Raw genomic sequence first — 57,434 nt, 5'->3', positions numbered from 1 at the left:
CCGAAAGGCATGCTGGCAACACAGAACAAGGGTTGCGCTCGTTGCGGGACTTAACCCAACATCTCACGACACGAGCTGACGACAGCCATGCACCACCTGTACACCGACCACAAGGGGGACCGTGTCTCCACGGTTTTCCGGCGTATGTCAAGCCTTGGTAAGGTTCTTCGCGTTGCGTCGAATTAAGCCACATGCTCCGCTGCTTGTGCGGGCCCCCGTCAATTCCTTTGAGTTTTAGCCTTGCGGCCGTACTCCCCAGGCGGGGAACTTAATGCGTTAGCTGCGGCACGGACGACGTGGAATGTCGCCCACACCTAGTTCCCAACGTTTACGGCGTGGACTACCAGGGTATCTAATCCTGTTCGCTCCCCACGCTTTCGCTCCTCAGCGTCAGTATCGGCCCAGAGATCCGCCTTCGCCACCGGTGTTCCTCCTGATATCTGCGCATTTCACCGCTACACCAGGAATTCCGATCTCCCCTACCGAACTCTAGCCTGCCCGTATCGAATGCAGACCCGGGGTTAAGCCCCGGGCTTTCACATCCGACGCGACAAGCCGCCTACGAGCTCTTTACGCCCAATAATTCCGGACAACGCTTGCGCCCTACGTATTACCGCGGCTGCTGGCACGTAGTTAGCCGGCGCTTCTTCTGCAGGTACCGTCACTCTCGCTTCTTCCCTGCTGAAAGAGGTTTACAACCCGAAGGCCGTCATCCCTCACGCGGCGTCGCTGCATCAGGCTTTCGCCCATTGTGCAATATTCCCCACTGCTGCCTCCCGTAGGAGTCTGGGCCGTGTCTCAGTCCCAGTGTGGCCGGTCGCCCTCTCAGGCCGGCTACCCGTCGTCGCCTTGGTAGGCCATCACCCCACCAACAAGCTGATAGGCCGCGGGCTCATCCTTCACCGCCGGAGCTTTCCACACACAGGAGATGCCTCCGTGTGTCATATCCGGTATTAGACCCCGTTTCCAGGGCTTGTCCCAGAGTGAAGGGCAGATTGCCCACGTGTTACTCACCCGTTCGCCACTAATCCCCGGCCGAAACCGGTTCATCGTTCGACTTGCATGTGTTAAGCACGCCGCCAGCGTTCGTCCTGAGCCAGGATCAAACTCTCCGTGAATGTTTACCGGTAATCCGGTGACACTCGCGTTGAGCGGAACAACCAGGAGGAATAGTCCCAGTCGTTCACAGCGTCCTCGCTGTGTGCGCCTCCCAAAAACTTGGAAGGACTTTCAAAGGAACCTCATCTCCATGATGGAGACGGGGTATCAACATATCTGGCGTTGACTTTTGGCACGCTGTTGAGTTCTCAAGGAACGGACGCTTCCTTTGGATTCCCTTTCGGGTTTCCGCCGGGCGCTTCCCTTCGGTGTTTCACACTCTATCAGGGCTTTTCCGGCTTTCGGACCACCGCTTTTCTGCAGGCATGCAGAAGCGCATGATTCGAGAATCAGGATCATGACTCTGAGGAGTGCCGCCCACCCAACCGTCAGCCGTTGCGGGCTTCCTGGTTGTCCGGGGCAGATCTCAGACAGTACAGGGGCGGTGTGGGCGAGGCAAATCGATTCGGCGAGGACGCGGGGCGCCAACCGGTGTCTCTCGTGCGGAACCGTCAGTTCCTATGACTTACGCTTCTGAACGGTGCGCCGTCCAGGACAGGCAGTGACGGCGGCCTGATGAATCTTCACCCCCGGGAGGCTTCCCATGACCACCGTGACGTCCCCTCTTGAAGGACGCGCCATCGGACTCTCGGCAGTGCCGGACCCGGTGTTCTCCGGAGCGATGGTGGGTCCCGGTACCGCCATCGACCCCGTTCGTGAGCCGTCGGAGGCGGTTTCGCCCGTGGACGGCGTCGTTGTTTCGCTTCACCCCCATGCGTTCGTCGTTGTCGACGGCGAAGGACACGGTGTCCTGACGCACCTTGGTATCGACACCGTTCAGCTCAACGGCGAGGGTTTCGAGCTGCTGGTGAACAAGGGCGACACCGTGTCGCGGGGCCAGGCCGTCGTGCGCTGGGACCCGGCCGCGGTCGAGGCGGCCGGCAAGTCGCCGGTGTGCCCGGTCGTCGCGCTGGAGGCCACCGCCGACTCGCTCGGTGATGTCCGCGAGGACGGCGACGTCAAGGCGGGCGACTCGCTCTTCTCCTGGCAGTAGGCAGTAGCCGGGCGCCGTTCCCCACGGCAGGTACGACATCCACCGCGGCGGCTCGGCCCGCCGCAAGCAACCGGAGACGGGTGACATGGAGACAACGCTGCGAGGCGTCGGCGTGAGCCACGGTGTGGCCATAGGCGAGGTGCGGCACATGGGTACGGCGGTTCTGGAGCCGCCGGCCAAGCAGATTCCGGCCGAGGAGGCGGAGCGTGAGCAGGGGCGTGCACGGCAGGCCGTGGAGGCCGTGGCCGCCGATCTGATCGCGCGGGGCAATCTGGCGGGCGGCGAGGCGCAGCATGTGCTGGAAGCCCAGGCCATGATGGCTCAGGACCCCGAGCTGATGGCCGACGTCGAGCGGCGGATCGCGGTCGGCAGCACGGCCGAGCGTGCCGTGTACGACGCGTTCGCCGCCTATCGGGCGCTGCTCGCCGGTGCGGGTGAGTACCTCGCCGGGCGGGTGGCCGACCTGGACGACGTGCGGAACCGGATCGTGGCGCGGCTGCTCGGGGTGCCGATGCCGGGCGTGCCGGACAGCGATGAGCCGTATGTGCTGATCGCGCGGGATCTGGCGCCGGCCGACACGGCGTTGCTGGATCCGACGCTGGTGCTCGGGTTCGTGACCGAGGAGGGCGGGCCGACCAGCCACAGCGCGATTCTCGCGCGGGCGCTGGGGGTGCCGGCCGTGGTGGCGCTGCCGGGTGCCGGGGAGCTTGCCGAGGGCACCGTGATCGCCGTGGACGGCAGCACGGGTGAGGTCTTCGTGGACCCCAGTTCCGCCAAGCGTGTGGAGCTGGCGAAGGCGGCGGAGGAGCGGAAGGCGGCGCTGTCGGCGTCGTCCGGTCCCGGTGCCACGTCCGACGGGCACAAGGTGCCGCTGCTGGCGAACGTGGGCGGTCCGGCGGATGTGCCGGCGGCGGTGGAGGCCGGTGCGGAGGGGGTCGGTCTCTTCCGTACGGAGTTCCTCTTCCTGGACGACAGCAAGAACGCACCGTCCGAGGAGAAGCAGGTCGACGCCTACCGGAAGGTCCTGGAGGCTTTCCCCGAGGGGCGCGTGGTGGTGCGCGTGCTGGATGCCGGGGCCGACAAGCCGCTGGACTTCCTGACGCCGGCCGACGAGCCGAACCCGGCGCTGGGTGTGCGGGGGCTGCGGACGCTGCTCGACCACCCGGACGTGCTGCGTACCCAGCTCTCGGCGCTGGCCAAGGCGGCCGAGGGGCTGCCGGTCTACCTTGAGGTCATGGCGCCGATGGTGGCGGACCGGATCGATGCCAGGGCGTTCGCGGATGCCTGCCGGGAGGCGGGCCTGCGGGCGAAGTTCGGCGCGATGGTGGAGATTCCGTCGGCGGCTCTGCGGGCGCGGTCGATTCTTCAAGAGGTGGAGTTCCTTTCGCTGGGCACCAACGACCTGGCGCAGTACACCTTTGCGGCGGACCGTCAGGTGGGCGCCGTGTCGCGGCTGCAGGACCCCTGGCAGCCGGCGCTGCTGGACCTCGTGGCGGCTTCCGCCGAGGCGGCGAAGGCCGAGGGCAAGAGCTGTGGTGTGTGCGGTGAGGCGGCCTCCGATCCGCTGTTGGCGTGTGTGCTGACGGGTCTGGGGGTCACCAGCCTGTCGATGGGTGCGGCGTCGATTCCGTATGTGCGGGCGACGCTGGCCAAGCACACGCTGGCGCAGTGTGAGCGGGCGGCTGCCGCGGCCCGTGCCGCGGACACCGCCGAGGACGCCCGGGCCGCCGCGCAGGCGGTGCTCTCCGGGGAGTGATCCGGCGCGGCGCGTCGCCGGAGTGAGTGTGAGGGCCGTCCCGCCGTTGTGGCGGGGCGGCCTTCTGCGTGGAGTGGCCGGGGCGGTGGTCAGGGGTGGCAGTGGGGGTCGGGTGGGGGTGTGAGGGGCAGGCCCGCGGCGTAGTCGACGCGGTGCTCGGGTGGGATGGGGTGGCCGGTGTCGTCGGTGCAGTAGGCGTTGAAGATCTCGGCGGCGCCCAGGGCGTGCGGCCAGGCGTCCTTGAGGCGCCAGCCACGGACGGTGATGCGGGTGGTGCCGGCGGTGCCGTCGGCTTCGGTCGTGGTGCGGCAGACGATGGCGCCGGGGGTGCGCAGGGCGCAGCCGACGGCGAGGACCGTGCAGAAGAGGACGGTCTGGGCTTCGGTGAGCTGGGGTGGGCTGCCGTCGGGGGCGGCGGTGGCGTACAGCTCGGCCGAGAGGGACGGGGTGCCGGCCGGGATGGAGCAGACGAGGTGGTGGGTGCCTGCGCCGAGGGCTTCGAGGAGTTGCCGCAGGGTATGGGTGGCGCGGGCGAGGGCGGCCGGGGTGCGGTCCTCGCCGCAGTCCTCGCAGCGGCCGGCGCGGGCCAGGAGGGCGGTGGCGCGCTCCCAGGATGCCTGGCGGGCGGCTTCTTCGCGGAGTAACGGGAGGAGCTGGGCGAGCGGTTGGCCTTCGTAGGGCACGGTGGCGCCGGTGCAGGCGACGGCGGCCGCATAGCGGGTGCGGCTGTCGGGCTGGTCCGGGTCGAGGGAGTGCTCGGCGCAGTATTTCTCGTAGGCGGTGGGGTCGAAGAGGCTGAGGGTGGTGTGCACGCCCTGGGAGGCGAGGGTGTGCAGCAGGGCTTCCATCTGCTGGAGGTAGCTGTGGTGGTCGTCGAACGGGAAGGTGCGGTAGCGGCGCATGGCCGCGAAGTCCCGTTCGTCGGCCAGGACGGCGGCGGTGCTGGGGACTTCGCGGCGGAGTGTGCGGCCGGCGGCGGTCTGCCGTGCGGGACGGATGCTGGGTGTCATGGCTCCCCCTCGGTGAGGTGCGTCGGTCGACGTCACTTGTCACTGAGAGTAACCACGGGGTCTGACAATGGCGGTCCGGCGCCGGTTTCCCCTGGTCGGAGCGGTGAACCGGCGCCGGGTTGACTACTTTCCGTTGCTGCGGTCGGCGGCGATCCGCTCGTAGAAGCGGAGGAGTTCGAGGTTGTCGACGGAGCCGGGGTTGACGGCCTTTTCGAGGGGGGTGCCCTGGAGGAGGCGTTTGACGGGGACCTCGATGCGCTTGCCGGTCAGGGTGTGGGGGACGCCGGGGGCCTCGATGATGTCGTCGGGGACGTGGCGGGGCGAGAGCTGTTCGCGGATGGTGCGCTTGATGCGGTCGCGCAGGGCGTCGTCCAGGGTGGCGCCGGGTGCCAGGTGGACGAAGAGGGGCATCCAGTAGCCGCCGTCGGGGAGTTCGAGGCCGATGACGAGGGATTCACGGATCTCGGGGAGGCGCTCGACGGCCTCGTAGATGTCGGCGGAGCCCATCCGGACGCCCTGGCGGTTGAGGGTGGAGTCGGAGCGGCCGTGGATGACGACGCTGCCCCGGGGGGTGAGGGTGATCCAGTCGCCGTGCTGCCAGACGCCGGGGTACATGTCGAAGTAGCTGTCGTGGTAGCGGGTGCCGTCGGGGTCGTTCCAGAAGCGGGTGGGCATGGACGGCATGGGGTTGGTGACGACCAGTTCGCCGACCTCGTCGATGACGGGCTTGCCCTGGGGGTCCCATGCCTGCAGGTCGGTGCCGAGGCAGGCGGCCTGGAGTTCGCCGATGTGGACGGGGAGGGTGGGGACGGCGCCCGCGAAGCAGCTGCAGACGTCGGTGCCGCCGCTGACGGAGGCGACCCAGAGGTCGGCGCCGCTCTCCGCGAAGCTGTCGTGGAGCCAGCGGAACCCGTCGGGCGGGAGCGGGGAGCCGGTGGTCGCGACGCAGCTGACGGCGGAGAGGTCGAGGTCGCGGGCGGGGTGGATGCCGGCCTTGCGGCAGGCCATGACGTAGGCGGCGGAGGTGCCGAAGACCGTGGCGCGGGTGGCGGCGGCGACCCGCCACTGGGCGGTGATGTCGGGGTGTCCGGGGCTGCCGTCGTAGAGGACGATCGTGGCGCCGACGAGGAGGCCGCCGACGAGGAAGTTCCACATCATCCAGCCGGTGGAGGTGTACCAGAAGAAGCGGTCGTCGGGGCCGAGGTCGCAGTGCAGGCCGGTCTGCTTGAGGTGTTCGAGGAGGATGCCGCCCTGGGACTGGACGATCGCCTTGGGGAGCCCGGTGGTGCCGGAGGAGTACAGGACCCACAGCGGGTGGTCGAACGGGACCGGTTCGAAGACCGGCTCCGTGCTGTTCGTGGTCAGGTCGGACCAGTTCAGGGCGCCTTCGGGGGCGGCGGTGCCGAGCAGGGGGATGTGGACGACGGCACGGAGGGTGGGGAGTTCGGCGCGGAGTTCGGTGACGGTGGCGCGGCGGTCGTGTTCCTTGCCGCCGTAGCGGTAGCCGTCGACGGTGAACAGGACCACCGGTTCGACCTGCTGGAAGCGGTCCAGGACGCTGCGGGCGCCGAAGTCGGGGGCGCAGGAGGTCCAGACGCCGCCGACCGCGGCGGTGGCCAGGAGGGCGACGACGGCCTGCGGGATGTTGGGGACGTAGCCGCTGACGCGGTCGCCGGGGCGGACGCCGAGGCGGCGGAGTTCGGCGGCCAGCGAGGCGACCTGGGAGCGCAGTTCGGCCCAGGTGACGGTGGTGGGTGTGTGGGTCTCGTCCACGTGGAGCAGGGCGGGGCGCTCGGCGCGGTCCGGGTCCTCGGCGGCCCGCAGGGCGTGTTCCGCGTAGTTCAGGGTGGCGCCGGGGAACCAGCGGGCGCCGGGCATCGTGCGGTCGGCGAGGACGGTGTCGTACGGGGTGGTGAAGCGGACGTCGAACCACTCGGCGGTGGCCTGCCAGAAGGCGGGGAGCCGGTCGACGGACCAGCGGTGCAGGGCCGCGTAGTCGGCGGCGGGGTCGCCGGGTACGGGGGCGGGCGCGCCGTGGTGTTCGGCGGCCCAGGCGTGGAAGCGGGTGACCTGTGCGCCGGCGATCCGGTCCGGGCCTGGCTGCCAGAGGGGTTCCGGCTGGGAGGCGGAGTGCGGTGCGGTGGTCATGTTGCGGCTCCTGGGCGGTACGCGTGGTGGGCGTCGGTCGCGCGCGGTGCCGGGGGTCCCCCGTGCCCAGCGAGTGGGCGGCTGCGCGCGGCATGGCTTGCCTGGACGATGCCACGTGATCGACTGGTGCACCAGGGTGGACCCCACATTGGTGGACCACCGCATTCGGGGGTGGCGGACGTGTGAAGGCCGCCCACAGGGACCGCGGGCGATGTCGAGAGGCCGGATCCGGCCAGCGGCGGGCGGTGCGCGGGCCTGAAGGTGGCCGAGCGTGACCCCTCGCAGGTGAACGGCAGTTGAACGGTTCCCGCACAGGGGGCCGTCGGTGGCAGGCTGACCGGCATGGACGGGCGTGATCTGGTGCGGTCGGTACGGATGGTCAGGGCGGTCGGGCCGGCGCAGGGGCTCCGGTCCGTGCGGTCGGCGTGGCGCCGGCGCAGAGCGGACGCGCTGGCGCTGCCGCGGCGTGGTGCGGAGCGGGCGCGGGTGCCCGGTGAGGCGCGCGGGGCCGAGCCGCAGCCCGGTGGCGGGGTGATCCGTTTCGCGCGGTCGTCGCTGCGGGTGCGGGTCGCGTCGGGCGGTGCGGTGTTCTGCGGCTGGGACGGGGCCGGACCGGAGCCCTCGTACGCGCTGGCCGGGGCGTGCCCGGAGGTGGACGCGCGGGCGGTGCTGGAGCCGGATACCGAGGGCGGCTGGCGGGTGGTCTCGGAGCGGGTGCTGGTGGCGGTGTCCCGGTTCGGCGCGGTCGAGGTGCGGACGCCCGGTGGCGCGGTCCTGCGGCGGGAGCTGCCGCCGCGCTGGTGGGACTGTACGGAGACCGCGGGCGCGGCGCAGGGTGGCCGGGAGGGTGCGGCGTCGGAGGGGGGCGGCCGGCCCGAGGAGGTGGTGGAGTCGCGGTGGGTGCAGCGCTCGGAGGTGGCGGCCGATGCGCGGTTCTTCGGCCTGGGTGGCCGGGCGGGCGGGCCGCGGCTGCGGGACGGGGTGTACCGCCTGTGGAACACCGATCCGGGCGGCGCGTTCGGGCCGGGGGACGATCCGCTGTATCTGACCATGCCGGTGCAGCTGGTCGTGGCGGACGCGGGGACGCATCTGGTGTTCCACGACAATTCGTGGGACGGCCGGGTGACGCTCCACGAAGGTGTGGAGGGCGCGGGCTCGGGCCATGACCGGCCGGGCACCTGCGAGGTGCGGATGGACGGCGGGCCGCTGCGCTACTGGGTGCTGGCGGGGACGCCGGCCCGGGTGCTGCTGGGGTGGACGGGACTGACGGGTGCGCCGGCGCTGCCGCCCCGCTGGGCGCTGGGCCATCAGCACGCCCGGTGGGGGTTCGGGAGTGCGGACGAGGTGCGCCGCGTGGTGGCGGGCTACCGGGAGCGGGAGCTGCCGCTGTCGGCCGTCCATCTGGACATCGACCACTACGACGGGCACCGGGTCTTCACCGTCGACCGGGAGCGGTTTCCCGATCTGCCGGGCCTGGCACGGGAGTTGCGCGACGAGGGCGTGCGGCTGGTGTCGATCGTGGATCCGGCGGTGAAGGCGGAGCCGGGGAACGCGGTGTACGAGAGCGGGGCCGCGGCGGATGCGTTCGTACGGGACGCACGGGGGCGGGAGGTGCGCGGTGTGGTGTGGCCCGGTGAGTCGGTGTTCCCGGATTTCACCGACGCGCGGGTGCGCAAGTGGTGGGGCGCGCTGTACGCGGAGCGGCTGGCGCAGGGGTTCGCCGGGGTGTGGCACGACATGAACGAGCCGGTGTCGTTCGCGGCCTTCGGGGAGCCGACGCTGCCGCGTTCGGCGCGGCACGACCTGGAGGGCCGGGGCGGTGACCACCGGGAGGCGCACAACGTCTACGGGCTGGCGATGGCTCAGGCGGGCTTCGAGGGGCTGTGCGAACTGCGGCCCGGGGAGCGGCCGTTCCTGTTCTCGCGGTCGGGCTGGGCGGGGCTGCAGCGGTACGGCGGCACGTGGTCGGGGGATGTGGCGACGGGCTGGCCGGGGCTGCGGGCGTCGTTGTCGCTGGTGCTGGGGCTGGGGCTGTGCGGGGTGCCGTACAGCGGGCCGGATGTGGGCGGGTTCTCGGCGGTGCCCTCGGAGGAGCTGTATCTGCGGTGGTTCCAACTGGGGGCGTATCTCCCGCTGTTCCGTACCCACTCGGCGCTCTGGGCGGGGCGTCGGGAGCCGTGGGAGTACGGGAGCGAGGTCCTGGAGCACGCCCGTGCGGCGCTGCGGGAGCGGGAGCGGCTGCTGCCGTACTTCGTGACGCTGGGCCAGTTGGCCCGGCTGTCCGGGGCCCCGTACGTGCGCCCCCTGTGGTGGAGCGCGCCGCGGGACCGGGCGCTGCGGGACTGCGGGGACGCGTTTCTGCTGGGGGACGCGCTGCTGGTGGCACCGGTGCTGGAGGCGGGGGCGACCCGGCGGGCGGTGCGGCTGCCGCGCGGCCGGTGGTACGACACCGCGACCGGGCGGGTCTATGAGGGACCGGGGCGGGTGTGGGTGGATGCGCCGCTGTCCCGTATTCCGGTGCTGGCGCGGGCCGGGGCGGTGCTGCCGGTGGCGGGCGCGGACGGCGGGACGGAGCTGGAGGTGTGGGCCCCGGTGGCCGGGCGGACCGGTGGTGGGCTGGTGGTGCCGGATGCCGGGGACGGCTGGCGGCGGCCGGCGGTGGAGCGCTTCAGTACGCGCCTGGAGGCGGGGCGGGTGGTCGTCGAGCGGCGCGGTGGCGGGCCGGCGGGGTATCCGGTGCGGGTGCGGGGTCTTCCCTAGGGTCCGCGGTGCCTGGTAGACGGGGGCCATGCCGAGATTAGCTGCCGCGCTGCGCGGCCTGGCCGCCGCTGCCGCCGCCCTGACGACCTCCCCCATGCCCCTCATGGGCATGGGAGGTGCCCCCATCGCCGTACCGTCGAGCGCCGCGGCGGGCACCGCCGCCCGCCCGGCGCCGTCGTCGCCCGCGGCGCACAGGGCGCCCGACGACCCCAAGGCGCCAAGGGAGTTCGTGGCGCTGCGCGCGGTGGATCCCACGATCATCCAGGAGATCCGCTATGCCACCCCGCACGATTTCATGGGGGTGCCGGTGACCGGTTACCGCGATCCGATGTGCATTCTGACGCGGGACGCGGCGCGTGCGCTGCACCAGGCGCAACTCTCGTTCCTGCGGCGCGGGTACTCCCTCAAGGTGTACGACTGCTACCGGCCGCAGCGCGCCGTGAACCACTTCGTGGCCTGGGCGAAGGATCTCGCCGATCAGCGGATGAAGGCGGAGTTCTATCCGCGGGTGGACAAGTCGACGCTGTTCCGGGACGGCTATATCGCGGAGAAGTCCGGGCACAGCAGGGGCAGTACGGTCGATCTGACGCTGGTGCGGCTGCCGGCGGTGCCGACCCGGCCGTATGTGCCGGGCGAGCCGCTGGCGTCGTGCTACGGGCCCAAGGCGCTCCGGTTCCCGGACAATTCGCTGGACATGGGGACCGGCTTCGACTGCTTCGACACGCTGGCGCACACCCTCGATCCGCGGGTCAGGGGGCGGCAGTTGACGAACCGGCTGCTGCTGAAGAAGGGGCTGGAGCGGGCCGGGTTCGTGAATTACGCGGCCGAATGGTGGCACTACACCTTTACGCCGGAGACGTTTCCCGACACCTATTTCGACTTTCCGGTGTCGCGGGGCTCGCTGACAGCGGACTGCGGGGCCGCCGGGCGGAGCAGCGCCGGGTGCAGCAGCCGGGCGGACCCCGCGCGGTAGAGGCGGGCGCGGGGTCCGCCGCGGGCTCCGCCGCGCGCCGCGGTGGTGCCGGTGGGTTCGACGAATCCGGGGACGGAGAGCACCTTGCGGTGGAAGTTCCCGGCGTGCAGCGGACTGCCCCAGATGGATTCGTAGACACCGCGGAGTTCGACGATGGTGAATTCCTCGGCGAGGAACGCGGTGGCCAGCGGTGTGTACTCGATTTTCGCGCGGGCGCGGTCGAGGCCGTCGGCGACGATCCTCGGGTGGTCGAAGGCGAGCGGGAGCGGGGCGGGCCGGGGCACGGAATCACCCCCGTCGATCCCGTGCCCCGGGCCCTGTTCTTGGGGACGCGGCCGGGCCGCGTCCGGTTCGGTGCCGCGCTCCGGTGCGGCGGCGCCCCCCAGGTCGGCCGCGAGGCCGGCGACCGGGACCCAGGCCGCGGTCGCGGCGTCGCCGCCGCCCCGGGCCTCAGGGAGGTCGGGCGCGAAGGCGAGGTAGGCGACGGTGACCACGGGCATCCGCGGGTCGCGGCCGGGGTCGCCGTAGGAGCCGAGCTGTTCGAGGTGGACGCGCTCCAGCAGGGCGGCGTCCAGTCCGGTCTCCTCGGCGAGTTCGCGGGCGGCGGCCCCGTCGAGGGACTCCCGGCCGGCGCGTACGAAACCGCCGGGCAGCGCCCAGGCCCCCTGGAACGGCGGGCCGCCGCGCTCGACGAGCAGGACGTGCAGCGCGCCGCCGCGCAGCGTCAGCGCGACGATGTCGACGGTGACGGCGATGGCGGGGAAGGCGTGCGGGTCGTAGGCGGCGAGGAAGGCCGTCTCGTCGTGTGCGGCCGGGTCGCCCGCCGCGGCGCCGTCCACGGTGCGCCGATGGTGCGCGGTCATGCCCCGTCCCCCCTTCCGGTCGTCGTCGCTCGCCACCCGGAGCGTTGTTCTCACTCTGAGTCTTTCTCGAATCGAGAACAACATAGCAAGAGGGATCGACGGCGTCCAGCGGCTTCCGTGCGCAGTCCGCGCGGCGGCCGTAGACCCTGGTCGCGATGGAGCCGGCGCCGGAACCGGCGATGGACCGGCACGGCAGCCGCGCGGACCCGCCGGTGAGCACCAAGTGCTGGGGTTTCAGAGATAATTGACTGTCCATCACAGACACTTCGGGCGCGGTTCGGCGGTGGTGTCGCCGTCCGGTGAGCGGCCGTGCGCACGGGAACCGGAGGGGAGTTGCGGCCCGTTTCGTGTGGTCTTTGCACGGAGCATCCGTACGCTCCGGAAGGATGCATGAACAGTGCGTGAACGAAGGTTAGTTGGCTCCGGCGGGGCGGCATGCTGCTCCCGTGCCTCCCTGGACGGACCAGCTTCGCTTCGCTTTCCAGCCCGTGGTGAATCTCGCGACCGGCTCGGTCGCCGCGCTGGAAACACTCGCCCGCCCCGAGGACAGCGATGTCGACGTGCTGAGCTGTGCGCGCCGCTGCCCCGATCTGGACGCGGAACTGGCGGCGCTCGCCGTACGGTCCGCGGCGCAGCAGGAGACCCTGCTGCCGCTGCACGTCAACGTGTTCGCGGAGACGGTGGCGGAGCGGCCGGGTCTGACGTCGCTCGGAAAAGCGGTCCACGAGGCGGGGCGGAGGCCCTGGGAGATCACCCTCGACCTCGTCGGGCCCTTCACCCGGGTCCGGCACCGGCCGCTGCTGGACGCGGTGGCGGAGCTGCGTGACGAGGGCTACCGGATCTGCGCGGACGGCGTGGGGGACGGTGATCTGCCGCTGCGGCTGCTCGGCGCTCTCGCGCCGGACATCGTCAAGCTCGACGCGTCGCTGTGCGCGCGGCTGGACAGCGACCCCGGGCGGCAGGCCGCGGTGGCGGCGATGCGGCAGCTGTGCGAGCGGATGGGCGGGCTGCTGGCCATCGAGGGGGTGGAGACCGAGCGGCAGTACGCGGCGGTGCGGGAGGCCGGGGTGCAGCTGGCCCAGGGGCACCTGTTCGCGCCGCCGTCGCGCCGGGCCGCCGCCGATGTGTACCTGCCGGCCGCGCATCCGCCGCCGGCGAGCGGCCGCGGGGCGCCCTACCGCCCGCCGTCCGGGCCGCCGGTCGCCCAGTTCCTGCAGCCCGCCGCGCTGCTGCCGATGTCGGTGTCGGCGGGCGCGGTACGCAGCCATCTGACCGGCTTCCCGGAGGTGTCCGGGGTGCTGCTGGTGGACAGCGACGGGGTGCCGGTGCGGGCGATCGACCGGGACCGGTTCCTGCTCTCGCTGTCCGGGCGGTACGGGCATGCGCTGTACGCCGACCGGCCGGCGCTGCGGCTGGCGGACCGGCCGCGGACGGTGGGCGCGGACGCCACCGCCTGGCAGGTGCTGGACGTGATCGCCGACGGGGACCGGGACCGTACCGGGGACGATGTGGCGGTGGTGGACGAGCGCGGCCGCTGCATGGGCGTGGTGCATCTCGCGGACATCCTGCGGGGGCTGGCCGAGAGCCGGGTGGAGGAGGCGGCCCGGCTCAACCCGCTGACCAGGCTGCCCGGTTCGGACGCGGTCAACGCCGAGGTCGACCGGCGGATCGCCGAGGGCCGGGAGTTCGCGCTGAGTTGGCTGGACGTGGACGGGTTCAAGCAGGTCAACGACGGTGCCGGGTTCGCGGCGGGCGATGAGCTGATCCGCTCCGTGGGCCGTGCCCTCGCGGAGGTCGCGGAGGACGAACCGGCCGCCCGGGTGGGGCACATCGGCGGCGACGACTTCCTGGTGCTGGCCGATCCGGACGGCCTGGAGCCGTTCGCCGGGGCGCTGCTGGACGTGAGCTGGTCGGCGGGCGAGATGCCGGTGACGCTGTCGCTGGCGACGGTGGTGTGCCCGCCCGGCAGCGTCATCGGCCACGGTGCGGCGGCGGCCGCGCTGGCGCCGCTGAAGAAGGCCGCGAAGGCGCTGCCGGGGGCGAGTTGGGTGCTGGGGCGACCGGGTACGGAGCGTACGGAGGTCCGGCGCGGGGCGGCGGAGCGGGTGCCGGGACCGGCGGCGGCACCGGCCGGGTGCCCCGGGGCGGGCGCCCCGGACGGGGCCGGCGAGCCGGCCGGGCAGGAGGGCGCGCGGGCCCGCGGGTGACCCCGTACGGCTGCCGCGTGGTGCCCCAACCTCCGTGAATGCACGCGACCTTGACGCTCCATCACCCGCGGTGAACACTTCCGGGTGCCGGTCGCCGGATGCCACTTCGGCACCGCCGTACTCAGGCGTGGCACGCACCCTGCACGGAGGACCGGGGACCTCCCCGGACGAGGGCCGAGGAGCCGCCATGTATGCCAATGGGGACATCGTCGTCGGTGAGGTGATCGGTACCGCGCTGCTGGTCCTGTTCGGGGCCGGGGTGTGTGCCGCCGTCACCCTCCACCACTCGAAGGCGCGGGGCGCGGGCTGGGTGGTGATCGCGTTCGGCTGGGGCATGGGCGTTCTGGCCGGGGCGTACGCCTCGGCGCCGCTGTCCGGCGGGCACCTGAATCCGGCGGTGACGCTCGGCTCGGCGGTGGCCGGCGGCACGCCCTGGTCGAAGGTGCCGCTGTACGTCCTGGGGCAGTTGGCCGGGGCGTTGATCGGAGCCGTGCTGGCCTGGGCGCTGTACTACGCGCAGTTCGCCGCCAACGACGGGCGGACCGGCCACGCCCCGCAGCCGACGCTGGGGGTCTTCGCCACCGCCCCGGAGATCCGCCGGCCGGTCGCCAATCTGGTGACCGAGATCATCGCCACCACCGGGCTGGTGCTGCCGCTGCTGTTCTTCGGCCGGAACCAGGGGATCGGTATCGGCCAGGTTCCGGGGGCGCGGGTGGGGGTCTACGGTTCCGGGATCAACGTGCTGCTGGTCGCGCTGCTGGTGGTCGGCATCGGGCTGTCGCTCGGCGGGCCGACCGGCTACGCCGTCAACCCGGCCCGCGACCTCGGCCCGCGGATCGCGCACGCCCTGCTGCCGATCCCCAACAAGGGTTCCTCCGACTGGAGTTACGCGTGGATCCCGGTGGCCGGGCCGCTGATCGGCGCGGTGCTGTCGGGGCTGGTCTACACGGCGGTGTTCTGACCGCCGCCGGCACATCCCGTACGCAGTTCGGTCCAGGACGTCAGGAGACGTGACGGTATGACGGAGCACACCCCGAAGAGCGGGACGTACGTCGCCGCGATCGACCAGGGCACCACGTCGAGCCGCTGCATCATCTTCGACCACGCCGGGGCGATCGTCGCCGTCGACCGGCGTGAGCACCGCCAGATCTTTCCCCGGCCGGGCTGGGTGGAGCACGACGCCGCCGAGATCTGGTCGAAGGTGCAGGCGGTGGTGGCGGGCGCGCTGACCAAGGCGGGCCTGCGCGCCGACCAGCTCAGCGCGCTGGGCATCACCAACCAGCGCGAGACCACGGTGCTGTGGGACCGGGCCACCGGCCGACCGGTGCACCACGCCATCGTCTGGCAGGACACCCGTACCGGCCCGCTCTGCGCGGAACTGGGCGGTGCGGACGGCCAGGACCGCTTCCGGGAGGCCACCGGGCTGCCGCTGGCCAGCTACTTCTCCGGGCCGAAGGCGGCCTGGCTGCTGGACGAGATGCCGGGGCTGCGGGCCCGCGCCGAGCGGGGCGAGATCGCGTTCGGGACCATCGACTCCTGGCTGATCTGGAACCTGACCGGCGGCACCGACGGCGGGGTGCACGTCACGGACGTGACCAACGCCGGCCGCACGATGCTGATGAACCTCGCGACCCTCCAGTGGGACCCGGCGCTGCTGTCGGCGATGCGGGTGCCGGAGGCGATGCTCCCGGAGATCAGGCCGTCCGCCGAGGTCTACGGGACGGCCGTGGGGCAGTTGCAGGGGGTGCCGGTGGCGTCGGCGCTGGGCGACCAGCAGGCGGCGGTGTTCGGGCAGACCTGCTACGGCGTCGGCGAGGCCAAGAACACCTACGGCACCGGCTCGTTCCTGCTGCTGAACACCGGAGACCGCCCGGTGCCGTCCAAGAACGGGCTGCTGACGACCCTGGGCTACCAGCTCGGCGGCGAGGCGCCGGTCTACTGCCTGGAGGGCTCGATCGCCATCACGGGCGCGCTGGTGCAGTGGTTCCGCGACCAGCTCGGCATCATCGCCTCCGCGGACGAGATCGAGCCGCTGGCGGCGAGCGTCCCGGACAACGGCGGAGCCTATGTCGTACCGGCGTTCTCCGGGCTGTTCGCCCCGTACTGGCGGTCCGACGCGCGCGGTGTGATCACCGGTCTGACCGGCTTCGTCACCAAGGCCCATCTGGCGCGGGCCGTGCTGGAGGCGACGAGCTGGCAGACCCGTGAGGTGGTGGACGCGATGTTCCAGGACTCGGGGGTGCCGATCACCCGGCTCAAGGTCGACGGCGGGATGACCGCCAACAGCCTGCTGATGCAGCATCAGGCCGATGTGCTGGGGGTGCCGGTGATCCGGCCGGTGATCTCGGAGACGACCTGCCTGGGCGCCGCCTACGCGGCCGGGCTCGCCACCGGCGTCTGGCAGGACCTCGACGAGCTGCGGTCGCACTGGCAGCGCGACCGGGAGTGGACGCCGCGGCTGGCGGCCGAGGCCCGGGAACGCGAGTTCGGCAACTGGCGCAGGGCGGTGGAGCGGAGCTTCGGCTGGCTGGCGGAGGACGGCGCGGCGCAGGGCTAGGGCCGGGTCCGACCCTGCCCCGTCGCATCAGCCCCTGGAAGGGCCGCGCGCAGCGGCTCACAGACGTACGGCCCGCACCCCGGGCGGCGGGGTACGGGCCGTACTTCCGCGCCCTGTCAGGGAAGCGCGGGTCGGGGCGGCGCTGCGGGCGGAGCGCCGGTCAGGGGAGGGCGGGCTCGCGGTGCTGGGCGCCGCGCCGCATCGCGTGCTCGACGACGGCGACCAGTACGTCCCGGGCGGACTCCCGCTCCCTGGCGTCGCACAGCATCACCGGCACCCCCGTGTCGAGGTTCAGGGCGTCCCGGACGGTCTCGACGGGGTAGCGGTCGGCGCCGTCGAAGCAGTTGACCGCGACGGTGAAGGGCAGTCCGCGGCGCTCGAAGTAGTCGATGGCGGAGAAGCTGTCCGCCAGCCGGCGGGTGTCGACGAGGACGACCGCGCCGAGCGCGCCGCGGGCCAGCTCGTCCCACAGGAACCAGAAGCGGTCCTGTCCCGGGGTGCCGAAGAGGTAGAGGACCAGTTCGTCGTGGACGGTGATCCGCCCGAAGTCCATGGCGACGGTGGTGGTGGACTTGCCCTCCACGCCGTCCAGGTCGTCGACGGGGCGGCCGGCCTCGGTCAGCCGCTCTTCCGTACGCAGCGGTCTGATCTCGCTGACGGAGCCCACCAGGGTGGTCTTGCCGACTCCGAAGCCACCCGCCACCAGGATCTTCAGCGTCACCGGCTCGGCCGGGGCGGACCGGCGGCGGCGCTCAGAACGCCCGAAGACCATGGGATTCTTCTCCTGGATTGCCGTGGATGCGGGGGGGGAATGCGCGGGAGCGCACACCTGTCCCGGGTGCGGAGCAGCCGCCTGCGCGCCGCGGTCCGGCGGCTGCCAGTGAACGGTACAACGTGCTCCGCACGGCGCCCACTTGAGGGCGGGCCGCACGGCGGGGACGCGACGGGCCAAGGCCGCCAACCGGCCCAAAAGGGCTGGTCCGGCGGCGGACCGGCCCGCCCGTCAGCTCTCCGGGCCGAGCAGCGCGGGCCGTTCGAGCAGCCCCAGCAGGCTCACGAAGCTGGCCTCGATGAACCGGCACAGCTCGTCGCGGGCGCCCTCCTCCCCGACCGGCCAGGTGACGACCGCCTCCTCGGCGAAGGCCATCCAGGCGCGGGACGCCGGTTCGGCCCGCGGGGCGCTCGGCGCCCCGAGCCGCCGCCGGGCGTCGTTCACCCGGCGGGCCAGCGTCTCGTGGGTCTCGCCGAGGATGTCGGTCACCGCGGGATGGCTGCCGGACGCGCCCCGGACGAGGGCGAGATAGACCTGGCGGTGCTCCAGGACGTGGTCCACGAAGCCCGCGATGAAGGCCCGCATCCAGGCGACCGGCTCCAGCGCGTCGTCCGGCGTGGTCGCGGCGGTGAAGCGGTCGCAGGCGGTCCGGACCACCACGCGGTAGAAGTCGCGCTTGGAGTCGAAGTAGTGGAAGAGCAGCCCGCGGGAGATACCGGCCCGGCGAGCGACCTCGTCGGTGGACAGCTCGTCCAGGGAGCGTTCGGCGAGCAACTCCAGCCCGATGGCGACCAGTTGCGCCCGGCGCTGGTCGGGGGTGAGCCGGGTGACCCGCCGGTCGGCCATCTCAGCCCTGCCGGTGGGTACCGAGGTGGTCCAGGATCCTGGGGGTGACCAGGTCGGGCACCTCTTCCGGCAGCCAGTGGCTGGCGCCGTCCAGCACCTCGAAGCGGTACGGGCCGTCGACCCACTCCCCCGTCGCCTCGGCGGCGGTGCGCCCCAGGGCGATGTCCTCGCTGCCCCAGAGGAAGAGGGTGGGCACGGCGATCCGCCCGGCAGGCACCGAGATGACCGACTCGGGGGCGCGGTACCAGTTCAACGTCGCGGTCAGCGCGCCCGGTTCGGCGAGTCGGCGGACGTTGCCGTCGACCAGTTCGGCGGGGACCTTGCCGCCGTACACGGCACGCAGCCGGGCGGCGCCGTCGGCGAGCAGCGCGGCCTCCGCGATGCCCGTCTCGCGGCGGAAGAAGCGGACGTAGTCGAGCCGGTGGTGCTGGTCGGGGTCCCCGGCGGCGGCGCGGTTGAGCGCTTCGGGGTGCGGAGTGGCCAGGACGGTCAGGGACTTCAGCCGCTCGGGGTGGGCGCCGGCCAGCGCCCAGGCGACGATGCCGCCCCAGTCGTGCGAGACCAGGTGGAAGCGGTCCGCGCCCAGCGCGTCGGCGAACGCGAGGGCGTCGTCGACGAGTTCGGGGACGGCGTAGTCGGCGATCCGGGGCGGGCGGGCGTCCGGGGCGTAGCCGCGCTGGTCGACCGCGACCGCGCGGTGGCCGGCCGCGCCGAGGGCGGGCAGTACGGCGCTCCAGGAGTCGGCGAACTCGGGCCAGCCGTGCAGCAGCAGGACCACCTCGCCGTCGGCCGGTCCGCAGGCCAGGGCGTCATGGGTGTGCGGGCCGACGTCGATCTTCAGCCGCTCGAAGGCGTGCAGGTGACCGGTGGGAGTGAATGTCGCGTCCGTGACCATGGCGGCGAGCTCCTTTGTCGCGCTGTTGACAGCTGCTCAACAACAACCGTACTGCGGCATTGAGCAATGCTCAACAGGCTGTCCGCACGGCCCCGGAAAGCGCCGTGCCGCCCGCCCGGAGAGCCCGGGCGGGCGGCACGGTCGTGCGGATACGCAGCGTGTCACAGCGCGCGCAGGCCGTCGATCACCTCGCGCAGCACCTGCTCGTCCGGCAGCTCGGCCGGCGGTACGGGGCGGCTGACGCGGACCAGCCCGGCGTCCAGCAGATCGCCGATCAGGACCCGGACCACGCCCACCGGCAGATCCAGCTCGGCCGCCAGCTCGGCGACCGAGAGCGGCGAGTGCCGGCAGCGCCCGACGATGTCGACCTGCTCCGGGGAGAGCGTCTGGTCCGCGATGGGCCCCTCGGCCCGGCTCTCGGCGATCACCTGCGCGATGAGGTCCAGCCGCCCCTCGGCTGCCGTACGGGTGCGCCCGCGCGTCATCGCGTACGGCCGGACGACGGGGCCTGCGTCGTCGTCGAACCAACGGGCCGCGCCCCGTCCCGGTACGGCTGGGCCGTCCTGGTCGGTCATGGCATCACCGTAGTCGTGCTCAGCCGGCCTGCCCGGACCGGGGCGCGGTGCCCAGGTGCGTGCCCACGCGCTTGACCAGCAGCGTCATCTCGTAGGCGATCAGCCCGACGTCGGAGTCGGCGTCGGCGAGCACCGCCAGGCAGCTGCCGTCGCCGGCCGCGCTGACGAACAGGAACGCGCCGTCCAGCTCGACCAGCGTCTGGCGGACCCGGCCGGCGTTGAAGTGCCGGCCGACGCCCTTGGCCAGGCTGTGGAAGCCGGAGGCGACGGCGGCCAGGTGCTCGCCATCCTCGCGGGTGAGGTCCTTGGAGGCGCCGGTGGGCAGTCCGTCGCTGGAGAGGACCAGTGCCTTCCGGATGCTGCCGACCCGCTCGACCAGTTCGTCCAGCAGCCAGTTCAGCTCTCCGGATCCCTGCGCCGAGAACGCTGCGCTGGAAGATGCCTTCGGTGCGGTCATGGACCGTCCTCTCCCGATGTGGTTCGTGGTGGTGCTGTGCTGCCCCCGGTGGCGGCATCAGCGTCGCCGGTCTCCGGGGGTGTGGGGGTGTGCGGGGCCTCGCCGTTGTCCCGGCGACCGCGCTGCCAGCCGCGCTGGAGCGAGGCCATCCGGGCCCGGACCTCCTCGGCGTCGCGGTCGTCCGCCGGCGGCGGGGCCGGCCGGTCCGTCCCGGGGTCCCGGGCGGGGTCGGCCTTGAGCTGGGGGGCCAGGCTGGCCTGACGGACCCGCCGGGGCAGGCCCTTGGAGGTGGTGGCGGCCGGAGCGGGCGTGCCGTCGGGGGCCTGGGCGCCGGGCGCGGGGGACGGCGTACCGCCCCCGGGGCGCTCCGTACGGTCGGCGGGCTCCGGCCGCTCGGCCGCCGCCTCGGGCGTGCGCCGTGCCGGCCCGTCCGCCGGCTCGCCCTCGGCCCTGCCCTCGGCCGTGTCGCGGCTCTCCGGGGCGTCGACCGTACGGCCGTGATCGGAGACCAGGACCGGGGGGCGCGGGCGGCGCGGCAGCGGGGCGAGCCCGCCGGGTGCCTGGTCGCCGGCCTGCTGGTGCTGCTCGTCGGAGTCGGAGGGGGCGCGGGAGACGGACGGGGTGGCCTTGGGGACGGCGGCCGGTCCCCGGCTGCCGCGGCGGTCCCGGCCGCGGCCCCGGTCCCGGCCGCGCAGGAGGGTGCCCTCCTCGCCGGCGGGGTCCGCGTCGTCGGCGCCGAGCGGTGGCTCCAGTTCGACCGGCCCGTCGACAGCCCCGCGCTTCGGGCGGCGCGGGAGCGGTACCGGGATCTGGGCCAGGGCGGCCAACGCGCCCGCCGCGTGGTCGGGTTCGGCGTCCCCGGCCGGTGCGCCCGCCGCGGCCGGCGCGTCGTCGCGGGCGCCCTCCGCCGTCTCGGTCAGGATCGCGCCGGGGATGAGGACCACGGCGGTGGTGCCGCCGTACGGCGAGGGCTGGAGGGAGACCCGTACGCCCTGCCGCTGGGCGAGCCGGCTGACCACGAACAGGCCGAGCCGGTCGGTGTCGGACAGTTCGAACTCGGGCGTCTCGGCGAGCCGGAGGTTGGCGTCCAGCAGGAGGTCGGGGGTCATGCCCAGGCCGCGGTCGTGGATTTCCAGGGTGAAGCCGTTGGAGACCCGCTCGCCCAGCACCTGTACGGCGGTGTGCGGCGGCGAGAACACGGTGGCGTTCTCCAGGAGTTCGGCGATCAGGTGCGTCAGGTCGGAGACCGCGGCGCCGTCCACCGCGAGCCGCGGCAGCCGGCGCACCTCGATGCGCTCGTAGTCCTCGACCTCGGCGACCGCCGCGCGCACCACGTCCATCAGCTGGATCGGCTTGCGCCACTGCCGGGAGGGGGCCGCGCCGGAGAGGATGACCAGGCCCTCCGCGTGCCGCCGCATACGGGTGGTCATGTGGTCGAGCCGGAAGAGGTCGGCGAGTTCGTCGGTGTCCTCGGTGCGCCGCTCCATGGCGTCCAGGAGGGTCAGCTGACGGTGCAGCAGGACCTGGCTGCGGCGGGCGAGGTTGACGAACACCTCGGAGACGCCGCGGCGCATGTCCGCCTGCTTGACGGCGGCCTCGACGGCGGCCCGCTGAAGGGTGTTGAGCGCCTGGCCGACCTGCCCGGTCTCGTCCGGCCCGAACTCCAGCCGGGGCGCCTCGGTTTCCACGTCGACCTGCTCGCCGGCCGCCAGCCGGCGCATCACGCTCGGCAGCCGCACACCGGAGACCTCGTGCGCGGTCTTGCGCAGCCGGGTCAGGTCCCGCACGTGCCGGCGGCCGATCCGGAAGGAGACGACGATCGAGACCAGCAGCGCGAGGAAGCCGAGGACGCCGGTGGCGACGGCCTTGAGGACGATCCGGGTGGCGACCGGCGCGACCCGCCGCTGGTAGCGGTCGCCGGCCTCCTTGCCCATCCGCTGGAGGTCGCCGAGGGCCTTCTCGGCCGCGGTGTTCCAGCGATCGGCGTTGACCACGTGCGGTGCGGCGGCCGGGTCGGCGGCGATCACCCGGTCCTCGTACGAGACCAGTTCGCGGGCGCCGGCGGAGTGCCAGTAGTCCTCGTACAGGCCGCGGTCCGTGGCGGGCAGCAGGGGCAGCGTGGTGCTGTAGAGGATGCGGCGTTCGGCGACCCGGTCGGAGAGCGCGCGCTGGTCGTGCTTGGTCAGGCTGCCGGAGGTGAGCGCCGCGGACATCAGCGCGTCCTCGCGGGAGAACGCCTCGCGGGCGCGGGTGATGCCGACCAGCGCGCGGCCCTGCTTGTCCATCTCGACGTTCTCCAGGGCGTGGAGCGCGCCGAGCAGGTCGTAGCAGGGGTCGACCAGGGCGTCGTAGGACTCCATCGCCTCGTCGCGGGAGACCCTGTTGTCCTCGACCTGGGTGCGCAGCGCGTCCAGGCCGTCCAGGCTCTTGAGGAGGCCGGCGACCCGGTCGGCGTTGTCGCCGGTCAGGTCCGTGCGGACGTCCTGGGTGTCCGCGTCGGCGCGGAGCCGGTCGACGGCGTCGTCGGTGGACCGGGTCTGGCCGCGGAGTTCGGTGAGCGCGTTGGCGCCGCGGCGGTCGGCGAGGTAGAGCAGGCTCTGGCGGCGTTCGCGCTGGAGGGCCTGGACGACGTCCTCGACGGGATAGCCCAGGTTCCTGACGACGTTGCCGACGTCGAGCAGTTGGTTGGCCTCGCGCCCGGTGACGTAGGTCGTGATGCCCCACATGGCCGTCAGGGACACCAGCGGCACGAGCAGCAGCGCCACGATCTTCCGGCGGATCGACTTCCCGCGAAAGCGCATGGCCTCCCCTACGTCAACCCCGGCGCACGGGGGTGGTGTTCCGTCAACAGCGGCGCGAGCCTACTACTGACGGGGGATCGATCCGAAGGCCCGGCCGGACGGCGCGGGGTACGAACGGGGCGGGATCGTCACGAGTTGTCCGGCGATGCCCGGGCAACCCGCCCCGCGAGTGTGGCTATGGACACCCGGCGCGCGGCTGAAATCCGCCTACCCCGGGTAACCCCGCACCACCCCTGTGCGTGACGATGGAGGGGGAACGCGGACTGGACAGCGGGGCGGTGGGTGTGGCATGTATCCGGTGAAATCCGGGCAGCCACCGAAGAGTCGGACTGCCGGGGAGAGTGCGGGGAGTGTGACGCGATGGACGACGGCAGGCGTCCCTTGTGGCAGGAGGAGCCGGCGACCCGGCGTCGGATGGCCGACCCGGTCCGTACGGCCGCGGTGCGCGCCGTCATCATCGTCGCCCTCACCCTGATCCAGGCCATGGTGGCCTTTCTGTGCACGCTCGCGGGTTCCTGGTTCGCCTTCCCCGCGGTGCTCGGCACGGTCGCGAGCACGGTGGTCGCGACCTGGGCCGTCCTGGACGTCTGGGTGACCCGCCAGGTCTGGGTGCAGCGCCACGGTGTCGAGTCCCGGCCGAGCAGCACGGCCAGGGAGCTGCGCCGCGAACGCCGCCGGTCCCGCCGCGACGGGCGCCGGGAGCCGCCGGAGGGGCCGCCGCACGCGGACCGCGCGGCGGCCTGACCGCGCCGCGCCCGGGCGGCCGCCGGGCCCCGAGGTGCCGCGCCGGCGCCCGGCCCCGATCGTTATGCCACCGCCTCTTCCCTTACGGCGGGCCGGACATGGACCATCCCGTCCAGGACGCCGACCTCATGGGTGCGTACGGGGCGGCGGGCGGGCAGGCAGGTGGGCGCTCCGGTGCGCAGGTCGAAGAGCGCGGCGTGCCGCGGGCATGCGACGAAGCAGCCCTCCGCCCAGCCCTCGGAGAGCGAGGCGTCCTGGTGACTGCAGGTGTCGTCGACGGCGTAGCGGCCCGCGTCGGTGTGGAACACGGCGATCGCGGGCGTGGCCTCGTCGATCTCGATCCGGACGGACTCGCCGACGGGCAGGTCCTCGATGCGGCAGACGGGAATCGTCTGGCCCCCCTCACGCTGGTCACCGGTATCATGGTGTTGTGAATGACGCATCGCATCGCGCGATGCGCAACAGAATCCAAGCCGGGGGCGGGCCGTCAAGGGCTTCCCGGAGAGCGTCCCGAAGGTGTGCCCGTCGGGGGCAACGGGTAGTGAGGCAAAGAGCCATGGCGAACACGACCGACACGGCGGCCGAGCGGTCCGAGGACCGGCGCGGCGGAGCGGGATCCGTCCAGTCCGTGGACCGCGCGGTGAGCGTACTGGAGAGCCTGGCCCGGCTGGGCGAGGCCGGAGTGACCGAGATCGCCGAGGAGTTGGGGGTCCACAAGTCGACCGCCTTCCGGATCCTGGGCGTCCTGGAGAACCGCGGACTGGTGGAGCAGGAGAAGGAGCGGGGGAAGTACTTCCTGGGCGCCGGCGTGCTGCGGCTGGCCGGCGCCGCGGCGATCCGGCTGGACATCTCGCAGGAGGGCCAGCCGGTCTGCCGGGCGCTGGCCGACGAGACCGGTGAGACCGCCAACATCGCGGTGCTGGACGGCGATGCCGCGGTCAACATCATGCAGGCCAGGGGCTCCGCCGCGGTCACCGCCTTCAACTGGCTCGGCCGCCGTACCCCGTTGCACGCCACCGCCAGCGGCAAGGTCCTGCTGGCGCACCTGCCGCGGGAGCGCCGGGAGGCCCTGCTCGGCCGCAAGCTGCCGCGGTTCACCGAGAACACGCTGACCGCGGCGACCGGCGTGCGCGAGCAGCTGACGGCCGCCCGCGAGAACGGATTCGCCTGCACCGACGAGGAGTTCGAGAAGGGCCTGAACGCCGTCGCGGCGCCGGTGCGGGCGTACGACGGCGCGGTGATCGGCGCGATCGGCGTCTCCGGACCCGCCTACCGGATGGCCCGCGAGCGGCTTCCGGAGCTCGCCGAGCGGTCCGCGAAGGCGGCGGCCGAACTCTCCCGCCGCATGGGGTACGGGGGTTGAGCCGGGGCGCGCCGGCCACCCCTTGACGGATCCCTGACGGCCTTCCAGCATGTCTCCTATGGCGCAACTTCGCGCGCCATGAGCAACACCCGGTGCCTGGCGGCGTTGTGCCGCCCGGCACCCCGCGCCCCGCACAGTGCACCGACTCCACCCCTCACAGGCATCCGTGCCAACTCCATGCGCACCCCGCCCCTGCCGCCACCGCAGGCGCTGTATGAGGAGTAGACATGCCGCACGAAGCCCGCGCCGTCGTCGCCGTCAAGCCAGGCGCACCCGTCGAGGTCCTGCCGATTCTCGTGCCCGATCCCGGCCCCGGAGAAGTCCTCGTGTCCGTCCAGGCGTGCGGGGTGTGCCACACCGATCTGCACTACCGCGAGGGGGCGATCGGCGACGCGTTCCCGTACCTCCTGGGGCACGAGGCGGCGGGGCTGATCGAGGCCGTGGGGGACGGGGTCGCGGAGCTGGCACCGGGGGATTACGTGGTGCTGGCCTGGCGGGCGCCGTGCGGTCACTGCCGGTCGTGCCGGCGCGGGCGCCCCTGGTACTGCTTCGCGTCGCGCAACGCCGCGCAGCCGATGACGCTGCGGGACGGCACACCGCTCAGCCCGGCGCTGGGTATCGGCGCGTTCGCGGAGAAGACGCTGGTCGCGGCCGGGCAGGCGGTGAAGGTGGATCCGTCCGCGCGTCCGGAGGCGGCCGGGCTGATCGGGTGCGGGGTGATGGCCGGGTACGGCGCGGCCGTGCACACGGGGGGCGTGGGCAGCGGGGACACCGTCGCCGTGATCGGCTGCGGCGGCGTCGGCAACGCCGCCATCGCCGGTGCCTCGCGGGCCGGCGCGCGGCGGGTGATCGCCATCGACCTGGACGACGGCAAGCTGGACGCCGCCGAGCGGTTCGGGGCCACCGACACCGTCAACTCCCGTGGTACGGACCCGGTCGAGGCGGTACGGCAGCTGACGGGCGGTCACGGCGCGGATGTGGTCATCGACGCGGTGGGGCGCCCCGAGACCTACCGGCAGGGGTTCTACATGCGCGACCTGGCCGGGACGCTGGTCCAGGTCGGGGTGCCGGACCCGGACATGCGCATCGAGCTGCCGCTCATCGACCTCTTCTCGCGCGGCGGCGCGCTCAAGTCGTCCTGGTACGGCGACTGTCTGCCCAGCCGCGACTTCCCCGTCCTCATCGACCTCTTCCTGAGCGGCAAGCTCGACCTGGAGCGCTTCGTCAGCGAGACCATCACGCTCCACGACATCGAGGCGGCCTTCGGCAAGATGCAGCGCGGCGAGGTGCTGCGGTCGGTGGTGTCGCTCTAGGCGAGGACACCCGGGGCGCGTACGAGGGGCGGCGAGGCCACCCCCCTCGCACGCGCCCCGTCGCGTGCCGGCACGGTCGCGACACCAGGGACACGCTTGCGCGATGCCGACCCTCCCCCGAGCCCCTCCCCTCCGCATTTCCATGAAGGCAGTTGCCTAAAGGCATTAGGCAACTGCATAATCAGTTCTGCCGCATCGTGGGAGGACGGGCATGGCATACGCAGGACTGACCCCGGAACGCCTGACCCGGGCGGGCGCGGAACTGGCCGACGAGGTCGGCTTCGACCAGGTGACCGTCTCCGCGCTGGCCCGGCGGTTCGACGTCAAGGTCGCGAGCCTGTACTCGCACCTGAAGAACTCCCAGGACCTCAAGACCAGGATCGCCCTGCTCGCCCTGGAGGAACTGGCCGACCGGGCCGCGGACGCGCTGGCCGGCCGGGCCGGCAAGGACGCCCTGACCGCCTTCGCGGACGTCTACCGCGACTACGCCCGGGAGCATCCCGGCCGCTACGCCGCGGCACGGCTCCGGCTCGACCCGGAGGCCGCGGCGGCGAGCGCCGGCGGCCGGCACGCGCGGATGATGCGGGCGATCCTGCGCGGCTACGACCTTGCGGAGCCGGACCAGACGCACGCCGTGCGGATGCTGGGCAGCGTCTTCCACGGCTACGTCAGCCTGGAGACGGCCGGCGGGTTCGACCACAGCGCGCCCGACCCGCAGGAATCCTGGTCACGGATCCTGGACGCCCTCGACGCCCTGCTGCGGAACTGGCCCGCCGCCTGACCCCGCCGCGCCCCACCGGGCCGCAGCCCCGACTCACTCCCGACACCTCGACCAACAGGCTGAGACCATGAACACCACGCACGGCTGGATCACCACGCCCCTCACCCCGGACCTCCTGCGCGGCGCCCTCGACCTGGAGCGCACCGCGCACGGCCTGCTGCCGCACCGGCTGCCCGCCCGGGCCCGCGCCCAGTGCGCCGACGGACAGCTCGCCATGGCCGAGTCCCAGCCCTCCGGCGTACGGCTGGTCTTCCGGACCCGGGCCACCGCCGTCGAACTGGACACCCTGCCCACCAAGCGGGTCTACGTGGGCGTCCCGCCCCGCCCGGACGGCGTCTACGACCTGCTCGTCGACGGCCGTCTCGCCGGCCGGTCCGGTGTGGCCGGCGGCAACACCCTGACCATCGACATGGCCACCGGGAAGGCCGAGCACCGGCCCGGCCCCGTGGGGACCGTCCGCTTCACCGGCCTGGCCGCCGGCGTCAAGGACGTCGAGATCTGGCTGCCGCACAACGAGACCACCGAGCTGGTCGCCCTGCGCACCGACGCCCCCGTCGAGCCCGCGGCGGACCGGGGCCGCAAGGTGTGGCTGCACCACGGCAGTTCGATCAGCCACGGGTCCGACGCCGCCGGCCCGACGAGCACCTGGCCCGCCCTCGCCGCCGCGCTGGGCGGTACGGAACTGGTCAACCTGGGCCTGGGCGGCGGCGCCCTGCTCGACCCGTTCACCGCGCGTGCCATGCGGGACACGCCCGCGGACCTGATCAGCGTCAAGATCGGCATCAACCTGGTCAACGCCGACCTGATGCGGCTGCGCGCCTTCGCCCCGGCCGTGCACGGTTTCCTCGACACCATCCGCGACGGCCACCCCACCGCACCGCTGCTGGTCGTCTCGCCGATCCTGTGCCCGATCCACGAGGACACCCCCGGCCCCAGCGCCCCGGACCTCGGTGCCCTCGGCAGGGGGCAGCTGCGGTTCCGGGCCACGGGCGACCCGGCGGAGCGCGCGAGCGGGAAGCTGACCCTGGGCGTCATCCGGGACGAGCTGGCCCGGATCGTGGCACAGCGCTCGGCCGAGGACCCGCACCTGCACGTCCTGGACGGCCGCGACCTGTACGGCGAGGCCGACTCCGCCGAACTGCCGCTGCCCGACGGGCTCCACCCGGACGCCGCCACCCACCGCCGCATCGGCGAACGCTTCGCCGGGCTGGCCTTCACCGCCGGCGGCCCCTTCGCGGACCGCGGCGCCTGACACGCCGGCTGCCGCGCCACCGGTGAGCGGCGCGTAACGCGGGCGCACGGGCCCGGTGCGGCAGCGGCGCGGTCGTCCGGCGACCGCGCCACCGCGCCCGGTCAGCCGCCCGCCGTCTCCCGGTCGTCCTCGGGCCGCCGGTACATCCGGGTCGCGGTGATCTGCCCGTGCACCGCCTCTCCGGCCGGGTCCTGCTGCGGCAGGCCCGGCCGCAGGTGCTCCTCGACGCTGATGTACTTCAGTCCCGCCCGCAGGTCCGCGTCATTGCGCAGCCGGATGACCAGCGGGAACTCGGCGAGTGCGGTGGTGTCGAACAGCCCGGTGGTGTAGAGGAGTTGAACGCCCAGCGCATCGGCGACGGCACGCTGGAGCTCCAGCAGATACGTGGCGTTGGCGCGGCCGATGGGGTTGTCCAGGAACAGCGTGCCGGCGTGCCGCTGCCGGTCGCGGCCCCGGTCGTTGCTGCGCAGCGCCGCCATCGTGCAGTACAGGGCGATGGCGGCGGTCAGCAGCTGCCCGCCGGAGAAGACATCGCCCATCTGCCCCACCGGCACCCGCTCGGCGCGCAGCACCGCATCCGGCTTGAGGATCTCCACGGCCACCCCGCGCGGCAGCAGCGCGGCCTGCACCCCGCGCAGCAGCAGCGACATGCCGTCCCGCCGCAGATCGCTGTTCTTGCGGACCGCCGCGCGGGTCGCCTCGTCGATGACGTCGCCCAACCGCTCGGTGAGGGTGGCCTGATCGGGGTCCTCGAAGCGGATCCGCAGGAACTCCTGGCCGGACCACTCCCCCAGCCCCTCGGGCAGCCGGGACAGCCGCTGCGCGGAGCGCAGCGTCGTCAGCGACGACTCCACCAGGCCGCGCAGCCGGTCGACGATGGAGTCGCGGTTGCGCTCCAGCTGCGCCAACTCGTCGGTGAGCACCCGCAGCCGGGGCGCGAACGCCTCCGCCCACTTGGCGGCGTGGTCCGGCAGCGCCGCGGCGGGCAGTTCGCGGATCTGCTGCCGGGCGGGGGTGCGCACCTGCTCGTACCGGGTGGAGTTGGCGTGCCGGACGAGGATGTCGGCGGCCTCGCGGACCGCGGCCTCGGCGGCGGAGAGGTCGGCGGCGCAGCCGCGCAGCGAGCGGCGGGATTCGGCAGCGGCCTGCCGGGCCTCGGCCAGCCCGCCGGCGTACGGCTCATACGACGCCTCCACGCCCTCCTCGGTGTCCTGCTGGTCGCGCAGCAGATCGCGCAGCAGGGCCGCGGTCTCGTCGAAGCCGCCGGCCGCGTCCTCGGCGGCACGGTGGCCGCGCAGCAGCTCCTCGTGCCGGTCCCGGGCGGTCTCCAACGCCTCGGTGGCGGTGGCCAGTTCGCCGTTGGCCGAGCGCAGCAGCGCCTTGGCCCGGTCGGCGTCCGCCGGCGCCAGCTCGTCGGACAGCTCGGTGTGCGCCTCGCCGTCCGTGGGTGCCAGCCGCTCCGCCTCGCCGCGGAGCCGGCCCAGCTGCTCGCTGGCGGCCGAGGCGCGGGTCTCCAGCATCTGCACCAGCGATTCCGCGCGGGCCGCCGCGGCCTGGCGGGACGGGCCGTCGGCGGCGTCCGGGCTCTCCAGGAGCTGTTCGGCGCGGGTGCGGACCTTGTTGGTGAGACGGTTCAGCTCGGCCAGCGCCGCGGACTCGTCGCCCTCGGCGCGGGCCTGCTCGGCGCGCAGGTCGGCGCCGACGCCGACCTTCTCGTAGAGCTGGGAGGCGGCGCGGTACGCCTCGCGGAGCGCGGGCAACGAGGCGGTGGGCTCGGCGGGGGCCTCGCCCAGGTCGTCCGGGACGCCGGCGATCTCGGACCGCTCCGCGCGCAGTGCGCGGGCGGTCCGGCGGGCGTCGTCGGCGGCGCGCTGGGCGGCCCGGCGGTCCTCGTCGGCGGCCCGGGCGCGGTCCACGCACTCCTCCGCACGGGCCTCGAACTCGGCCGCCTCGTCGGCCAGTTCGCGCAGCCGCGACTGCCAGCCGGCGCGCTCGCGCAGCCGGTGGGCGAGCCCGGCCAGCAGATCGGCGGCGCGCCGGGCACGCTGCGCGGCCTCCTGCCGCTCGTCGCGCACGCCGGTGGCCTCCGCGGCGGCCTCGTCGGCCTCGGCGCGGGCGGTACGGGCGTCGGCCAGCTCGGCGGCAGCCGCCTCCGCGGCCGTACGCGTCGCCTCCGCCGCCTCGGCCAGCTCGGCGAGCCGGCCCGACGGGCAGCCCGCGCGCCAGGAGCCGAGGCGGGCGGCCAGCGCCCGGTCCCCGGCGAGCCGCGCGGCCAGCGCCCGGATCTCCTCGTCGCGCCGGAGGGCGCGGGCGCGCAGCGCCTGGCGCTCCTCGTCGGCGGCGGACTCGTCGTGCATCGCCGGGTTCGGCGGCACGAGGAAGACGCCGGAGGAGCCCGGGTCGTCCTCGCCGGCGGGCGGGGTGGGCGCGAGCAGAGCCGCGGCGGTGCCGACCGCGACGGCGGAGCGGGGCAGCAGCGCGGCCTGGGCGAGCACCTCGCGCGCCCGGGCATGGGTGTCCGGGTCGGTGATGATCACGCCGTCGACGAGTTCGGGGCGGGCGGCCAGCAGCCGCGCGTGGTCGGCCGGGTCGACGGACTGGGCGAGATAGCGCCAGCCGGGCAGCGCCGGGACGCCGTGCTCGCCCAGGTACTCCACCGCCGCCAGCACATCGGGCCCCGGGGGCAGCAGTCCGCCGTCGCCCAGCGCGCCCAGGATCCGGGCGTCGTCGGCGGCGGCCGTCCGCAGCTCGAACAGCTGGCGCTCGGCGGCGGCGACGCCCTCCTCCAGCAGCTCCCGCAACGCCTCGGCGCTGCGGTCCAGTTCCTCGGCGGACAGCGGGCCGCCGGCGGAGCGGCGCGGCGTCCCGGACTCCGCGCCGGGGGTGGCCGTACGCGGGCCGGGCAGAGTGACGGCCGCCGCCTCGGGGAGCCCGAGGAGTTCGGCGAGCCGCTGTTCGCCGCCGAGGGACTCGGCGGCGCGGCGCTCGGCGTCGTGGGCGCGCCCGGCGGCCTGGGCGGCGTCCTCGGCACGGGCCGCGGCCAGTTCGGCGGCGGAGTGCCGGGCGGCGGCCTCGCGGGCCCGGTCGGTGGCCTGCCGGGCGGCCTCACGGGCCGAGTCCCAGGCGGCCACGGCGGTCTTCTCGGCGTCCGAGGCGGCGAGCGCGGCACGGGCCGGATCGGCGTCCGGGGCGGAGTCGTCCAGCCAGCCGGCCCGCACGGCCTCCTCGGTCTCCTGGGCCACCTCGGCGAGCCGCTGCCGGAGGTGGTCGGCCTCACTGCGGGCGCGCTGGGCGTGGGTGGCGGCCGTGGTGGCGTCGCGGTGCGCCGACTCGCCGGCCTCCTGGAGAGCGGCGGACCGCTCCTCCTCCTCGTTGGCCAGCCGCTCACCGGCCTCGGCGGCGCTGTGCAGCGCGCGGACCAGGTCGGCGGCGGCGGTGGCACGGGCGGCGAGCGCCGGGGCGGCGTCCCGCTCGGCCTCGCGGATGGCGGCGGCGACCCGCGCGGAGCGGTCGGCGGCGGCGCGGTGCCGCAGCGCGATCTCGGCTGCCTGCCAGGCGCTGTGCAGCGTACGGGCGTCGTTGAGCTCGCGGCGCTGGGCGGCGGCGCCCTTCTCGGCGGCGGCCAGGGCCAGCGAGGCGTGCCGGTAGGCGAGTTCGGCGGAGACCAGGGAGCGGCGCTCGCGGGTGCGCTCGGCGTCGGTGACGCGGTGCGCGGCGGCGGCGACCGCCTCGGCCAGCTCGGCGGCCCGGCCGCGCTCCTCGGTGCCGCGGGCGTGCAGCCGCTGGGCGAGCGCGCGGGTGCGGCGCTCCGCGCCGGAGTGCACCTGGCGGGCGCGCTCGCGGTGTCCCGCGGCCTCGGCGATGCGCGAGAGCAGGTCGAGCGAGCCGGCGGTGAAGTCCCGCTCGGCGGTGAGTTCGGCGCGCCGGCCGAGCTTGTGGGCGAAGCCGTGGACGAGGTCGGCCAGGCCGTCGGTGTCCCGGGTGTCGGTCACGGCGCGCAGCAGCAGGTCGGTGAAGTCGGAGTCGTTCTTGACCGCGAAGAGGCCGGCCGCCTCGCCCTCGTCGGCGTTCATCTCCCGCTGGTAGCGGAAGAGTTCGGGGTCCAGACCGAGGACGCCGAGGTGTTCGTTCCAGCGCTCGTGGATCTCCTCCCAGACGACGTCCAGGTTGGGGTAGTTCTTCCCGGCTTCGGTGAGGACGTCGCGGAAGCCCTTCATCGTGCGGCGGCGGCCCTGCGCACCGGACGTGCCCTCGCCGTCCTCCCGCCGGGGCCGGACCAGGGTGGCCTCGGCGACGGGGAGCGAGTCCAGGCTCATCCCGGGACCGGGCCGGAAGCTGTACCACGCCTCGGCGAACTTCCGCGGGTCGTTGGAGACCTGCCGCCCCCGCCACTCGCTCACCTTGCCGACCACGACGGTCTCGCCGGTCAGTACGTGCTGCCACTCCAGCGCGACGTGCCCGCAGTCGTCGGCGAGCAGGAACTTGCGCAGCACACCGGAGCTGGCACCGCCGAGGGTGTTGCGGTGACCGGGCAGCATGACCGAGAAGATCAGCTTCAGCAGGACGGACTTGCCGCCGCCGTTCTCCAGGAAGAGGACACCCGCGGGCGCCGGGCGGCGCGGCGGGCCGACCGGCTCGTCCTCGAAGAAGTCCGCCTGCGCCGGTGCCGGTTGCGGCACCGGCGCGCCGACTCCGCGCAGGTCCAGGACGGTGTCGGCATAGCGCGCACCGGCGGGCCCGATGGAGTAGAGGCGGACCCGGGACAGCTCGTACATGGCGGACTCTCGTTGGTGTGGAGGGCGGGTGGGGCGGGTGGGGGTGACGGTGTGTGGTGGTGGGGCGGGGGGCGGTTGGGCGGTTGGGCGGGGTGGGGCGTCGGGCAGGGCCGGGGCCGGCGTTTTCGTCCCCCGCCCCCTCCCCCTCCTCCCCCTTCGGGGGGAGGGGGCGGGGGGTGGGTTCGGGGGTGGGGGGAACCGCCGAGCGCCTCAGCCGAAGCACCGCACGCTCCCCGCCCCGCCCCGCCCCACCCTCTCAGCCCGAGTGGAACGGCAGGCCCGCCTCCGCGACCAGGTCGAGGTCGTCGGTCTCCTCGCCGGGCAGCAGGGAGGCGCTGCCGTCGGCGACGGGCACGATGCCCAGCTCCAGGAGCTCGGCCATGGCCGCACTGCCGGCCATGTCGCGGACCTGGAGCTGATAGCGGGCGGTGGTCCGGTACGCACCGCCGGCGTCGTCGCCGGTGCGCTGGAGGAAGCCGGAGTCGACGAGGAAGGTGACGGCCTTGGCGATGATGCCGGTCGTCGAACCGGCCAGCCGCCGGGCGTCCTTGGTGGCGCCGGTCGCGCTCCGCCGGGCGTAGACCCTCCAGGCGGACTCCAGGCCGGGGGCGTCGCTTGCCGGGTCGGTGTTCTCGCCGTCCTGCTCGGCGCGCTCCTCCAGGCGGCGGCACGCCTGCCGTACGAAGGCGTCGACGCCGTTGACCGTGATCCGGCCGATGTAGCCGTCGTCGGCCAGGTCCTCGGGGCGCGGGAAGGCGAGTGCGGCGACGGCCAGATGGGCCAGGCCGTGCAGGAAGCGGTCCCCGGAGTCGACCGAGGCGCGGCGGGCGTAGTCGCCCATCCGCACGGCGAAGACGGAGTCCTCGGCGGCGGTGACGGCCATCCCGGCGCGGGTGGAGACCTCCAGGACGACCAGCCCGAGGCCGGCGGCGACCGCGTCGGCGAGCCGGGCGAAGGGAGGGTCGTCCCGATAGCGGCGGAGCAGTTCGCCGTATTCCGCGTCGCGGGCGGGCAGCAGCTTGGGCTGGAGGCCGAAGGCGACCAGCCGGGCGGCGTCGGCCGCGTCGGCGGGGGTCAGCGGCGCGGTCCTCGCCGTTGCCGGGTCGGTGCCGTCGGCGGGCGTGCCCCGGCCCGGTTCGCCGGTGCCGGGCGCCGGGTCGGGCTCCGGCACCTCGTCGGCGTCGTACTGGCTCACGGGACAGGCTCCTTGCGGGGGACGGTCGGGGGTATCTCGTACTGCGGTGGCCGGTGCGAAGGCGCCGCCCTCCGGGGCGCGGACGGGTGGCCGTACGGCGCGGCGGCCCGGCGGGCCGCCGGGGGTGGGCCGTCCGCTATCGGCGGGAGGCCGTGTGCCACGGGCATCAGGCGACCTCCGAGCGGTCGGCGGCCATCCCGGCCGCGTCCAGCAGGGCCGTGCCGACGATGAGGTCGGCGCCGCCGAATTCGGGGTCGGTCAGCTCCGTGCCGTCGTCGACGGCGAAGAGGAGCTGCTGTTCGCCCTGGCGGTAGGCCGTACCGACCGGCGGGCTGGCGGCGTGCACCGCCAGCAGGGCGACCAGGTACGGGAGTTCGGGGTCGCTGCGGCGCGCCTCGGCGAGCAGCCCGGAGAGCCGGCGGGGGGCGTCGGCGGGGAGGTCCAGCAGCGCCGTCGCGGCATCCAGCTGGGCCTCGCTGAAACGGCTGTCGTCGGGGGTGGCCACCAGATCGGGCTCGGGCATCTCGGCGCCGAGGTGCTCGCGCTCCATGGGCGGGGTCAGCAGCATCTCGACGAGGTCGCCGACCCGGACCGCGGAGGGGGTGCGCAGGCCCGTGCCGCGTGCGAAGAAGGCGTCGGTGACCCGGGTGGCGTGCTCCACGGAGAGCGGCAGCACCGGCGCGACGAGCTGGCCGTAGAGGTCGAGGCCGGCGCGGGCGGTCGGGGTGGCGAACGCCTGCCGGTCCTGCTCGGCGCGGAAGAGCGGCCCGGCCTCCAGGAGCCGGGACTGGAGCTGGGTGTGGCGGCGGATGCAGTCCTTGACGATGTCGACGAGCTCGGCGGCGCGCCGCTTGTGCTCGCTGGTCTTCTCGTCGACGGCCTCGGCCTCGTCGCGGGCCTTGCGGATGTTGGTGAGGATGGCGTTCTCGTGGCGGTAGCGGTCCGCCACGTGGTCCAGCGCCTCGGTGATCATGTCGGGGACGGTCTGCAGCCAGTCGACGGCGCGGACGTTGCGCCGGGTGGCGTCCAGCGTCCTGCGCAGCGTCTCGGCGTACTGGACGGTGCGGTAGCGGGCCTGCTCGGCGGCCAGCTGGGCGTCGGCCAGGCGGCCCCGGCTGATCAGCACCTCCAGCTTGACCTCGGCGGCGATCTGGGCGCTGGTGACGTCGGTGTCGAGGGCGCCGACCAGGACGTTGACGGCCTCGTCCGTGGCGCGCAGATAGACCGTGCCGCCCGCGCCGGGGACCTCTTCGACGAGCTTGAAGTCGTAGTCGCGGCGGACGTACTCGCCGTCGGTGGTGAAGGTGCCGTACACGGCGCGGAAGCCGCGGTCCACACTGCCGACGTTGATCAGGTTCTCCAGCACCCAGCGGGCGACCCGCTCGTGCTCCGCCGCCGGGCGGTGCGGTGCCTGCGCGGCGACCCGCGGGAGCACCTTCGCCACTATCTCCTCGTGGTCGGCGCCGGTGTCGAAGTCCATGTTGAGGGTGACCAGGTCGATGACGGCGAGCGCCACCTCCGCCATCGCGTAGACCCCGTACTCGCCCGCGAGGTTGGCCTTGCGCACATCGAGGTCGTGCAGCGGCGCGGTGCACGCGAGCGCGCGCAGCCGGCGGGCCAGTCCTTCGTCGGCGGCCGGGCCCGGCGCGGGCCGGTTGGGGCCGTTGAGCTGGGGCGCTGCGGCCCCCGGGGCGGAAAAAGTCACGTCGCACAGAGTAGGCGCTGGCACTGACAACGGACGAAACGGCGCGGATCCGCTCATGGGTGGACCGCCGCCGGGTCCGTTGACGGACCTGCCGCCCGGCCGACTGGTCAGTCTACGGCGTCACCGGCGGCTCAGTGCGTGGCCCCCTCCGCGACGCGGATGTCGGTCCGCGTGCGGGCCGCGGTGGCGGCGATCTCCCGCAGGGACCGGGCGACCGCGTCCACCGGGAGCGAGGGCTGGGCGCGGTCGGTGACCTGCTCGGGCGCGTACGGGACGTGCACGAATCCGCCGCGTACGCGGGGCAGTTCGGTGGCGAGGAGGTGGGCGAGCCCGTAGAAGACGTGGTTGCAGACGAAGGTGCCGGCGGTGTTGGAGACCGAGGCGGGCAGTCCCGTGGCGCGGACCGCCGCCACGCACGCCTTGATCGGCAGGGTGGAGAAGTACGCGGCGGGCCCGCCGGGCACGATCACCTCGTCGATCGGCTCGGCGCCCGAGGCGTCCGGGATGCGGGCGTCGTCGAGGTTGAGGGCGACCCGTTCGACGGTGATGTCCGGACGGCCGCCCGCCTGTCCGACACACACCACGATGTCCGGTTGTGCGGCGTCGATGGCGGTGCGCAGGGCGGTCAGCGAGCCGCCGTAGACGCAGGGCAGCTCGGCGGTGGCGAGTTCGGCCCCGGCGAGCGGTTCGGCCGCGGCGGCGCGGACCGCCTGCCAGGAGGGGTTGGTGGATTCCCCGTCGAAGGGTTCGAATCCGGTGAGCAGTACGCGGGTCATACGGTCTTCCGTGGGTTGTGGGGCGGCCGGCGAAGGCCGGTGGGGACGGCTCCGCCTCAGAAGGCGAACAGCGCCATGACCACGATGTTGCAGCCGAGCAGCACGCCCGCGGTGGGCAACTGCGCCTTGATGGGCCCGTACTGGTCCTTCAGCTCCAGCAGGGCGGCCGGGACGATGTTGAAGTTGGCGGCCATCGGGGTCACGAGGGTGCCGCAGAAGCCGGCGAGCATGCCGAGGGCGAGGACGGCGGCCGGGTTGCCGTGGTAGTGCCCGACGAGGACCGGCCAGCCGACGGCCGCGGTCATCACGGGGAAGGCGGCGAAGGCGTTGCCCATGATGGTGGTGAAGGCGAACATCCCGACGCAGTAGACGACCACGGCGACGTAGAGGGAGTCCTTCGGCAGGACGGCGGCGGCGAGCTTGCCGACCTGGCCGCCGACGCCGGAGACCTGGAAGATGGTGCCCAGCGTGGCGAGCATCTGCGGCAGCAGCATCGCCCAGCCCATCGCCTCCAGCATGGAGCGCCCGGACTGTACGGGCACGGATATCCGCTTCTCGCGCAGCATCGCCATGGCGACCGCCAGCGCCACGACCGCGCCGAGCCCCAGGCCCAGGATGGTCTCGCTGCCCTCCTGGAGGACCGGTCGGCCCCCGAGAGAGAGGTGCTTGACGCCGACGGCGCAGGCCAGCGCGACGACCGGGAAGGTCAGGGCCGGGACGAACAGCCTGTTGCCGAGGCGGGCGGCGCTGGCGGCGCGCTCCTCGGGGGTGGTGGTGCGCGGGGTGCCGCGCCCGGTGAAGCCGAAGCCGGCCAGCGCGGCCATGACGAGGACGGCGGCGCCCAGCGGTTCGGCGGGCGCCTGCTTGGTGACGACCCAGCTGCCGTAGATGAATCCGGCGCCGATCAGGCCCCAGAAGGCGCCGGTCCCGAAGCGCTTGGGGTTGCTGCGGTCGGTGACCATCTGGGCGGCCATCACCAGGAAGCTGAGACCGACGAGCCAGTAGAACCACTCTGCCTTGATCACCGGCCGGCCTCCGCTGCGCTGGTGTGGTGGACGGGTGCGGTGAGCAGTTCGCGCTCCAGTTGCCGGTCCAGGCGCAGCAGCCGCCAGCCGTGGACCACGAAGGCGCACAGCGCGGTGGGGATCGCCCACAGCGCGAGGTGCAGCGGTTCGAGGTGGGTGCCGTACGTGGTGTTGACGAAGCCGGTGATCAGGAGGATCGAGCCGACGGCGAGGAAGACGTCCTCGCCGAAGAAGACGCCGACGTTGTCCGCGCTGGCCGCGAACGAGCGGATCTTCTCCCGTGTCCGGTCCGGGAGTTGGCCGTGGGCGCGCTCGGCGGCGCCTTCCGCCATCGGGACGGCCAGCGGGCGGACGGTCTGGGCGTGGCCGAAGACGTTGGTCAGCCCGACGGCCGCGCCGATCTGCCGCAGCCCCAGGTAGAGCGTGAGGAACCGCCCGGTGGTGAGCCGGCCGAACCGGGCGATCAGGGCGCGGGCCTGCTCCTGGAGGCCGTAGCGCTCCAGGAGGCCGATGACCGGGAGGGTGATCGCGAAGATGGTGACCGCCCGGCTGCCGGCGAAGCCCTCGCCGAACGCGGCCAGCACCTTGCCGGGGGTGAGTCCGCCGAGGAAGCCGGTGAGGATTCCGGCCACCGCGACGACCAGCAGGGGATTGCGTTTCGTGGCGAAGCCGAGCACGACCACGAGCACGCCGAGAAGCACGATCATGGATCCGCCTTCCGCGTACGGGATGCCCCACGGACCCGTGGGGAGCGAGAAAAGATTGCTGCGGAGGCTATGTGATTGTTGAACGATCCGACAAGGGGTCGGCGGCAGCGGACTTCCGGCGCCCCTCAGCTCTCGGCGATGCGCTGGGCGTACGCCCCCGACAGCTGGCCGCGCGAGTCCTCCAGATAGGCCAGCAGCAGCCGCTCGGCCGCCGCCGCGTCGCCCGCCAGCAGCGACTCCGCGATCTGCCGGTTGCGGACCAGATACGGCGCGTAGAAGCGCTGCGGATCGGCCATCACATGGAAGACCAGCCGGAGTTCGGCCAGTACACCGCGCATCAGCTCGTCGGTGCGCGGGCTGCCCGCCAGGGCGACGATGGCCTGGTGGAAGCGGATGTTGGCGGTCGACAGGTCGTCCCACCGCCGGTCCGCGGCGGCCGCCTCGCCGGCCCGCACCGCCGCCTCGATCGCCGCGACGCCCTCGGCCGGCCCGGCGCCGTAGGGCCCCTGCCCCAGACCGCGGACCGCCGCGCACTCCACGAGCATCCGCACCCGGAAGATGTCGTCCAGGTCCTCCACGGTCACCACGCGCACGAACACCCCGCGGTTGAGCCGGTGTTCCAGCAGCCGTTCGTGGGTGAGCAGCCGGAACGCCTCCCGCAGGGTGTTGCGGGAGACGCCGAGCGCGCCGCCGATGCTCTCCTCCGACAGCCGGGTGCCGGGCGGGAAGTAGCCCTCGGTGATCCGGTCCCGCAGGATGTCGGCGACCCGCTCGGCCGTGCTGGAGCGCCCGAGCAGCGCGCGGTCCCGCTCCAGGCCCGCGACCTCGGCGAGCCGTCGCTGATCGTTCTTCGTCACTCCGCCGGCCATACGCAGCGCGCTCCGTCCCGTATGGACGGACCGCGGGGACCCGTCCAGGTGTCTTGTCGGCGGAAGTCAATCCCAGATGGCAGGACGAGACAACACACCCCTTGTCGGATCGTTCAACGATCTGTACGTTGGCTTGCGCCCCGCATCCGCACTCCCCGGAACGGAATCTCAATGACCGTGTCAAGCCCCTTGCGTGACCGGCGGGGCGGAGGTGAACAGCCTCTTGTCACGCAGCATCGCCCACAGCACGTCGACCCGGCGGCGAGCGAGCGAGAGCAGGGCCTGGGTGTGCAGCAGCCCTTCGCCGCGCTTCTTGAGGTAGTAGTCCCGGGACGGGCCTGGCCGCATCATCGCGGTCTGGGCGGCCATGTAGAAGACGTACCGCAGGCGCCGGTGGTACCGCTTGGGCCGGTGGTAGTTGCCAGTGCGGCGGCCAGAGTCCCGGGCGACCGGGGCCAGGCCGGCGTGCGAGGCCAGGCGGCCCGCGTCCTGGTAGCCCGACAGGTCGCCGACGATGGCAACGAACTCCGCGCCCAGGATCGGGCCCATACCGGGCATGGACTCGATGATCTCGGCGCGCTCATCGGTGCGAAAGGTCTCGCGGATCTCACGGTCGTTGTCCTTGATCCGCTCGTCCAGAGCCAGGAGTTGGTGGGCCAGGTCGCAGACCAGCTTCGCAGCCCGCTTCTCACCGGGCAGTTCGGCCATCTGCGACTGCGCGGCCTGAACCGCCTTCGCGGCGATGGCGTCGGCGCCGCGGACCTTGCGGCGCTCCAGCCAGGTCGTCAGACGCTTGACGCCGATCCGCCGCAAAGCGGTCGGGGTCCGGTACTCGGTCAGCATCACGACCGGGCCCTTGGCCGCGGAGTAGTCGAAGGCCCGTTCCAGGGCCGGGCAGATGCCGACCAGCAGGTCCCGCAACCGGTTGATCAGCCGCACCCGGTCGGCGATGAGATCGGCGCGGTAGTTGGTCAGCACCTGGAGCGTGGTGACCAGCTCGGGAGGCGTGTTCAACCGGGCGAAGCCCTTCGGGCGCATGCGGGCCTGGTCGGCGATAACTCGCGCGTCCTTGGCGTCGGTCTTGCCCTCGCCGCGGTAGGCGCCGGACATGCGGTTGACGGTGCGGCCGGGCACGTAGACGACGTGCTGACCGTGAGCGATCAGCAGGGCCAGCAGCAGAGTCGAGGCCCGGCCGGAGATGTCCACCGCCCACCGCACTTCTTCCGCCCGCTCACGCGCGGTCTCGATGAGGGTGAGGATCTGGGCCTCGTCGTTGATGACCTTCGTCGAGAACAGCGTCTCGCCGGCGATGTCGACCGCCACCGCCCAGTGATGCCCCTTGCCGGCGTCGATGCCGACCCATATCCGCTTGTCAGACGCGCTCACACTCGTCGCTCCGTTCCACCGAGACCAGCACTCCCGTGGCCCGCAGAACACCCCGCCGACAGGTCCCTAACCAGCGATGACCGCAGTTCTCAATCAGTGGTCGGAGCGTCCCGGAGGACCGGGCGGCCATTCCGTTCGAGCCATCAACGGCAGTCACCCATCAGCCATACCCGGCCCTCCCGGACCGCCTCACATTCTTAGGGACACCCATGATCGACCCGGCGGCCCCTCCCGTCATCGACCTCAACGCCGACCTCGGGGAAGGCTTCGGCCGCTGGCAGCTCACCGACGACGACGCCCTGCTGTCCGTCGTCACCAGCGCCAACGTCGCCTGCGGCTTCCATGCCGGCGACCCGGCCACCATGCGCCGGGTGTGCGAGCTGGCCGCCGAGCGCGGGGTGGTCATCGGCGCCCAGGTCTCCTACCGCGACCTGGCCGGCTTCGGCCGCCGCGCGATGGACCTGCCGCCGGACGAGCTGGCCGCCGAAGTCGCCTACCAGATCGGCGCGTTGGAGGTCTTCGCACGCGCCGCCGGGGCCCGGGTCGGCTATGTCAAACCACATGGCGCGCTCTACAACCGCTGCGTCCACGACGCGGAGCAGGCCGCCGCGGTCGTCGCCGGCATCCGTATGGCGGGCGGCGGCCTGCCGGTCCTGGGCCTGCCCGGCTCGCGGCTGCACCGGGCCGCCGAGACGGCCGAACTCCCGGTCGTCGGCGAGGCGTTCGCGGACCGTGCCTACACCGCCGAGGGCACCCTCGTGCCGCGCCGCGAGCCCGGCGCCGTCGTCCACGACCCCGACGAGGTCGTCAAACGCGCCGTCGGCATGGCCCGCGACCGCACCGTCACCTCCCGCGACGGCACCCGGATCGCGATCGCCGCCCGTTCGCTGTGCCTGCACGGCGACACCCCGGGCGCCGCCGAACTCGCCCGCCGGGTACGGGCCGAGCTGACCGCGGCCGGCGTCCGCGTCCGGAGCTTCGGATGAGCGTGGACGGCACCCGACCGCTCCCCCTCCGGCCGCTGCCGGTCGGCGCCCACGGACTGCTGATCGAACTGGACCGCGCCGCGGACGTCGAGGCGCTCCACGCCGAACTGCTGCGCCGCGCCGCCGACGGCACCCTGCCCGCCGTCCGCGAGATCGTGCCGGCCGCCCGCACGGTCTTCCTCGACGGCCTCGCCGACCCCCGCGGGCTGATCGCCGACCTCGCCACCTGGCACATCCCGCCGCTCGCCACCGGCGACCGCCCCACCGTCGAACTCCCCGTCCGCTACGACGGCCCGGACCTCGCCGACGTCGCCGCCCTCTGGGACGTCACCCCCGAGGACGTGGTACGGCTGCACTCCGGCACCGAATTCCACGTCGCCTTCTGCGGATTCGCCCCCGGCTTCGGCTATCTGACCGGCCTTCCGGAGGCGCTGCACGTACCGCGCCGGGCCACCCCGCGCACGAAGGTCCCGGTCGGCTCGGTCGGGCTGGCCGGCCCGTACACCGGGGTCTATCCGCGCTCCTCCCCCGGCGGCTGGCAGCTCATCGGCAGCACCGACGCCGCCCTGTGGGACCCGGGGCGCGAGCCGGCGGCGCTGCTCGCACCCGGCACCCGCGTCCGCTTCGTCCCGCAGCCGGCCCGGAGGCAGGTGCCCCGACCGGCCGCCCCCGGGAACGGCCGTACGCGCCAGGAGCCCGCCCGATGACCGACCGCGCCCTCTCGGTCGTCCGGGCCGGTGCGCTCACCACCGTCCAGGACCTCGGCCGGCCCGGTCACGCCCACCTCGGTGTGCCGCGCGCCGGAGCCCTGGACGAGCCCGCGCACCGCCTCGCCAACCGGCTGGTCGGCAACCCCGGGCCAGCCGCCACGCTGGAGACCACGGTCACCGGCTGCGCCGTCCGGCTCCGCGCCGCCACCACCGTCGCGGTCACCGGAGCCCCCTGCCCGGTGACGGTCGACGGCCACCCCGCGCCCTGGGGCGCCCCGGTCCGCGTACCGGCCGGCGCCGTCCTGGACGCCGGGCCCGCGTCCCACGGGCTGCGCTCGTACCTGGCGTTCGCCGGCGGCATCGCCAGCGAGCCGGTGCTCGGCAGCCGCGCCACCGACCTGCTCTCCGGCCTGGGCCCCGACCCGCTCGCCGACGGCGCGGTGCTTCCGCTGCACCCGCCATACGGCCCGCCGGCCGCGGCCGACGCCGTGCCGCACCCCGGCCCGGTGGCCGAACTGGTGCTGCCGTTCCTGCCCGGCCCGCGCGACGACTGGTTCACCGCGGCCGGGCTGCGCACCCTCACCACCGGCCGCTTCCGGGTCTCCGCGGCGAGCAACCGCATCGGGCTGCGCACCGAAGGCACCCCTCTGGAGCGCGCCCGCGACGGCGAACTCCCCAGCGAGGGCATGCCGTTGGGCGCCCTCCAGGTCCCGCCCAACGGCCTGCCGGTGCTCTTCCTGCACGACCACCCCACCACCGGCGGCTACCCGGTCGCGGGGGTCGTCCCGGAGCGCTTCCTGGCCCCGGCGGCGCAGGCGGTGCCGGGCACCGCGGTGCGCTTCGTCCGTGTCGGGCGGCGCTCCGCACCGGTGGCGCACACCGGCTGACCCCCGGGGCGCACCGCCGGCCCACGTGCGCGTCGCCGGTTACGCCGCGCCGTACCCGCCGCCGCCCGGCGTGCGGATCACCAGCACGTCGTCGACCCCGACCTCGGCCGTGTCGCACCCCCGCAGCTCCTCCCGCGAACCGTCCGCCCGCTCCAGGAAGTTGAGGCCCAGCGCGCCCGGCCCGCCGCCGGCCATGCCGTACGGCGCGACCCGCCGGTGGTTGGAGAGCAGGGCCACCGTCATCGGCTCCAGGAACCGCAGCCGCCGCTCCACCCCGCGGCCCCCGCGCCAGCGGCCGGTTCCCCCGCTCCCGTCGCGGAGGGCGAAGCCGTCGACCCGGACGGGATAGCGCCACTCCAGGACTTCGGGGTCGGTCAGCCGGGAGTTGGTCATATGGGTCTGCACCGCGTCCGCCCCGTCGAAGCCGTCGCCGGCGCCCGAGCCGCTGGCGACGGTCTCGTAGTACTGCACCCGCTCGTTGCCGAAGGTGACGTTGTTCATCGTGCCCGATCCCTCGGCCTGGATGCCCATCGCCGCGTAGAGCGCGCCGGTGACCGCCTGGGAGGTCTCCACGTTGCCCGCGACGGTGGCCGCGGGGAAGACCGGTGCCAGCATCGAGCCCTCCGGGATGCGGACCTCGACGGGCTTGAGGCAGCCGCTGTTGAGCGGGATGTCCTCGGCGACCAGGGTCCGCAGCACGTACAGCACCGCCGCCATCACCACCGAACTGGGCGCGTTGGCGTTGCCGGGCTGCTGCGGCGACGTACCGGCGAAGTCCAGCACGGCGCTGCGGGCCGCACGGTCGACGGTCAGCTCGACCCGGATCCGCGCCCCGCTGTCCGTCTCGTAGCGGTAGCTCCCGTCCGGCAGCCGGCCGAGGATCCGCCGCACCGACTCCTCGGCGTTGTCCTGGACGTGGCCCATGTACGCCCGTACGACGTCCAGCCCGAACTCCTCGGTCATCCGCCGCAGTTCCCGGATCCCCTTCTCGTTCGCGGCGATCTGGGCGCGCAGGTCGGCGAGGTTGACGTCCGGCGCACGGGACGGGTACGGCCCGGAGGTGAGCAGGTCGCGGGTCTCCCGCTCGCGCAGCCGGCCGTCGCGCACCAGCAGCCAGTTGTCGAAGAGGACGCCCTCCTCCTGGATGGTGCTGCTGAACGCGGGCATCGAGCCCGGGGTGACGCCGCCGATCTCGGCGTGGTGGCCGCGGGAGGCGACCAGGAACAGCAGCTCCCCTCCCGAGGGTCCCGGTGGACCGAAGACCGGGGTGACGACGGTGACGTCCGGCAGGTGCGTCCCCCCGTGGTACGGGTCGTTGATCGCGTACACGTCGCCCGGCCGCAGATCGCCGCCGCGCCGCCGCAGCACCTCTTTGATGGACTCCCCCATGGACCCCAGGTGCACGGGAATATGGGGGGCGTTGGCGATCAGATTGCCCTCGGCGTCGAACAGCGCGCAGGAGAAGTCCAGCCGCTCCTTGATGTTGACGGAGTGCGCGGTGCTCTCCAGCCGCACGCCCATCTGCTCGGCGATCGCCATGAAGAGGCTGTTGAAGACCTCCAGCATCACCGGGTCGGCCCGGGTGCCGACGGCGGTCCGCCGGGGCCGCGGCCGGGCCCGGGTCAGCAGCAGATGCCCGCGCTCCCCCACGGCCGCCTGCCAGCCGGGGTCGAGCACCGTCGTGGCGTCCTCCTCGGCGATGATCGCCGGACCGGTGAGGACGTCGCCGGGCCGCAGCTCCGTACGGCGGTAGAGCCCCGAGTCCCGCCACCGCCCGCCGGCATGCGTCCGCACCGTCGCGGCGGCCCTCAACTCCCCTTCCCTGGAACCGGGTCGTACGTCGTGTCCGCTCGCCCCGCCGGCCGCTCCGAGCGCCTCCACCGACACCGCCTCGGCCACCAGCGGCTTGTCCATGGTGAAGGCGTAGCGCTCGCGGTGCGTCCGGACGAACTCCGCGGCCATGGTGTCGGCCGGGGCCAGCGGAACACCGATGGTGGAGTCCGTCCCGGCGTAGCGGACCAGCACCCGGGCGCGGGTGGTGACGGACGCGTCCGGCACCCCGTCGTCGAGCAGCTCTTGCCGGGTCTGCTCGGCCAGCGTCTCGCACACCCCGCGCACCCGGTCCATCGCGCCCGGCTCCAGGAACCGTTCCTCGACGGCCTGTTCACGCATCGCGGTGGCGTCGGCGACGCCGATGCCGTACGCGGAGAGCACCCCGGCCAGCGGCGGGACCAGCACCGTGCCGACGCCCAGTGCGTCGGCGACCGCGCAGGCGTGCTGGCCGCCCGCGCCGCCGAAGCTGACGAGGGCGTAGCGGGTGATGTCCCGGCCGCGCTGGACGGAGATCTTCTTGACCGCGTTGGCCATGTTGAGCACCGCGATGTCGAGGAAGCCGGCGGCGACGTCCTCGGGGCCGCGGTCGTCGCCGGTCTCCGCGGCGATGCGCCGGGCCAGCTCGGCGAAGCGGGCGCGGACCACCGCGGCGTCCAGCGGCTGATCTCCGCCCGGGCCGAACACCGCCGGGAAGTGGGCGGGTTGGATGCGGCCGAGCATCACGTTGGCGTCCGTGACGGTGAGCGGTCCGCCGCGCCGGTAGCAGGCCGGTCCGGGGACCGCGCCGGCCGAGTCGGGGCCGACCCGGTAGCGGCGGCCGTCGAAGTGCAGTACGGAGCCGCCGCCGGCCGCGACGGTGTGGATGTTCATCATCGGGGCGCGCATCCGCACCCCGGCGACCTCACTGCCGAAGATCCGCTCGAACTCGCCCGCGTAGTGCGAGACATCGGTGGAGGTGCCGCCCATGTCGAAGCCGATGACCCGGTCGAAGCCGGCCGCGTCCGGAGCGCCGCCGCCGGCCTCCGCGGCGGTCCGCACCATGCCGACCACCCCGCCGGCCGGCCCGGACAGCACCGCGTCCTTGCCCCGGAAGTGCGCGGCCTCCCGCAGCCCGCCGTTCGACTGCATGAACATCAGCCGGATCCCGGGGAGTTGGGCCGCGACCTCGTCGACGTACCGCCCCAGGATCGGCGAGAGGTACGCGTCGACGACCGTGGTGTCCCCGCGCGCCACCAGCTTCATCAGCGGGCTGACCTCGTGCGAGCAGCTGACCTGGGGGAAGCCGGCCTCCCTGGCCAGCTCGGCGACGGCCCGCTCGTGCGCGGCGTGCCGGTAGCCGTGCAGCAGCACCACGGCCGCGCTGCGCAGCCCGTCCGCCCGGGCCCGGACCAGCGCCCGGCGGACCCCCTCCCCCTCCAGCGGGCGGATGATCTCGCCGTGCGCGCCGACCCGCTCCGGCACCTCGATCACCCGGTCGTAGAGCGCCTCCGGGAGCACGATCCGGCGGTCGAAGATCCGCGGCCGGTTCTGGTACGCGATCCGCAGCGCGTCCCGGAACCCCTCGGTGGTGAGCAGTACCGTCGGCTCGCCGGTGCGCTCCAGCAGCGCGTTGGTGGCGACGGTGGTGCCCATCTTGACGACCGCGACCCGCTCGGCGGGCACCGGTTCGTCCGGGCCGAGCCCCAGCATCATCCGGATCCCGGCGACCGCGGCGTCCCGATAGCGCTCGGGGTGGTGCGAGAGCAGCTTGCCGGTGACCAGCCGCCCGTCCGGCCGCCGGCCGACGACGTCCGTGAACGTGCCACCGCGATCGATCCAGAACTCCCAGCGTCCGGTCACCCCGCCATTGTCGCAGCGCCCTTCGGGTCGGACAGGGCGGCGAGCGCGGTACCCGTGGCGCGGTCGGCCGCGGCGTCCAGCAACCGCCCGGATCCGGCCAGCCCGTAGCGGCACTCCTGTACGGCGAGCGCGAGCAGACCGGGCAGCAGGTCGGTGCAGCGGTCCACCACCCACCGGGTCCCGCGGGTCGCCATCCACACCGCGGAACCGGTACGGGTCGGCGGCGGACCGTCCAGGGCGAGCGAGGGCGGCGGCCCCGCGGCGAGCCCCCGCTCGGCGAGGGCGGCGTGGAAGCCGCGGGCCAGCAGCCGGTGGCCGCGCTCGCTGGGGTGCAGCCGGTCGACGCTCCAGGAAGCCCGGTCGGCCACCCAGCTGTGGTCGTTGAGATGCAGATGGACGCCCCCGTAGCGTGCCGACACCGCGTGCACGACGGTGTTCACCGCCCGCATCCGGCGCGCCAGCGGCCGGGCCAGCGGTCCGGGCAGCCCGAGCATCCGCCCGGGGTCGGGCAGGCAGGCGGTCAGCACCACGGCCCCGTCGGCGCTCAGCGCACGGTGCGCGTGATCCAGTGCGGCGGCCACCCGCTCGATGGTGAACGCGGCGCGCAGCGTGTCGTTCGCCCCCACCACCAAGGACACCAGCCGCGGCGCCAGCGCCCGCGCCGCGGGCAACTGCCGCTCGGCCACATCGCCCGCCAGCGCCCCGCTCCGCGCGAGGTTGACGAGTTCCAGGTCCCCGGGCCGCTCCCCCACCGCATCGGCCAGCAGCGCGGCCCAGCCCCGCCAACCGCCCCCGGCCACCGGGTCGCCCAGCCCCTCGGTCAGCGAATCGCCCAGCGCGACGAACCGCGGCGCCGCCACCGTCACCACCCGCCCCGGGGCCCCACCGGCCGCGGCACGACCGGATCGGCGACCCGAACCGACGGGTCACCGCTGTGCCGCGGCGCATCGTGCGCCGCCAGGAACGCCGCCACCGCCGGCCGCCACCCGTACCCCTCGGCACGCCGCCGGGCGGCGTCCCTGCGGACCGCCTCGGGCCGCGCCAGCAGCCGCTGCACCGCGTCCGCGAAGGACGGGCCGTCGTCCAGCGCCGTGTCGCCGCCCCCGCCCACCAGCCCGGCCAGCGCCGAGGCGGCGCTCGCCACCACCGGCGTACCGCAGGCCAGCGCCTCCAGCGCCGCCAGCCCGAACGTCTCGGCCGGGCCGGGCGCCAGCACCACATCGGCGCTCGCCTGGAGCCCGGCCAGCCGCTCCCGGTCGGCGAGGTGCCCCAGGAACGCCACCGGGAGCCCCTCAGCCCGGGCCCGGGCCTCCAGCCTCCCCCGCAGCGGCCCCTCACCGGCCACCACCAGGGCCGCGTCCACGCCCCGCCGCCGCAGCTCCACCAGCGCCTCCAGCGCCCGTCCCGGCCGCTTCTCCTGCGACAGCCGGGAGCACATCAGCAGCAGGACCGCCGCCCGCCCCGCGTGGCGGCCGCGCAGCCCCTCGCTCCGGCAGTCCGGATGCCAGGCGGCGAGATCGACCCCGAGCGGCGCCCGCACCACGTTCTGCGCCCCGACCCGGGTGAACTCCGCGGCCGCCCACTCGGTGGTGCACACCACGCGGCTGTAGGCGTACGCGGTCCGCCGGTTGAGCCGGTCCGCGGCGGTGCGGGCCGCAGGGGTGGGCACGCCCCAGGTACGCAGCACCCCGTCCACGCTCTCGTGCGAGACCATCACGGCGGGGACCCGCGCCCGCCGCGCCCACTGCCCCGTCCAGCGCAGCGTCGTCCGGTCGGAGACCTCCAGCCGGTCGGGGGCCAGCGCCTCCAGCAGCCGCTGCAGCCGCCGACGGTCGGTCAGCACCCGGTAGCCGCCGCTGCCCGGCACCACCGGGCCGGGGAGGGTGATCACCCTCCCTTGCGCGGTGTGCTCGTCCCGTATCCCCGCGCCGGGCGCCGTGCCGGGCGGGCCCGGCACGATGAGCACCGGTTCGTGGCCGGCGGCCCGGTAGCCCACGCCCAGTTCGCGCAGCGCGGTACGCAGGCCGCCGGAAGCCGGCGTGACGAAGTTGGCGATCCGTACGATCCGCAGGCCCCGCGCGGCGTCCCGGTCCCGGTACCCGGTCATGCCGCGACCGCCGTCCGGTCGGCGAGCACGTCGTCGTAGTAGCCCAGCAGCTGGTCGCCGACCGCCTCCCAGGTGCGGTCCGCCACCGCCCGCCGCCCCGCCGCCCCGTACCGCACCCGCAGCTCGGCGCTGCCGCCCAGCAGCCGCACCGCGTCCCGTACGGCACCGCCGTCGCCCGGGGGCACCAGCAGGCCCGTACGGCCGTGGTCGACCAGGTCCAGCGGCCCGCCGGCGCCCGGCGCGACCACCGGCACACCGGACGCCATCGCCTCCTGCACCGTCTGGCAGAAGGTCTCGTACGGCCCGGTGTGCACGAACACGTCCAACGAGGCGTACAGCCGGGCCAGTTCGTCGCCCGTCCGGCGCCCCAGGAACCGCACCTCCGGCAGCTGCGCCCGCAGCCCGGCGGCGCTCGGCCCCTCGCCGATCACCACCGTCCGCACCCCGGGCAGCCGCGAGGTCTCGGCCAGCAGCCGGACGTCCTTCTCCGGCGCCAGCCGCCCCACGTACCCCACCAGCAGCTCCCGCCCGGCCAGCAGCGAACTGCGCAGCACCGCGTCCCGCCTGCCGGGGTCGAACCGCTCCGAGTCCACCCCGCGCGGCCACAGCCGCACCCGCGGCACACCGTGCTCGGTCAGATCCAGCAGCGCCGAACTGGAGGGCGCGAGCGTGAGATCGGCGGCCGCGTGCACCGCCCGGATCCGCCGCCAGGCCGTCGGCCCGCCGCGCCCCAGATAGGTACGGGCGTAACGCCCCATGTCGGTCTGGTACACCGCGACCGCCGGCACCCGCCGCCGCGCCGCCGCCGCCATCCCCCGCGCACCGAGGACGAACGGGCTGGCCAGATGCACCAGATCGGGCCGGTGCCCGGCCAGCGCCGCGGACAGCCGCCGCCCCGGCAGCGCGATCCGCACCTGCGGGTACCCGGGCAACGGCATCGACGGCACCCGCACCACAGGGCACGGGCTCTCGTACCCGTACGAACCGGCGGCCGGCGCGGAGCCACCGAGCGGCGCGATGACCAGCGGCTCATGCCCGCGCCGGACCAGATGCCGGGCGGTCTCCAGGGCGCAGTGGGCGACGCCGTTGACATCGGGCGGGAAGGATTCGGTGACGATGACGACACGCATACCGCTGTTGTCCACGCACCGTGCGTGGACCGGACCAAGGGGATCTTTCCAACCGGCGAACGTCCCATGAGCGTTCCCCCGCGGAGGGGGCGGCACCGCCCGGCCGGCCGGCCGCCCGCCGCCTCAGGACAGCGGCGGCGCGCAGCCCTCCCGCACCGCTCACACGGCCGAGGCGTCCGGGCCGAAGCGGCTGCGGACGGCCGTCTGGACCTCGGCTTCCTCGGCCGGGTCGGCGGCCAGCCGGCGGAGTTGCTCGACGACCCGGTCGTCGCCGGTGGCGGCGTGCCGGGCGGCCAGTTCGCGGGTGGTCTCCTCGCAGTCCCACAGGCACTCGACGGCGAAGCCCGCCGCGAAGCCCGGGTCGGTGACGGCGAGCGCCCCGGCGGCCCGGCCGCGGAGCTGGGAGGAGGACGTCTCGCGGTAGACGTGGCGCAGCACGGGGGCCGCGCAGGCGACGCCGAGGCGGCCGGCGCCGTCGACCAGTTCCCAGAGTCCGTGCGCGTCCGGCCCCTCCTCGCGCACCGTGCGGCGCAGCGCGGCCAGCACCAGCTCGGTGTCGCGCCGGGCGCCGCGCCGGGCCAGCATCGCGGCGGCGGACGCGCCCAGCCGGTCCGTCCGCGCGGCCCAGACCCGGGCCCGCTCGACGGCGGCCACACTGCGCATCCGCTCGTACGAGGCGAGCGCGGCGGCGGTCAGCTGCCCGGAGGACAGCGGATCGGCGACCGCGGCCTCGATGAGGTCGAGGACCTCGGCGTCGCCGCGTTCGGCGAGGTGGTGAAGGACGGCGGCGCGCGCCGTGTCCGGTCCGGTGCGCGCCGCGCGCAGCAGTTCGGGGCGGTCCTCCGGTCCGGCGACGGCGCTCAGGCAGCGGGCGGCGGCGATGTGCCGGTGCTCCCCGTGGCGCGGGTCCAGCTCCTGCTGGGCCCAGTCCAGTACCTCGGTGACGCTCCAGCCGGGCCGCGGCCCGCGGGGCCGCAGCTGCCGCTGCCAGCGGTCGAAGGAGCCCTGCTCCCCGGCGGCGGCCAGCCGTGCGCCGTACCGGGGGTCCTCGGCCCACAGACGCCAGGGCCGGGGTTCGAAGGCGTCGCGGACGGCGGCGGCCAGCCCGGCCGCGCCCTCCTCGGTCTCGGGGAAGCGCGCCAGGACGGCGGGGGCCAGGGTCATCAGCCCGGCGTCGTCGTCGCGCAGCGCGAGCTCGTCCAGCGCCCAGCGCCAGTTGCTGCCGGCCGCGGCGTAGCTGCGCAGCAGCAGCCGGGCGGCGTCCCTGCCGTACGCGGCGAGGTGGCCGAGGACGGAGAGGGCGAGGCCGGTGCGCTCCTCGCCGGCGTCGGTGAGGTCGTCGGGGTGGAAGAGGTGGCGTTCGATCTCTTCGAGCCCGCCGTCGAGCTGCATGTAGAGGCGCGCGTAGTAGAGCGAGCGGTTCTCGACCTGCCAGTCGCGGCGGGGGTCGCGCAGCACGCTGTCGTTGAGTGCCGCGAGCGCCTCGGCCCGCGGCGCCGCGAGGGCATGCAGGGTCCCGTCGCCGCGGCCTCGCTGGAGGAGGCCGAGCAGGGTGCCACTGGGCGCTATGTCTGGATCGAACATGAGGTCAGCATCCGGTGCGGGGGACAGGCTGGCAACGGGATTTCCGCTGACCGGCATTCTTGCCGGTGACCGCGGGCCCTATGCGTCGTTCCCACCGTGGATCGGCGGGGTAGACAGCTGTACGGCGGCCCGCAGCCTAGCGTGGAAGCCGGCATTCCGCAGATTCGGCAGAGGCTGCCGCCGGGAGGCCGTTGGCATATGACAGGTGCACCACCGTATCGGGTAATGCCAAATCCCTTACGGACGGTCGCAGCCTGTGCAAGAGTCGTTACCGGCCCATACGACCCGGCGCCGCCTGATCACGGAGTACGTCATGCCGCCCCCTCTCTTCGCGGATCACCCAGCCGATCGGACACCCGAGCGCGACGCGGTCGAGGCACTCATCTCGCAGGCCCGCAGCCTGCGCGGTGGTCTCGACGCGGTGCGCAGAGAGTCCTCGGTGGCAGCTGATCTCGCCGCCGACCCGCAGCTGCGCTGGCAGCGGGCGTTGTGCGATCTCGCCGTCCACCACCTGGACGACCTCGGCGGTCACCTCGACCAGCTCAGAGAGGGCCTGCCCGCCGAGATCGCGGAGGAGGAGCCGGAGCCGTGCGCCGAGCCGCCGATGGCCCCGCCCGAGCCGGAGACCCATGAGCGCGGCGCGCTGCTGCGCCGGGTGGGCAGCGCCGAGTGGAACCTGCTCACCGACGAGGTGAGCTGGTCCGACGAGCTCTTCACGATGTTCGGCCGGGATCCTTCCGAGGGCCCGCTGACCCTTGACGAACTGCCGTCCCTGGTGCACGCCGACGACCAGGAGTCACTCGCCGTGATGGTCACGGACTGCCTGGTGGACGGCCGGCCGATCGACGGCGAATTCCGCATCGTGCGCGCCGACGCCGGCGTCCGCACGGTGCACATGGTGGGCGAGCCGGTGCTGGACGCCGACGGCAGCACGGCCTGCATGTGGGCCGTCCTCCGGGACGTCAGCGAGCTGCGCCGCAGCCAGATGGCGGTGCGCGAGACCCGTGACTCGCTGCAGCGCCAACGGCATATCGCGCAGACCGAGCACCGGCTTGCGGTCGAGCTGCAGGAAGCCGTGCTGCCGCCATGGCGCGGCTCCCTGCGGTTCCCGCAGGGCGGGCCCGTCACCCTCGACCTGGCCGGGCGCTACCTTCCGGCGGGGACGTCCGCGCTGATCGGCGGGGACTGGTACGACGCCCTGCAACTCCCCGACGGCAAGACCCTGCTGAGCGTCGGCGACCTCACCGGGCACGGCGTCGCCGCGACGTCCGGGATGGCGATGGTGCTCGGCGCGCTGCGCGGGATGGCCGTCGCGGGCCACCGGCCCGGGCCGCTGATGGGCTTTCTCAACCAGCTGCTGGACACCTCCGCCCAGCCGGCGCTGGGCAGCGCGGTGTGCTGCCGGTTCGACCCCGAGGCGCGCACGCTGGAGTGGGCCCAGGCCGGGCACCCCGCCCCGCTGCTCTTCCGAGGCGGCACGGGGCGCGCACTGGACCCGCCCGAGGGTGTCCTGCTCGGGGCCACCTCAGGTGCGACCTACGCCGAGCGCGCCGAACGGCTGGAGCCCGGCGATCTGCTCGTCCTGCACACCGACGGGCTCGCCCCGCGTCGCACCCACGGTCCGCAGAGCGCCCATGAGGGCGCCGAACAACTGCTGGCCCTGGCACCGCGGTTCAGCGCGGCCCGCAACGCACAGGACAGCGTCCGTGTCGTGGTCGAGGAGTTCGGCAGCACCGAGCGCGAGGATGACGCGTGTGTGCTGATCGCCAGGGTCGGCGGCTGACACGACACCGCGGCGGCCGAGGGCGGACCGGCTGTGGGGATGCCGGTCGCCCCGAGGGGGTCGGGGTCGGTGAGGAGTTCGGAGTGGGTTGACGGCTCGTCATATTCCCGCTGGCATCGATCCGTTGGGGTCGGTCGAGGCCGGTCGGGAAGGGGTGACGATCGGTCGAGCATGGTTGCTGATGGGTTGTTGTTGATCGGTTGTTGACGGCGGATGCGAATCGTGGCGAACGCGGATCGTGGCACACGTTGACGCCCACGCGGTCGCACGGTGTGCCGGAGCGGCCGGGAGGAACCGCGCGGCGGGGCTCGGCGCCACGCCCGTAGCGCGGGTGCTGCTCAGACGGAGAAGTTCGGTCCCGTCCCGATTCCCGGCCCCAGCGCCGCTCCCTTGGGCCGTGGCTTCGCCTTCGGCAGGACCTGCTGGATCTCCTCGCGCAGATCCTGGATCTTGCCGAAGTTGGCGTACTGGCCGGTGAGCCGGAACATCTCGCGGAGCCGGTCCCAGGTGCGGTGCGAGGAGTTCTCGCCGATGGAGACCAGCGCCAGCCGGGCGTAGCGGTCGGCCTGTTCGGGGTCGTCGCCGATGAAGCAGGCCGAGGCCATCGAGATGTAGTCGAAGATCTGCGACCGCTGACGGCCCTGCTCCCGCAACTGGAGGGCCTTCCTGGCATGGCTCTGGGCGATCTTGGCGGCCGACGGGTCGTGCTCGGCGAGCGTACGGAACGCCAGCGCCTGCATGCCGTGGAGGTCCGCCTCGTCGAACATCTGCATCCAGCACGGCGGCGGCACATCGCCCTTGTCCGAGACGAACAGCTCCTCCGCCTCGCCGAGCGTGCGGCGCATCGCCTGGCCGTGCCCCTTCGACGCCTGGGCCCACGCCTCGATGGTGTGCAGCATGGCGCGGGTCCGCGGGAGGATCTCGCCACCCGATCCGGACTGGGCCAGCTTCATCAGGTCGAGGGCGTCGTCCGGACGGCCCAGGTGGACCATCTGGCGCGCGGCCCGGGAGAGCGCCTCGCCGGCCCGCGGGCGGTCGCCGCCCTCGCGGGCCGCATGGGCGGCGATGATGAAGTACTTCTGGGCGGTGGGTTCCAGGCCGACGTCGTGGGACATCCAGCCGGCCAGTACGGCGAGGTTGGCCGCGACGCCCCAGAGCCTGCGCTGGAGGTGGTCGGGGTGGCGGTAGGCGAGCATGCCGCCGACCTCGTTGAGCTGGCCCACCACGGCCTTGCGCTGCAGCCCGCCCCCGCGGGCCGCGTCCCAGGCGCGGAAGACTTCGACCGAGCGCTCCAGCGCGTCGATCTCCTGCGACCCCACGGGGGCCGCCTCGTAGCGGTCGAGGCCGATCTGGTCGAGTTCGTGCAGGGAGGAGTGGGCGAGCGGATCGTCGTGGCGCAGGGCGGTAGAGGCCGGGTCGGTGTGCAGCCAGTCGTGCATGGCGCCGGTGAGTGCGGAGCCCGCGGCGAGCGCAGCGCCCGCACCCACCAAGCCGCGTCGATTGAGCATGAGGTCCATTCCCGTGAATTCCGTGAGGACCGCGGCGGTCCGTTCGGGAGCCCACGGCAGACCGTCCATGGCCTGCCGCTTCCCCGAGCGACCGGTTCTGGCGAACCCGAGGTCCTCGATGGTTACGACACGGCCGAGGCGCTCGGTGAAGAGGGAAGCCAGGACCTTGGGCACCGGATCCCGGGGCGTCTCCCCCATGTCGATCCAGCGCCGTACCCGCGAGGTGTCGGTTGCCAGCTGCGGATGGCCCATGGCCGCCGCCTGCCGGTTGACCAGCCTCGCCAGCTCTCCTTTGGACCAGCCGGCCAGGCCGAAAAGATCCGCGAGACGGGTGTTCGGCTCCCTGTTCACGTCAAGCCCCCAGGTTCCTCGACTGAGTTGACAGTAACGGGCCGGTGACATGCGGTGCGACCATTCGCCAGGGTTCGCCAGGGTGCGCCAGATGGTCTGCCACCCATAGCCACGTGTTCGGTAGGTGTGCAGCCCCCGGCCCGGTGGCGGGACCGCATTCCCCAGGGTGCGCGCCCTTCACAGGGACCCTGGATCGGCCTTCTGCACGGGGCCCGTTCACGGGTTCCCCCACCGGGCCGGGAGCGCACGCAACTCGTCGGCGCACGAAGGGATCTGTCTCACCCATGTATGCAGCATCGTCCGCCGTGACCGCCCCCACCCGGACGTACCGCCCGCATCCTGCCGGCAGCGGGCCGTATCTCGATCCCTCCCCTTCCGCGGGGGCGGTGACCGGTCTCCCCGGCGGCCGGAACCGGCGGGCACAGGGGATGGGCACCCAACCGCTCAGCGGGAGACTCGACTTGTCCGGCCCCCAGGGCGCCCAGCTGCGCGCCGCCGTAGCCTCGGTGCACCGCATCTGTCCGGAGTTCAATCCGGTCCAGGTGCTGCGCCGCAGTGGAAAGTCCGTGCTCCTGGTGGGCACGACCGGTCGGACGAGCGCGGTCGCCAAGTGTTTACTGGACCATTCGCCCGCGTGGGTCGAGAGCTTCCGGCAGGAAATAAGCGCGTACCGGGCGTTCGTCCGGCACCGTCCACCGGTCCGGGTGCCGCGTCTGGTGGCGGCCGATCCCGACAACTGCACGCTGGTGGTGGAGCGCATGCCGGGCCGGGTGGCGGCCCTGACCCGGCACCCCTCCGAGGCGCCGCCGCGGGCCGATGTGCGGGCCGCGCTCGGGGCGATCTGCCGGGTCAACGCCTGGCGTCCGCCCGCCGGGCTGTTCGACGCCCCCCTGGACTACGCGGGCCGGATCGGGCGCTACCACGACCTGGGGCTGCTCACCGACCGCGATCTGGGTGATCTCCAGAAGCTGCTGCACGGCCTCTCGCACACCCAGGGCCAGTTCTGCCACGGCGACGCACTGCTGAACAACGTCCTGCTGTCCCCCGCGGGCCCGGTGCTGCTCGACTGGGACAACGCGGGCTGGTACCTGCCGGGCTACGACCTCGCCACCCTGTGGTCGGTGCTCGGCGACGCGCCGGTGGCCCGCCGGCACATCAGCCAGCTCGCCCAGTCCGCGGGCACCGCCTCGCGGGACGCCTTCCTGGTGAATCTGATGCTGGTGCTGACCCGCGAGATCCGTCGCTACGAGACCGCGGTCCAGCGCACCATGCGCGAGCCCACGCCGACCGGGACACCGGGTCCGGGACAGCCCGGGGTGCCCGCGGCGGGCGAGGAGCAGCGGCTGCTCCTGCGCCGACTGCACGACGACTGCCAGATGGCACGCCGTGCGGTACGGGCGGCGGTCGGCACTCGCTGACCGCCGGGGGTGCCGGCGAGGCGGCACCCCCGAAGGGGAATGGTGAGCGGCGCAGCCCCTCGGGGGCGCGCCGCTCACCCCTGTATTGGTCCATTCCACCGACGCCCCGCAGGCCCGGGGCCCGCTCCGGGAAAGCTCCTCCGGTGATGCCCTGACAGGCGACATCCTGACCGGATCAGGTAGTTGACGGAACGTCGGCAAGCCTCTGGCTCTCAGCCGACCGAGGGCTTTAGTCTCGGTTTCTCCCGCACGGCCGTAGGACCCGGCCGACGGCGCAGGCCGGACCGGGTCCTGGCACACCGTCACACCGCCCCGGCTCGGGCCGGCTTGAGGAGGCTGTTTTGCGAGGATCCGCCCCGGAAGACGACACCAGACCCCACCGTCCCGCCCTGCGCAGGTCCGCCACCGCCGTCGCCGCCGCGGTACTGCTGCTGCCGCTGGTCTCGGCGGCCCCGTCCGCGCAGGCCCGGCAGCCCCGTTCGGACACCCTCCAGCATGCCTTCGGCGAGGCCGCCGCGCGCTTCCATGTGCCACGCAGTGTGCTGATGGGCGTCTCGTACCTGGAGTCCCGCTGGGACGGCCACGGCGGCGCGCCCAGCGTCTCCGGGGGCTACGGCCCGATGCACCTGACCGAC

At 73.7% G+C, this 57,434-nt stretch carries 42 protein-coding genes and 1 rRNA gene (2 of these 43 only partly in view); 18 read left to right on the top strand and 25 right to left on the bottom strand.

Features of this window, described 5'->3' with window-relative positions; translation table 11 throughout:
- Positions 1-1,118 (bottom strand): 16S ribosomal RNA (locus GR130_RS14235); it reaches 411 nt to the left of the window's first position.
- Between the two features lie 584 nt (positions 1,119-1,702).
- Here GR130_RS14235 and GR130_RS14230 point away from each other — a divergent pair.
- Complete coding sequence (locus tag GR130_RS14230; protein ID WP_159505073.1) at positions 1,703-2,152, top strand: PTS sugar transporter subunit IIA; 450 nt, start codon at positions 1,703-1,705, stop codon at positions 2,150-2,152.
- 85 nt (positions 2,153-2,237) lie between these two features.
- Complete coding sequence (gene ptsP / locus GR130_RS14225) at positions 2,238-3,908, top strand: phosphoenolpyruvate--protein phosphotransferase (RefSeq protein WP_159505072.1); 1,671 nt, start codon at positions 2,238-2,240, stop codon at positions 3,906-3,908.
- A gap of 89 nt (positions 3,909-3,997) precedes the next feature.
- On the opposite strand, the gene GR130_RS14220 is transcribed toward ptsP, so the two are convergent.
- Positions 3,998-4,918, bottom strand: coding sequence for a hypothetical protein (locus GR130_RS14220; protein WP_159505071.1), 921 nt, complete (start codon positions 4,916-4,918; stop codon positions 3,998-4,000).
- Positions 4,919-5,041: 123 nt separating this feature from the next.
- Positions 5,042-7,066: an acetoacetate--CoA ligase gene (locus tag GR130_RS14215; protein ID WP_159505070.1), complete on the bottom strand. Its 2,025-nt coding sequence runs from the start codon at positions 7,064-7,066 to the stop codon at positions 5,042-5,044.
- A gap of 342 nt (positions 7,067-7,408) precedes the next feature.
- Here GR130_RS14215 and GR130_RS14210 point away from each other — a divergent pair, with 342 nt between their 5' ends.
- Both GR130_RS14210 and GR130_RS14205 read left to right on the top strand, forming a co-directional pair.
- Entirely contained in the window at positions 7,409-9,826 is a 2,418-nt protein-coding gene (locus tag GR130_RS14210) for a glycoside hydrolase family 31 protein (RefSeq protein ID WP_159505069.1), read from the top strand.
- A 28-nt stretch (positions 9,827-9,854) separates the two neighbouring features.
- On the top strand, positions 9,855-10,799 hold the full coding sequence (locus GR130_RS14205) for a M15 family metallopeptidase (RefSeq protein ID WP_159505068.1): 945 nt from the start codon (positions 9,855-9,857) through the stop codon (positions 10,797-10,799).
- Here the strand turns inward: GR130_RS14205 and GR130_RS14200 are convergent.
- The gene (locus tag GR130_RS14200; RefSeq protein WP_159505067.1) at positions 10,697-11,662 is read right to left on the bottom strand and encodes an NUDIX hydrolase; all 966 of its coding nucleotides are present in this window, start codon (positions 11,660-11,662) and stop codon (positions 10,697-10,699) included. The genes GR130_RS14205 and GR130_RS14200 overlap by 103 nt on opposite strands.
- A gap of 446 nt (positions 11,663-12,108) precedes the next feature.
- Here GR130_RS14200 and GR130_RS14195 point away from each other — a divergent pair, with 446 nt between their 5' ends.
- From GR130_RS14195 to glpK, 3 genes are all read left to right on the top strand, one after another.
- The gene (locus tag GR130_RS14195) at positions 12,109-13,869 is read left to right on the top strand and encodes a GGDEF domain-containing protein (RefSeq protein ID WP_159505066.1); all 1,761 of its coding nucleotides are present in this window, start codon (positions 12,109-12,111) and stop codon (positions 13,867-13,869) included.
- 187 nt (positions 13,870-14,056) lie between these two features.
- Positions 14,057-14,830, top strand: a complete 774-nt coding sequence (locus GR130_RS14190; protein WP_159505065.1) for an MIP/aquaporin family protein — start codon at positions 14,057-14,059, stop codon at positions 14,828-14,830.
- A gap of 57 nt (positions 14,831-14,887) precedes the next feature.
- Positions 14,888-16,426 carry a glycerol kinase GlpK gene (glpK, locus tag GR130_RS14185; protein ID WP_159505064.1) on the top strand — a complete coding sequence of 513 codons (1,539 nt, stop codon included), beginning with the start codon at positions 14,888-14,890 and terminating at the stop codon, positions 16,424-16,426.
- A 160-nt stretch (positions 16,427-16,586) separates the two neighbouring features.
- On the opposite strand, the gene GR130_RS14180 is transcribed toward glpK, so the two are convergent.
- The 6 genes from GR130_RS14180 to GR130_RS14155 form a co-directional block, all read right to left on the bottom strand.
- Positions 16,587-17,198, bottom strand: coding sequence for a GTP-binding protein (locus GR130_RS14180; protein ID WP_159505063.1), 612 nt, complete (start codon positions 17,196-17,198; stop codon positions 16,587-16,589).
- Between the two features lie 231 nt (positions 17,199-17,429).
- Positions 17,430-18,044 (bottom strand): TetR/AcrR family transcriptional regulator, encoded by a 615-nt coding sequence (locus GR130_RS14175; RefSeq protein ID WP_159505062.1) that lies wholly within the window; start codon positions 18,042-18,044, stop codon positions 17,430-17,432.
- A 1-nt stretch (position 18,045) separates the two neighbouring features.
- Positions 18,046-18,939 carry an alpha/beta fold hydrolase gene (locus GR130_RS14170; RefSeq protein ID WP_159505061.1) on the bottom strand — a complete coding sequence of 298 codons (894 nt, stop codon included), beginning with the start codon at positions 18,937-18,939 and terminating at the stop codon, positions 18,046-18,048.
- A gap of 161 nt (positions 18,940-19,100) precedes the next feature.
- The gene (locus tag GR130_RS14165) at positions 19,101-19,514 is read right to left on the bottom strand and encodes a DUF742 domain-containing protein (protein WP_159505060.1); all 414 of its coding nucleotides are present in this window, start codon (positions 19,512-19,514) and stop codon (positions 19,101-19,103) included.
- A 19-nt stretch (positions 19,515-19,533) separates the two neighbouring features.
- Positions 19,534-19,971: a roadblock/LC7 domain-containing protein gene (locus tag GR130_RS14160; RefSeq protein WP_159505059.1), complete on the bottom strand. Its 438-nt coding sequence runs from the start codon at positions 19,969-19,971 to the stop codon at positions 19,534-19,536.
- Positions 19,968-22,772 carry a sensor histidine kinase gene (locus tag GR130_RS14155; RefSeq protein ID WP_159505058.1) on the bottom strand — a complete coding sequence of 935 codons (2,805 nt, stop codon included), beginning with the start codon at positions 22,770-22,772 and terminating at the stop codon, positions 19,968-19,970. Before GR130_RS14155 ends, GR130_RS14160 begins: the two co-directional genes overlap by 4 nt.
- A 360-nt stretch (positions 22,773-23,132) precedes the next feature.
- Here GR130_RS14155 and GR130_RS14150 point away from each other — a divergent pair, with 360 nt between their 5' ends.
- On the top strand, positions 23,133-23,516 hold the full coding sequence (locus GR130_RS14150; RefSeq protein ID WP_159505057.1) for a hypothetical protein: 384 nt from the start codon (positions 23,133-23,135) through the stop codon (positions 23,514-23,516).
- 62 nt (positions 23,517-23,578) lie between these two features.
- Here the strand turns inward: GR130_RS14150 and GR130_RS14145 are convergent, their stop codons facing one another.
- Positions 23,579-23,959 (bottom strand): bifunctional 3-phenylpropionate/cinnamic acid dioxygenase ferredoxin subunit, encoded by a 381-nt coding sequence (locus tag GR130_RS14145; RefSeq protein WP_159505056.1) that lies wholly within the window; start codon positions 23,957-23,959, stop codon positions 23,579-23,581.
- 113 nt (positions 23,960-24,072) lie between these two features.
- On the opposite strand from GR130_RS14145, the gene GR130_RS14140 reads away from it, so the two are divergent.
- From GR130_RS14140 to GR130_RS14125, 4 genes are all read left to right on the top strand, one after another.
- Positions 24,073-24,879: an IclR family transcriptional regulator gene (locus tag GR130_RS14140; RefSeq protein WP_159505055.1), complete on the top strand. Its 807-nt coding sequence runs from the start codon at positions 24,073-24,075 to the stop codon at positions 24,877-24,879.
- Between the two features lie 227 nt (positions 24,880-25,106).
- On the top strand, positions 25,107-26,192 hold the full coding sequence (locus GR130_RS14135; RefSeq protein ID WP_159505054.1) for an S-(hydroxymethyl)mycothiol dehydrogenase: 1,086 nt from the start codon (positions 25,107-25,109) through the stop codon (positions 26,190-26,192).
- A gap of 211 nt (positions 26,193-26,403) precedes the next feature.
- Positions 26,404-26,973 carry a TetR/AcrR family transcriptional regulator gene (locus GR130_RS14130; RefSeq protein WP_159505053.1) on the top strand — a complete coding sequence of 190 codons (570 nt, stop codon included), beginning with the start codon at positions 26,404-26,406 and terminating at the stop codon, positions 26,971-26,973.
- Positions 26,974-27,040: 67 nt separating this feature from the next.
- Positions 27,041-28,225, top strand: coding sequence for a GDSL-type esterase/lipase family protein (locus tag GR130_RS14125; protein ID WP_159505052.1), 1,185 nt, complete (start codon positions 27,041-27,043; stop codon positions 28,223-28,225).
- A 101-nt stretch (positions 28,226-28,326) separates the two neighbouring features.
- Here GR130_RS14125 and GR130_RS14120 read toward each other — a convergent pair whose 3' ends face one another.
- The 8 genes from GR130_RS14120 to GR130_RS14085 form a co-directional block, all read right to left on the bottom strand.
- Positions 28,327-33,000: a hypothetical protein gene (locus GR130_RS14120; protein ID WP_159505051.1), complete on the bottom strand. Its 4,674-nt coding sequence runs from the start codon at positions 32,998-33,000 to the stop codon at positions 28,327-28,329.
- Between the two features lie 256 nt (positions 33,001-33,256).
- The gene (locus GR130_RS14115) at positions 33,257-34,195 is read right to left on the bottom strand and encodes a hypothetical protein (protein ID WP_443043600.1); all 939 of its coding nucleotides are present in this window, start codon (positions 34,193-34,195) and stop codon (positions 33,257-33,259) included.
- Positions 34,196-34,361: 166 nt separating this feature from the next.
- Positions 34,362-35,900, bottom strand: a complete 1,539-nt coding sequence (locus GR130_RS14110; RefSeq protein WP_159505050.1) for a hypothetical protein — start codon at positions 35,898-35,900, stop codon at positions 34,362-34,364.
- 131 nt (positions 35,901-36,031) lie between these two features.
- The gene (gene pcp / locus GR130_RS14105) at positions 36,032-36,676 is read right to left on the bottom strand and encodes a pyroglutamyl-peptidase I (RefSeq protein ID WP_159505049.1); all 645 of its coding nucleotides are present in this window, start codon (positions 36,674-36,676) and stop codon (positions 36,032-36,034) included.
- A gap of 56 nt (positions 36,677-36,732) precedes the next feature.
- Positions 36,733-37,701, bottom strand: a complete 969-nt coding sequence (locus GR130_RS14100) for a DUF979 domain-containing protein (RefSeq protein ID WP_159505048.1) — start codon at positions 37,699-37,701, stop codon at positions 36,733-36,735.
- A complete protein-coding gene (locus GR130_RS14095; RefSeq protein WP_159505047.1) occupies positions 37,698-38,408 on the bottom strand; it encodes a DUF969 domain-containing protein in 711 nt (236 codons plus the stop codon). The genes GR130_RS14100 and GR130_RS14095 overlap by 4 nt, the downstream gene beginning before the upstream one ends.
- A 125-nt stretch (positions 38,409-38,533) precedes the next feature.
- Positions 38,534-39,277, bottom strand: a complete 744-nt coding sequence (locus tag GR130_RS14090) for a GntR family transcriptional regulator (RefSeq protein WP_159505046.1) — start codon at positions 39,275-39,277, stop codon at positions 38,534-38,536.
- A gap of 180 nt (positions 39,278-39,457) precedes the next feature.
- On the bottom strand, positions 39,458-40,663 hold the full coding sequence (locus GR130_RS14085; protein ID WP_159505045.1) for an IS110 family transposase: 1,206 nt from the start codon (positions 40,661-40,663) through the stop codon (positions 39,458-39,460).
- Between the two features lie 209 nt (positions 40,664-40,872).
- Here GR130_RS14085 and GR130_RS14080 point away from each other — a divergent pair, with 209 nt between their 5' ends.
- The 3 genes from GR130_RS14080 to GR130_RS14070 are packed head-to-tail and all read left to right on the top strand — an operon-like array spanning position 40,873 to position 43,246.
- A complete protein-coding gene (locus tag GR130_RS14080) occupies positions 40,873-41,649 on the top strand; it encodes a LamB/YcsF family protein (protein WP_159505044.1) in 777 nt (258 codons plus the stop codon).
- Positions 41,646-42,356 carry a 5-oxoprolinase subunit PxpB gene (gene pxpB / locus GR130_RS14075; RefSeq protein WP_159505043.1) on the top strand — a complete coding sequence of 237 codons (711 nt, stop codon included), beginning with the start codon at positions 41,646-41,648 and terminating at the stop codon, positions 42,354-42,356. Before GR130_RS14080 ends, pxpB begins: the two co-directional genes overlap by 4 nt.
- Positions 42,353-43,246, top strand: a complete 894-nt coding sequence (locus tag GR130_RS14070) for a biotin-dependent carboxyltransferase family protein (RefSeq protein ID WP_159505042.1) — start codon at positions 42,353-42,355, stop codon at positions 43,244-43,246. The genes pxpB and GR130_RS14070 overlap by 4 nt, the downstream gene beginning before the upstream one ends.
- A 39-nt stretch (positions 43,247-43,285) precedes the next feature.
- Here GR130_RS14070 and GR130_RS14065 read toward each other — a convergent pair whose 3' ends face one another.
- From GR130_RS14065 to GR130_RS14045, 5 genes are all read right to left on the bottom strand, one after another.
- Entirely contained in the window at positions 43,286-46,918 is a 3,633-nt protein-coding gene (locus GR130_RS14065) for a hydantoinase B/oxoprolinase family protein (RefSeq protein ID WP_159505041.1), read from the bottom strand.
- On the bottom strand, positions 46,915-47,778 hold the full coding sequence (locus tag GR130_RS14060; protein ID WP_159505040.1) for an SGNH/GDSL hydrolase family protein: 864 nt from the start codon (positions 47,776-47,778) through the stop codon (positions 46,915-46,917). The genes GR130_RS14065 and GR130_RS14060 overlap by 4 nt, the downstream gene beginning before the upstream one ends.
- Before the next feature lie 2 nt (positions 47,779-47,780).
- Positions 47,781-49,025: a glycosyltransferase gene (locus GR130_RS14055; protein WP_159505039.1), complete on the bottom strand. Its 1,245-nt coding sequence runs from the start codon at positions 49,023-49,025 to the stop codon at positions 47,781-47,783.
- A complete protein-coding gene (locus GR130_RS14050; protein WP_159509962.1) occupies positions 49,022-50,155 on the bottom strand; it encodes a glycosyltransferase family 4 protein in 1,134 nt (377 codons plus the stop codon). Before GR130_RS14050 ends, GR130_RS14055 begins: the two co-directional genes overlap by 4 nt.
- 159 nt (positions 50,156-50,314) lie before the next feature.
- Entirely contained in the window at positions 50,315-51,739 is a 1,425-nt protein-coding gene (locus GR130_RS14045) for a HEAT repeat domain-containing protein (protein WP_159505038.1), read from the bottom strand.
- Between the two features lie 313 nt (positions 51,740-52,052).
- On the opposite strand from GR130_RS14045, the gene GR130_RS14040 reads away from it, so the two are divergent.
- Positions 52,053-53,522, top strand: coding sequence for a PP2C family protein-serine/threonine phosphatase (locus GR130_RS14040; RefSeq protein ID WP_159505037.1), 1,470 nt, complete (start codon positions 52,053-52,055; stop codon positions 53,520-53,522).
- Between the two features lie 338 nt (positions 53,523-53,860).
- Here GR130_RS14040 and GR130_RS14035 read toward each other — a convergent pair whose 3' ends face one another.
- Positions 53,861-55,381 (bottom strand): DNA-binding protein NsdB, encoded by a 1,521-nt coding sequence (locus GR130_RS14035; RefSeq protein ID WP_159505036.1) that lies wholly within the window; start codon positions 55,379-55,381, stop codon positions 53,861-53,863.
- 284 nt (positions 55,382-55,665) lie between these two features.
- On the opposite strand from GR130_RS14035, the gene GR130_RS14030 reads away from it, so the two are divergent.
- Both GR130_RS14030 and GR130_RS14025 read left to right on the top strand, forming a co-directional pair.
- Positions 55,666-56,799, top strand: a complete 1,134-nt coding sequence (locus GR130_RS14030; RefSeq protein WP_159505035.1) for an aminoglycoside phosphotransferase family protein — start codon at positions 55,666-55,668, stop codon at positions 56,797-56,799.
- 341 nt (positions 56,800-57,140) lie between these two features.
- A protein-coding gene (locus GR130_RS14025; protein WP_159505034.1) for a peptidoglycan recognition protein family protein crosses the window boundary here: on the top strand, positions 57,141-57,434 show its 5' portion. It continues 1,740 nt past the right edge of the window; the window shows 294 of its 2,034 coding nt (coding positions 1-294); the start codon lies at positions 57,141-57,143; its stop codon lies off the right edge, out of view.

Source organism: Streptomyces sp. GS7, assembly GCF_009834125.1.
Classification (GTDB): Bacteria; Actinomycetota; Actinomycetes; order Streptomycetales; family Streptomycetaceae; genus Streptomyces.
The sequence above is the reverse complement of the archived record's forward strand: the minus strand, read 5'-3'. Positions and strand labels throughout refer to the sequence as shown.

What these genes read in the sequence shown, in the direction of transcription:
- GR130_RS14130 (WP_159505053.1), top strand. Translation starts at nt 26,404, where the DNA reads ATGGCATACGCAGGACTGACCCCGGAACGCCTGACCCGGGCGGGCGCG.
- GR130_RS14210 (WP_159505069.1), top strand. Translation starts at nt 7,409, where the DNA reads ATGGACGGGCGTGATCTGGTGCGGTCGGTACGGATGGTCAGGGCGGTC.
- GR130_RS14030 (WP_159505035.1), top strand. Translation starts at nt 55,666, where the DNA reads ATGTATGCAGCATCGTCCGCCGTGACCGCCCCCACCCGGACGTACCGC.
- GR130_RS14155 (WP_159505058.1), bottom strand. Translation starts at nt 22,772, where the DNA reads ATGCGCTTTCGCGGGAAGTCGATCCGCCGGAAGATCGTGGCGCTGCTG.
- GR130_RS14090 (WP_159505046.1), bottom strand. Translation starts at nt 39,277, where the DNA reads ATGGCCGGCGGAGTGACGAAGAACGATCAGCGACGGCTCGCCGAGGTC.
- glpK (WP_159505064.1), top strand. Translation starts at nt 14,888, where the DNA reads ATGACGGAGCACACCCCGAAGAGCGGGACGTACGTCGCCGCGATCGAC.
- GR130_RS14220 (WP_159505071.1), bottom strand. Translation starts at nt 4,918, where the DNA reads ATGACACCCAGCATCCGTCCCGCACGGCAGACCGCCGCCGGCCGCACA.
- GR130_RS14140 (WP_159505055.1), top strand. Translation starts at nt 24,073, where the DNA reads ATGGCGAACACGACCGACACGGCGGCCGAGCGGTCCGAGGACCGGCGC.
- GR130_RS14080 (WP_159505044.1), top strand. Translation starts at nt 40,873, where the DNA reads ATGATCGACCCGGCGGCCCCTCCCGTCATCGACCTCAACGCCGACCTC.
- GR130_RS14045 (WP_159505038.1), bottom strand. Translation starts at nt 51,739, where the DNA reads ATGTTCGATCCAGACATAGCGCCCAGTGGCACCCTGCTCGGCCTCCTC.
- pcp (WP_159505049.1), bottom strand. Translation starts at nt 36,676, where the DNA reads ATGACCCGCGTACTGCTCACCGGATTCGAACCCTTCGACGGGGAATCC.
- GR130_RS14165 (WP_159505060.1), bottom strand. Translation starts at nt 19,514, where the DNA reads ATGACCGACCAGGACGGCCCAGCCGTACCGGGACGGGGCGCGGCCCGT.
- GR130_RS14160 (WP_159505059.1), bottom strand. Translation starts at nt 19,971, where the DNA reads ATGACCGCACCGAAGGCATCTTCCAGCGCAGCGTTCTCGGCGCAGGGA.
- GR130_RS14135 (WP_159505054.1), top strand. Translation starts at nt 25,107, where the DNA reads ATGCCGCACGAAGCCCGCGCCGTCGTCGCCGTCAAGCCAGGCGCACCC.
- GR130_RS14055 (WP_159505039.1), bottom strand. Translation starts at nt 49,025, where the DNA reads ATGACCGGGTACCGGGACCGGGACGCCGCGCGGGGCCTGCGGATCGTA.
- GR130_RS14215 (WP_159505070.1), bottom strand. Translation starts at nt 7,066, where the DNA reads ATGACCACCGCACCGCACTCCGCCTCCCAGCCGGAACCCCTCTGGCAG.
- GR130_RS14175 (WP_159505062.1), bottom strand. Translation starts at nt 18,044, where the DNA reads ATGGCCGACCGGCGGGTCACCCGGCTCACCCCCGACCAGCGCCGGGCG.
- GR130_RS14190 (WP_159505065.1), top strand. Translation starts at nt 14,057, where the DNA reads ATGTATGCCAATGGGGACATCGTCGTCGGTGAGGTGATCGGTACCGCG.
- GR130_RS14170 (WP_159505061.1), bottom strand. Translation starts at nt 18,939, where the DNA reads ATGGTCACGGACGCGACATTCACTCCCACCGGTCACCTGCACGCCTTC.
- ptsP (WP_159505072.1), top strand. Translation starts at nt 2,238, where the DNA reads ATGGAGACAACGCTGCGAGGCGTCGGCGTGAGCCACGGTGTGGCCATA.
- GR130_RS14095 (WP_159505047.1), bottom strand. Translation starts at nt 38,408, where the DNA reads ATGATCGTGCTTCTCGGCGTGCTCGTGGTCGTGCTCGGCTTCGCCACG.
- GR130_RS14205 (WP_159505068.1), top strand. Translation starts at nt 9,855, where the DNA reads ATGCCGAGATTAGCTGCCGCGCTGCGCGGCCTGGCCGCCGCTGCCGCC.
- GR130_RS14145 (WP_159505056.1), bottom strand. Translation starts at nt 23,959, where the DNA reads ATGCGTCATTCACAACACCATGATACCGGTGACCAGCGTGAGGGGGGC.
- GR130_RS14120 (WP_159505051.1), bottom strand. Translation starts at nt 33,000, where the DNA reads ATGTACGAGCTGTCCCGGGTCCGCCTCTACTCCATCGGGCCCGCCGGT.
- GR130_RS14125 (WP_159505052.1), top strand. Translation starts at nt 27,041, where the DNA reads ATGAACACCACGCACGGCTGGATCACCACGCCCCTCACCCCGGACCTC.
- GR130_RS14180 (WP_159505063.1), bottom strand. Translation starts at nt 17,198, where the DNA reads ATGGTCTTCGGGCGTTCTGAGCGCCGCCGCCGGTCCGCCCCGGCCGAG.
- GR130_RS14040 (WP_159505037.1), top strand. Translation starts at nt 52,053, where the DNA reads ATGCCGCCCCCTCTCTTCGCGGATCACCCAGCCGATCGGACACCCGAG.
- GR130_RS14200 (WP_159505067.1), bottom strand. Translation starts at nt 11,662, where the DNA reads ATGACCGCGCACCATCGGCGCACCGTGGACGGCGCCGCGGCGGGCGAC.
- GR130_RS14230 (WP_159505073.1), top strand. Translation starts at nt 1,703, where the DNA reads ATGACCACCGTGACGTCCCCTCTTGAAGGACGCGCCATCGGACTCTCG.
- GR130_RS14050 (WP_159509962.1), bottom strand. Translation starts at nt 50,155, where the DNA reads ATGCGTGTCGTCATCGTCACCGAATCCTTCCCGCCCGATGTCAACGGC.
- GR130_RS14150 (WP_159505057.1), top strand. Translation starts at nt 23,133, where the DNA reads ATGGACGACGGCAGGCGTCCCTTGTGGCAGGAGGAGCCGGCGACCCGG.
- pxpB (WP_159505043.1), top strand. Translation starts at nt 41,646, where the DNA reads ATGAGCGTGGACGGCACCCGACCGCTCCCCCTCCGGCCGCTGCCGGTC.
- GR130_RS14070 (WP_159505042.1), top strand. Translation starts at nt 42,353, where the DNA reads ATGACCGACCGCGCCCTCTCGGTCGTCCGGGCCGGTGCGCTCACCACC.